The following is a 55,838-nucleotide window of genomic DNA, read 5'->3' on the forward strand; positions in this document are numbered from 1 at the left end:
TGGGGGGGTGGTCTTCCCCCGCGATGCTTTCAGGGGTTGCCTGCGGTGAAATCCGGCATCCCGCCAATCGGCCGGTCGAACTGATAGGGGATCGACTCCAGCGCCAGCCCCACGTTGCGCTGCACCACGAAATGCAGATGCGGCCCACTGCTGTTGCCGGTATTGCCCGACTTGGCCAGTGCCTGCCCCACCACCACCTGCTGCCCCTCCGCCACCACCACCGAACCGCGCATCAGGTGCAGATAGACGCCCATGGTGCCGTCCGGGTGCAGGATGCGCACGAAGTTGCCCGCCGGGTTGCTACCACGCCCGGTCTGGCTGTTCTCGATCCTGACCACCACCCCGCCCCTGGCCGCGATGATCGGCGTGCCCTCGGGCATGGCGATATCGATGGCGTAGCGCCCCTTCGGGCCGAAATGGCTGAAGCGGCCGTTGGGCCCCTGGCTGATGCGAAACGGCCCGCCCTTCCACGGGAAGGGGTAGCGATAGCCCTGGGTACGCTGGATGGGATCGCCCATGGCGTATTCGAACTTGCTGACGTATTTCAACGGCCCGCTGGGTGCGGCCAATATGACGCTGAGCACCTGGGTCGAACGCGCCGGCACCACACGCCTGACCAAACGCGGGGCATTGCCGCCGAAGGCATTGGCCAGGCCATTCAGGCGCAGTTCGACCTCCATGGGTACATGCAGCTCGTTACGCGCCACGAAACGCACGCCGCCACGGAATGCCTCGGTCTGCAGGCGCACCTGGCCATCAAGGCGCTCGACCATGGGCTCGTGAACGATCAAGGGTTTTGCCCCTGGGCTGGGGCTTTCGGAATAAGAGGCCACACCGAAATCGTCGGTGGTCTTGTAGACGGTCATGCCCAGGCTCGACGCCGAGGCCGTGAGCAAGGCACAGAACAGCAGCAGGCGGGCGGGCGGCATGATAGTGGCTTTTTGACAGTTGAGTTCTGTCGAAGCCTAGCAGCCGATTTCAAGACGAGTTGCTACAGCTGGTCGGATGCCATGCGTTCACACCGACCTGTAGGAGCGGCCTTGTGCCGCGAAAGGGCCGCAAAGCGGCCCCAGCGATTTATCCATCACGGCTGAAACCCTGGGGCTGCTCTGCAGCCCTTTCGCGACACAAGGCCGCTCCTACAACCGCAAGCCCTGCGCCTCAGGCGCCGGGCGTGAAGTGCTTCTGCGCAGTGCCACGGGCAATCAGTCGCGACAGGTAATCGAGCTTCTGCGCGTCCTGATCGACGAACTTGAAGTTCAATTGCAGCCAGTCGCTGTCCGGCTTCGGCTCCAGCGCCGCAACGGCGTGCAGGTAGCCGTTCAGCCGCGCCACTTCGGCGTTCTCGCCTTGCTCAAGGTCGAGCACCGCGCCTTCGAGCACCTGCGGCAGGTTGGCGCTGCGACGCACCACCAGCAATGCCTCCTTCAAGCTCAGGGCCTTGATCACGCAAGGTTGCGGACCGCTGGCCAGGCGCAGCTGACCTTGCCCGCGGCCGGTCGGTGCTGCAGCTGCGGCCGGTTTCGGCGCAGGCGCGTTGATCAACGGCTTGGCGGCCGTTGCTGCTGGCGCGGCAGGGGCCGCTACCTTGGCGGCTTCCGGGCGGCCCCCGGTCAGGGCGCTGAGCGAATCGTTGGCAAACGCCGAGTTGACCCGCGCCGGCCCACTCGACATCAGGCTGTCGAGCTTGCCGATCTTGGTCAGCGACTTTTTCACCTTGGTCAGCAGTTGTTCGTTGGTGAACGGCTTGCCGACGAAATCGGAGACACCGGCCTGGATGGCCTGGATCACGTTCTCCTTGTCACCACGGCTGGTCACCATGATGAACTGCATGGTCTTCATTTCTTCCTGCTGGCGGCACCAGCTCAGCAGCTCGAGGCCAGACATCTCCGGCATCTCCCAGTCGCACAGGACCAGGTCGAAACGCTCCTTGCTGAGCATGGCCATGGCTTTGCGGCCGTTGACCGCATCCTCGATTACCATGCCCGGGAAGGCATTACGCAGGCACTTCTTTACCAGATCGCGGATGAACGGGGCATCGTCCACGACCAGCACATTGACTTTACTCATCGATACTCCTCTTGAATCCCGACTAGCATACCGCCGACTGATGGCCATTTGCCAAAACACGGGTCACGCCGGGACTTCTCTTCACGTTCGCGGCTGCCTGCAGGGTGCTCGACCGCAAACGAAAACGCCCGGCGGATGCCGGGCGTTGTTGCTCGGGAGCAATTCTATTTATCGTCCGGTTCAGCCGGAACATTAGCGATTTCGCCCTCATCGAAGGCCTCGCCCTGGACTTCCGCTTTCATGCGCTTGAGGCCCATGTGGCGCACGTCGGTCCCGCGTACCAGGTAGATCACCAGCTCCGAAATGTTGCGCGCGTGGTCGCCGATCCGCTCCAGCGAGCGCAGGGCCCAGATCACACTGAGCACGCGAGTGATCGAGCGCGGATCTTCCATCATGTAGGTGACCAGTTCGCGCAACGCGGTCTTGTACTCGCGGTCGATGGTCTTGTCGTACTGGGCCACCGACAGCGCCAGGTCAGCGTCGAAACGGGCGAAGGCATCCAGTGCGTCACGCACCATGTTGCGCACCTGGTCGCCGATATGGCGCACCTCGACATAACCCCGTGGCGACACGCCTTCCTCGCACAGCTGGATAGCGCGACGGGCGATCTTGGTGGATTCGTCACCGATGCGCTCCAGGTCGATCACCGACTTGGAAATGCTGATGATCAGTCGCAGGTCGGAGGCCGCCGGCTGGCGGCGGGCGAGGATGCGCACGCATTCCTCGTCGATGTTGCGCTCCATCTGGTTGATCTGTTCATCGACTTCACGCACTTGCTGGGCCAGGCCCGAGTCGGCCTCGATCAGCGCGGTGACGGCGTCGTTGACCTGCTTCTCGACCAGCCCGCCCATGGCCAGGAGGTGGCTGCGCACCTCTTCGAGCTCGGCGTTGAACTGCTGGGAGATGTGATGGGTAAGGCTTTCTTTGTTGATCATGCTGTCGCTCCGCGAAGTTGCTAGCTATAAGCTGCAAGCTTCAAGTGGTTCGTGTCGTTCCCTGGCTCCGCGCTAACCGCTTTATCTTGCAGCTTGCAGCTCAAAGCTTGCAGCTGCGCCAACGGCGCCGTTAGCCGTAGCGACCGGTGATGTAGTCTTCGGTCTGCTTCTTCGCCGGGTTGGTGAACAGGGTGTCGGTATCACCGAATTCGACCAGTTTGCCCATGTACATGAACGCGGTGTAGTCCGAAACACGGGCCGCTTGCTGCATGTTGTGGGTAACGATGACGATGGTGTACTTGGATTTCAGTTCGTAGATCAGCTCTTCGACTTTCAGCGTCGAGATCGGGTCCAGTGCCGAGCACGGCTCGTCGAGCAGCAGCACTTCCGGCTCGACGGCGATGGTACGGGCAATCACCAGACGCTGCTGCTGGCCACCGGACAGGCCCAATGCCGATTCGTGCAGGCGGTCCTTGACCTCATCCCACAGGGCCGCGCCCTTCAGCGCCCATTCCACGGCTTCGTCGAGAGTACGCTTCTTGTTGATGCCCTGGATGCGCAGGCCGTAGACCACGTTCTCGTAGATGGTCTTGGGGAACGGGTTAGGCTTCTGGAACACCATGCCAACGCGGCGGCGCAGCTCGGCCACGTCCTCGCCCTTGCGGTAGATGTTGTTGCCGTACAGGTTGATGGCGCCCTCAACGCGGCAGCCGTCAACCAGGTCGTTCATGCGGTTGAAGGTGCGCAGCAGGGTCGACTTGCCGCAGCCGGACGGGCCGATGAAGGCGGTCACGCGCTGCTTGGGGATATTCATGCTGACGTCGAACAGCGCCTGCTTGTCGCCGTAGAACAGGGACAGGCCGGGCACTTCGATGGCCACGGTCTCTTCAGCCAGGCGCAGGCTCTGCTTGTCGCGGCCCAGGGCCGACATGTCGATACCGTGGGTATGAGCTTCGTGTTGCATGTTCTTACTCCATTTGAAGCTGCAAGCTTCAAGCTGCTAGCTGCAAGTTTGGACAGAGCGGCAATCTGCTTGGAGCTTGCCGCTTGTGGCTTAAAGCTGAACTCAGCTGTCGAGGGCCTTGTACTTCTCGCGCAGGTGGTTACGCATCCACACTGCCGAGAGGTTGAGGGTGGCGATCACCAGCACCAGCAGCAACGCGGTGGCATACACCAGCGGCCGCGCGGCCTCGACGTTGGGGCTCTGGAAGCCGACGTCGTAGATGTGGAAGCCCAGGTGCATGATCTTCTGGTCCAGGTGCAGGTACGGGTAGTTGCCGTCCAGCGGCAGCGATGGCGCCAGCTTCACCACACCCACCAGCATCAGCGGGGCCACTTCACCGGCGGCGCGGGCCACGGCGAGGATCATGCCGGTCATCATGGCCGGGCTGGCCATCGGCAGGACGATCTTCCACAGGGTCTCGGCCTTGGTCGCACCCAGGGCCAGCGAGCCCTCACGCACGGTGCGTGGGATGCGCGCCAGGCCTTCCTCGGTGGCCACGATCACCACCGGCACCGCCAGCAGCGCCAGGGTCAGCGAAGCCCACAGCAGGCCGGGCGTACCCAGGGTAGGCGCCGGCAGCGACTCGGGGAAGAACAGGCGGTCGATCGAGCCGCCCAGCACATAGACGAAGAAGCCCAGGCCGAACACGCCGTAGACGATCGCCGGTACACCGGCGAGGTTGTTCACGGCGATGCGGATCAAGCGGGTCACCGGGCCCTGCTTGGCGTACTCGCGCAGGTAGACTGCAGCCAGCACGCCGAACGGGGTGACGATCACGGCCATGATCAGGGTCATCATCACGGTGCCGAAGATGGCCGGGAAGATACCGCCTTCAGTGTTGGCCTCACGCGGGTCATCGCTGAGGAACTCCCACACCTTGGCGAAGTAGGCGCCCATCTTGGTCAGGCCGGACATGGCGTTCGGCTGGATCGCGTGGACCACCTTGCTCAGGTTGATCTCCACTTCGCGGCCGTTGCCGTCGCGGGCCACCAGGCTGTCGCGGGCGAAGGCCTGGTGCAGGCCGCTCAGGCGCTCTTCAATGGCCTTGTAGCGGTTGTTCAGCTCGGCACGCTCGGCGTCCATGTCGGCCTGGGCGGCGGCATCGAGCTTGCCGTCCAGTTCCAGCTTGCGGCCATGCAGGCGCAGGCGCTCCAGGCCGTGGTTGATGGCGCCGATGTCTTTCTTCTCGAGCTTCACCAACTGGTCGTTGAGTTCGCTGGCGCGCTTGAGGCGGGCCTGCAGCTCGTTCCAGGCCTCAGGGCCCTGGGCGACTACCCGCCCGTCTTCCTTGACGCTGACCAGGTAGCCGTAGAAGTTGCCCCACTCGCGGCGCTCCAGGGCGATCAGCTCGGCGGGCTTCTGCTGGTCCACCAGCCAGTCGCCGACCACCCAGGTGAAGTCGCTGCCGTTGAGGTCACGGTTACCGATCTTGATCAGCTCGCGGGTCATGAACTCCGGGCCCTGGTCGGGCACCGGCAGGCCGGCACCCTTGAGGCGTTCGCGCGGTACTTCTTCCTTCTGTACCACTTCACCGATGATCACGTGGTCGGCCTGGCCAGGCACCTTGTAGGTGGCCTGGACCAGGTCGGCCGGCCAGAAGTGGCCCAAACCACGCACGGCGATCACGGCCAGCAGGCCGACGGTCATGATGACCGCCATGGCTACCGCGCCACCGCTGATCCAGACGCCGGGGGCGCCGCTCTTGAACCAGCCTTTGAGGGAATCCTTTTTCACGGATCTCTACCTTTCTATCAAAGCGACGAGTATTTCTTGCGCAGGCGCTGGCGAATCAGCTCGGCCAAGGTGTTCATGATGAACGTGAACATCAGCAGCACGAGGGCGGCGAGGAACAGCACACGATAGTGGCTGCCACCGACTTCCGATTCCGGCATTTCCACGGCCACGTTGGCGGCCAGGGTGCGCATGCCCTCGAACAGGTTCATTTCCATCACCGGGGTGTTGCCGGTGGCCATGAGCACGATCATGGTCTCGCCCACCGCACGGCCCATGCCGATCATCAGCGCCGAGAAGATACCCGGGCTGGCAGTGAGGATGACCACGCGGGTCAGGGTCTGCCACGGCGTGGCACCCAGGGCCAGCGAGCCCAGGGTGAGGCTGCGCGGCACGCTGAACACGGCGTCTTCGGCGATGGAATAGATGTTCGGGATGACCGCAAAGCCCATGGCGATACCGACCACCAGGGCGTTGCGCTGGTCGTAGGTGATCCCCAGGTCGTTGCTGATCCACAGGCGCATGTCGCCACCGAAGAACCAGCTTTCCATGAACGGGCTCATGTACAGCGCGAACCAGCCGATCGCCAGGATCACCGGGATCAGGATCGCCGCTTCCCAGCCATCCGGGATACGCAGGCGGATCGACTCCGGCAGGCGGCTCCAGGCAAAACCTGCGACCAGGATGCCCACCGGCAGGATCAGCAGCAGGCTGAACACGCCCGGCAGGTGGCCTTCAAGGTACGGCGCGAGGAACAGGCCGGCGAAGAAGCCGAGGATCACCGTCGGCATCGCTTCCATCAGTTCGATCACCGGCTTGACCTTGCGGCGCATGCCCGGGGCCATGAAGTAGGCAGTGTAGATGGCGGCGGCGATGGCCAGCGGGGCAGCCAGGATCATCGCGTAGAACGCGGCCTTGAGCGTACCGAAGGTCAGCGGCGACAGGCTCAGCTTGGGTTCGAAGTCGGTGTTCGAGGCGGTCGACTGCCAGACGTATTTAGGCTCGTCGTAGTTCTCGTACCAGACCTTGCCCCACAGCGCGCTGAAGGAAATCTCCGGGTGCGGGTTGCGCAGGCTCAGTGGCAGCAGCTTGCCGCCTTCTTCGATGATGATGCGGTTGGCGCGCGGCGACAGGGCCAGGATGCCCGCGCCTTCGGCGACCGGCTCGACCAGCAGGGTACGGTGCGCGGTGCTGTGGAACACGCCCAGCTTGCCGGCGCTGTCGAGGGCGATGAAGCCCTTGCGGCGCTCTTCGGCGTCGATCTGCACCACCGGGGCGTTGCCCAGCTGGAAGCTGCGGATCAGTTTCAGGCGCGACTCGCCATCCGGGTCGCGGGCCATGAACCACTGGCTCAGGCCGCCCTTGGAGTCACCGAAGATCAGCGAGATGCCGCCGACCAGTTGGCCGCTGGCGGTGATTTCGGCGTTGCCGTCCTCGAGCAGCTTGTAGCGGCCGTTGAGGCTCTTCTCGCGCAGGCTGAAGACGTCGGCGGTGGCACGGCCGTTGACCACGTACAGCCACTGCTGGCGCGGGTCGATGAAGATGTTCTTCACCGTCTCGGTCATCTGCGGCAGCTCGATACGGTTCTGCTCGACGGTGACCTCGTCGGTCATCATGTTCTCGGTGCGCGACAGTTCGATCACCTGCAGGTGGGCACCGGTGGAGCCGGCCAGCAACAGGGTGTCGCCATTGACGTTGACGCTCACGTGTTCCAGCGCGCGGCCCTGGTCATCCAGGGTGAACAGGTCCTGACCATAGGGGTAGTCGATGCCCGCCTCGATGGTCTTCTTGTTGTCCGGATAGGTGATCTTGTAGGTGTGGTGGAACACCAGCGCCTGGCCGTTGGACAGGCCCAGCACCACCAGCGGGCTGCCCGGCTGATCGGTGCTGATCGAGCTGACCTGGGTGCCGGCGGGCACTGGCAGGTCGACGCGTTTGAGTTCGTTACCGGTCTTGGTATCGAAGAACAGGGCCTGGCCCTTGTCGGAAACGCGCATGCCCACGAGGTTCTGTTCCTCGAGGGCGATCATCAGCGGCTTGCCGGCATCCTGCTGCAGCCAGGTCGGCTCCAGCGCTTTCTTGCTGGTCAGCGTGGCGCCCTGGAACAGCGGCAGCACCACGTAGGCCAGATAGAAGAAGATCAGGGTAATGGCAGCCAGCACGGCCAGCCCGCCCACCAGGACGTACCAGCGGGTCAGGCGGTCCTTGAGGGCGCGCATGCGGCGCTTGCGTTGCAGCTCGGGCGTATTGAAATCAATGCGCACCGGCGGGGAATTTTGGGTCATGGTGGAGTTGGCCAGATCATTCATGCGCACACCCTAGCGGTCCCGTATGACAAAAACATGACAATGCAGTGACGCAAGAAAGCCCGCCGCGCAGGAACCCTGGCTTCGGACTGAGAAATTCGTGGACAAGGCCGGGCATCAGCACCGGCCTCATCCTCAGTTACTTACTTCTTTGCGACGTTACCGGCGTGGGACAGGCCCAGGTCAGCCAGGGTCTTGTCGACCACTTTGGCCGGCAGCGGGATGTAGCCATCCTTCACCACGACCTGCTGGCCAGCCTGCGACAGCACCAGCTTGACGAACTCGGCTTCCAGCGGGGCCAGAGGCTTGTTCGGGGCCTTGTTGACGTAGACGTAGAGGAAGCGCGACAGCGGGTACGAACCGTTCAGGGCGTTGGCTTCGTTGTCTTCGATGAACTCGCCGCCTTCTTTCTTGGCCAGGGCCACGGTCTTCACGCTGGCGGTCTTGTAGCCGATGCCCGAGTAGCCGATGCCGTTCAGCGAGGAGCTGATCGACTGCACGACCGAAGCCGAGCCAGGCTGTTCGTTGACGTTAGGCTTGAAGTCGCCTTTGCACAGGGCTTCTTCCTTGAAGTAGCCGTAGGTGCCCGATACCGAGTTACGGCCGAACAGCTGGATTGGCTTGTTGGCCAGGTCGCCGGTCACACCGATGTCACCCCAGGTCTTCACGTCAGCCTTGCCGCCGCACAGGCGGGTGGACGAGAAGATGGCGTCGACCTGGGCCATGGTCAGGCCCTTGATCGGGTTGTCCTTGTGCACGAACACGGCCAGGGCGTCGACGGCAACCGGGATGGCGGTTGGCTTGTAGCCGTACTTCTGCTCGAAGGCCTGCAGCTCGACGTCCTTCATCTTGCGGCTCATCGGGCCCAGGTTGGCGGTGCCTTCGGTCAGCGCGGGTGGAGCGGTGGAGGAGCCGGCGGCCTGGATCTGGATGTTTACGTTTGGATATTCCTTCTTGTAGGCCTCGGCCCACAGAGTCATCAGGTTGGCGAGGGTGTCCGAACCGACGCTGGAGAGGTTACCCGATACACCGGTGGTCTTGGTGTAGGTCGGGATGGCTGGGTCGACAGCGGCGACCGCATTGGCGGTGGCAACGCCAGCGGCGGCAAAGGTCAGGGCCGCCATCAAACGCTTCAGTTTCATGCCTTGCTCCTAGCAGGAATATCGTAGGGGTTGTGATGGAACGGGCCCAAGTATCTGCAGGCCGCATGAACACGATATGACTCCAATGTGACAATTGGATGAAAGGCCATCACCGGTTGCCCGGGATGGCCTTTCAAGATGTTTCTGGAGAGGTGTGCAGCATGCCTCTGTAGGAGCGGCCTTGCGCCGCGAAAGGGCTGCGAAGCAGCCCCGGAGGTCATGCATGATGCCTAGATCCTGGGGCCGCTGCGCGCCCCTTTCGCGGCACGAGGCCGCTCCTGCAGGTCCGCGTGATTCGCTCGGCTCAGCGCTTGTTGGCGAGCAGATAGATACCGACCAGCAGACCAACGGCACACAGACATGCCACGTAGTAAGCCGGCGCCATCGGGCTGAACTTGAGCAGCGCGGTCACCACCATCGGCGTCAAACCGCCGAAGATGGCGTAGGCCAGGTTGTAGGAGAACGACAGCCCACTGAAGCGCACCACCGGCGGGAACGCCTTGACCATCACGTACGGCACGGCGCCGACGATACCCACACACAGCCCGGTCAGGGCATACAGCGGGAACAGCAGGTCCGGGCGGGTCGGCAGGCTGTGGTAGAAGGCCCAGGACGAGGCCAGCAGCGCCAGGCTGCCGATCACGAACACGCGCCCGGCGCCGAAACGGTCGGCCAGGCTGCCGGCGGCGACACAGCCCAGGCTGAGCAGCACGATGGCCAGGCTGTTGGCCTTGAGCGAATCGGTGGGGCTGACGTGGTAGAGGCTCTGCAGCAGGGCCGGGGTCATCAGGATGATCACCACGATGCCGGCTGACAGCAGCCAGGTGAGCAGCATCGACAGGATGATCGCGCCGCGGTGGTCGCGCAGCACCGCGCGCAGCGGCAGCTCTTCGGCCAGGGCCTTGCGCGCCTGCATTTCGGCAAACACCGGGGTCTCATGCAGCCAGCGGCGCAGGTAGACCGCGAAGAAGCCGAACACCCCACCGAGCAGGAACGGAATACGCCAAGCAAAGTCCGCCACTTCGTACGGGGTATAGATCGTGTTGATCAGTGTCGCCACCAGCGAACCAAGCAGGATGCCCGAAGTCAGGCCAGCAGTCAGGGTGCCGCAGGCATAGCCGGTGTTGCGCGCCGGCACGTGCTCGGAGACGAATACCCAGGCGCCCGGCACTTCACCACCGATGGCCGCCCCCTGGATGACACGCATCAACAGCAGCAGGATCGGCGCCCACAGGCCGATCTGTGCATAAGTAGGCAGCAGGCCCATGATCAGGGTCGGCAGCGCCATCATGAAGATGCTCAGGGTGAACATCTTCTTGCGCCCGAGCAGGTCACCGAAGTGGGCCATGACGATGCCGCCCAGCGGTCGTGCCAGGTAGCCGGCGGCGAAGATGCCGAAGGTTTGCATCAGGCGCAGCCATTCGGGCATGTCGGCGGGGAAGAACAGCTTGCCCACCACCGTGGCGAAGAACACGAAGATGATGAAGTCGTAGAACTCCAGGGCACCACCGAGGGCGGACAGAGAGAGGGTCTTGTAGTCGCTGCGGGTCAGCGGCCTGGAAGGCTGCTCGATACTGCTCGGCACGGAGGTCATCGCTGCTTGTTCTCTTGTAGTGTGCAGGCCGCTTGGCATGCGGCTTCTGGATTGGCTAGCGGGTGAAGATAACAAATTGCCGAGCAGCGCTCATAGCGGTACAAAATCCGTACAGATATTCATGAATGTGACGTCGTCGCTGGCTGTAAGGGTCTATATACTGCCCGCTCGTAGGAAAAGGTTGATTCTGGTGCGGGATGTTGTGCGAAAACGTCGGTCTCTATTGTCAGACTGTTTCGCAGAGTCTCCCCTTTGGCCGCCCCGAAGCGAAATCAGCGTAGTATGCGAGCAGCTGAATCGTTTTTACGGCGTCCGTCACTGCGCCACCCACGAAGCGTCACGGGTCAGAGGCCCCACGGCATGATTGAGCTCGAACAAGAAGATCCTATCCCGCAGGGCGATCTGGCCTTGCAGATCACCGCACTGCCGCGCGAAACCAACGGTTTTGGCGACATCTTCGGCGGCTGGCTGGTCGCGCAGATGGACCTGGCCGGTACCGCCATGGCCAGCCGCGTTGCCGGTGGCCGCGTGGCCACGGTGGCCATCGACCGCATGGCCTTCCTGGTGCCGGTGGCCGTGGGCGCACAGCTCTCCTTTTATACCCAGACCCTGGAAATCGGCCGCAGCTCAATCCAGATGATGGTCGAAGTGTGGAGCGACGATCCGTTGTCCAGCGAATGGCGCAAGGTCACCGAAGCGGTGTTCGTGTTCGTCGCCATCGACGGCAGCGGCCGCACCCGCTCGGTGCCTCGTCGCTGAGCCAGGCGAGCGGTAAACTCATTGCAGGCTAAAGGGTCCAACGGCCCGACAGGCATTCAATGAGACGAGCGCAATGGCTACCTATCAGGTCGACACCGAGCAACACGGCGAACTCAACTGCTGGCGCATCACCAGCGACCGTGCCGAACTTCTGATCGCCCAGCAGGGCGCGCAGGTCCTCAGCTACCAGCGCATCGGCGAGCCGCCTCTGCTGTGGCTGAGCGACCAGGCCATCTTCCGTCAGGGCAAGTCAGTGCGTGCCGGGGTACCGGTGTGCTGGCCCTGGTTCGGCAATCTGCAGCGCAACCCGCAATCGGTCCAGAACATGTTCCAGGGCGAACAGGCAGCGGCCCACGGCTTGGCCCGTGGCCGCGACTGGCAGTTGCTCGGCATGGAAGAGTCCGGCAACAACCTGCTTATCGAATTCACCCTGCCCGAAGCCCAAGGCGAGCTGCCAGGCTGGCCCCATGAGGTCGAGCTCAAGCTGCGGGTAGAGCTTGGCGATCAGTTGCAAATGACCCTCACCAGCTACAACCTCGGCAATACCAATGTCACCCTCAGCCAGGCCCTGCACAGTTACTTCGCCGTGAGCGATGTGCGCCAGGTGCAGGTGGAAGGCGTCGATGGCCTGGGCTATATCGAAACCCTGGCCGACTGGGAGCAGCGCCAGCAGCAGGGCAACCTGGCGTTCACCGGCGAGACCGACCGCATCTACCTGAACGCGCCCCAACAGCTGGCCATCGTCGACCCGCACTGGAAGCGGCGCATCACCCTGCAGGCCAGCGGTTCACGCAGTGCGGTGATCTGGAACCCCTGGACTGACCGCGCCCAGGAGCTGCCGGACATGGCCGACGATGGCTGGCAGCGCATGCTGTGCATCGAGACGGCGAACGTGTGGGACGACGTGGTGGAGCTGAAGCCTGGGGCGAGTCATTCGCTGAGCGTAGTGATCGGTAGCGAAGCGCTCTGATCTGAAATTTTCAAAGTCAGTGCTGGCCTCTTCGCGGGTAAATCGCAGCGGCGAACCGCCGCTCCCACAGGTTATGCGGCGGCCTGTGGGAGCGGGTTTACCCGCGAAGAGGCCGGCCCAGGCAAGTCAAAGATCAGCATCCTCCACCACCCTCACCTTCCCCGCCTCCAGCGCATAGGCCGCATCGGCCAGGTCATTGCTGACCTTCTCCACCTTCAACTGCCCGGTCACCCACAGCGGTGTGTAGATATCGTCGATCTTCAACCCTTTCGGATACCGCACCAGCACCAGCTGGTTCGGCGGCGGCGGCGGTACATGGATGCAGGCGCCGGGGTACGGCACCAGGAAGAACAAGGTGCTGTTGCCCTTGGCATCGTTCTCCAGAGGCACCGGATAGCCGCCCAGGCGGATCTGCTTGCCGTTCATGGCGGCCACGGTCTTGGTCGAGTACATCACCGCCGGCAGGCCCTTGCTCTGCTTCAGGCCACCCTTGGCAGTGAACACGCCCTGGGCTTCGGGGGAATTGTGGTCAATCTCGGGCATCTGCTCGAGGGCCTTCTGGTCCGACTTGGGCATCAGCTCCAGCCAATCGGTCTCGGGCAATTCGGCATGGGCCAGGGTGCTGGCAAGCAGCAGGGGGATGAGGAAAAACGCACGCATGGAAATGCTCGGCAACTCAGGTTTGAATTGCCGAGCATTCTAGCCTGTGTTCAGTTCTTCTTGATGAAGCCGTAGATCACCAGAAGGATGATGGCGCCGACCAGGGCCCCGAAGAAGCCCGCGGCCTGCCCGGCCTGGTAGATGCCCAGGGCTTGCCCGCCATAGGTGGCGGCCAGGGAGCCGGCGATGCCGAGGAGGATGGTCATGATCCAGCCCATGCTGTCGTCCCCGGGTTTCAGGAAGCGCGCCAGCAGGCCGACGATCAGGCCGATGAAGATGGTTCCAATGATGCCCATGGCAATCCCTCTGTGGTGAAGTGGAACACGCCAAAGCCTAGACAGCGCTTTGGCTTGTTGCCATCTCAGAGGGTCGGTTGCCTCAGGAAGTTCGCTCAGCCAGCGATCAACGCCTCTACTTCGGCGATCTTGGCCTTGAGCGTGGCCATATCGGCGCAACGCAGGGTGGCGTGGCCGACCTTGCGCCCGACCTTGAAAGCCTTGCCGTAGTGGTGCAGGTGGCAATCGTCGATGGCGACGACTTTGTCCACTGCTGGCACTTCGCCGATGAAGTTGAGCATGGCGCTCTCACCGACCTTGGCGGTCGAGCCCAGCGGCAGGCCGGCAACGGCGCGCAGGTGGTTCTCGAACTGGCTGCACTCGGCGCCTTCGATGGTCCAGTGCCCGGAGTTGTGCACGCGCGGGGCGATTTCGTTGGCCTTCAGGCCACCGTCGACCTCGAAGAACTCGAAGGCCATCACGCCGACGTAGTCCAGCTGCTTGAGCACGCGGCCGACGTAGTCTTCGGCCAAGGCCTGCAGCGGGTGCGCAACGCTGGCCACCGACAGTTTCAGGATGCCGCTGTCGTGGGTGTTATGCACCAGCGGGTAGAAACAGGTTTCGCCATCGCGGGCGCGCACGGCCACCAGCGATACTTCGCCGGTGAACGGCACGAAGCCTTCCAGCAGGCACGGCACGCTGCCCAGCTCGGCGAAGGTGTCGATTACGTCTTCGGGTTTACGCAGGACCTTCTGGCCCTTGCCGTCATAACCCAGGGTGCGGGTCTTGAGCACGGCCGGCAGGCCGATGCTGGCCACGGCGGCGTCGAGGTCGGCTTGCGAGAGGATGTCGGCGAAGGCTGGGGTGGGGATCCCCAGGTCACGGAACATGCTCTTCTCGAACAGGCGGTCGCGGGCGATGCGCAGGGCTTCGGCGCTCGGGTACACCGGCACGAACTGCGACAGGAAGGCGACGGTTTCCGCCGGCACGCTTTCGAACTCGAAGGTCACCAGGTCGACTTCGTCAGCCAGCTGGCGCAGGTGGTCCTGGTCGCCGTAGTCGGCGCGCAGGTGCTCGCCCAGGGGGGCGGCGCAGGCGTCCGGGGCCGGGTCGAGGAAAGCGAAGTTCATGCCCAGCGGGGTGCCCGCCAGGGCCAGCATGCGGCCCAGCTGGCCGCCACCGATTACACCGATCTTCATATCGTCAGCCTCAAGCCTGGCGCGGGTCTGGATTGTCCAGCACGGTATCGGTCTGCTCCGTGCGGAACTGCTTGAGCGCCGCGTGGAACTGCGGGTGCTTGGCACCGAGGATGCTCGCCGACAGCAGGGCGGCGTTGATCGCGCCGGCCTTGCCGATGGCCAGGGTGGCCACCGGGATACCGGCCGGCATCTGCACGATCGACAGCAGCGAATCGACGCCCGAGAGCATCGACGACTGCACCGGCACGCCCAGCACCGGCAGATGAGTCTTGGCGGCGCACATGCCCGGCAGGTGGGCGGCGCCACCGGCACCGGCGATGATCACCTCGATGCCACGGCCTTCGGCCTCATCGGCATACTGGAACAGCAGATCCGGGGTGCGGTGGGCGGAAACCACCTTCACTTCGTAGGGAATGCCGAGTTTTTCCAGCATATCGGCGGTGTGGCTAAGGGTGGACCAATCGGACTTGGAGCCCATGATCACGCCAACCAGTGCACTCATCGTCGAGCCTCTTCGCTTGTGCGCCCGCAGGCGCGTCAAAAAACAACAAGCCACGCGGGACGACCGGCGTGGCTTGTTTGCTGATCTGGACCGGAGCTATCCGGTCGAAAGGCCGCGCAGTATACCGTAACGCAGGCCCATCACGGCACCCCCGGCGACCAACTGTCGCCCTTATTTTTCGGGGCTTTGGCTGACTTTCGGGTCAACTGAACCGCCTTCCAGCTTGCGCCATAGCAAACGCACGTTGGCCTTGCGCACCAGGGCACAGCGATAGAGGCGGATTTCCAGCGGTACATGCCACTGGCTGGCGCCACAGACCACCAATTCGCCACGCTCCAGCTCGCCGCGCATGGACAATTTGGGCACCCAGGCGATGCCCATGCCTTCCAGCGCCATGCTCTTGAGGCTGTCGGCCATGGCCGTTTCATACACCGTGGTATAGCGCAGGTTGCGCTGGCGCAGCAGCAGGTTGACCGAACGGCCGAGGAAGGCACCGGCGCTGTAGGCCAGCAACGGCACGCTGCCCTCGCCTTCCAGGTCGAACAACGGCTTGCCATCGGGCCCCACCGCACACACCGGGAGCATCTCGGTGTTGCCCATGTGCAATGAAGGGAAGATTTCGGCGTCCATCTGCAGCGCGGCGTCCGGGTCGTAGAACGCCAGCATCAAATCGCAGCCGCCCTCGCGCAATGCATGCACCGCATCACCCACGTTGGTGGCCACCAGGCGGGTGGCGATGTTCAAGCCGTCGTTGCGCAACTGGGCTACCCAACGCGGGAAAAACCCCGAGGCCAGCGAGTGCGCCGCCGCCACCTGGATCACCTCGCCCTGCCCGCCTTCAAGATGATGCAAATGGCGAAGAACTTCGCTCAACTGGTCGACAACAGTGCGCGCAGTGACGAGAAACAGCTGCCCGGCCTCGGTCAGTTCGATTGGCGTGCGGGAACGATTCACCAAGGTCAGCCCCAGGGCCGCTTCCAGGCTGCGGATGCGCCGGCTGAAGGCTGGCTGGGTGACGAAGCGGCGCTCGGCCGCTTGCGAGAAACTGCGGGTTGAGGCCAGGGCACTGAAGTCCTCCAGCCATTTGCTTTCGAGGTTCATCGACTACTCCGCAACGCGTGCACCAAAATGGAACACGCTCGATTGTCAATCGGCGTCACATCAAACCGTATGCCGTTTGTGCATAGGTTAGCGTGCAACAGCATTGGCCGCCAAATCTGGCCAGCCCTAGCATTGGCGGCATTCCGGCAGGTGCCGGGTCAAAATCGAGATGATATCCATCATGTCCTCCGCTGCATCGTTCCGCGTCGAAAAAGATCTGCTTGGTACCCTTGAAGTCCCTGCCGATGCCTACTACGGCATCCAGACTCTGCGCGCTGCCAACAACTTCCACCTCTCCGGTGTTCCGCTGTCGCACTACCCGAAACTGGTAGTCGGCCTGGCGATGGTCAAGCAGGCAGCTGCTGACGCCAACCGTGAGCTGGGGCACCTGAGCGATGCCAAGCACGCCGCGATCAGCGCAGCCTGCGCACGACTGATCAAGGGCGACTACCACGAGCAGTTCGTGGTGGACATGATTCAAGGCGGTGCTGGTACTTCCACCAACATGAACGCCAACGAAGTCATCGCCAACATCGCGCTGGAGGCCATGGGCCACCAGAAGGGTGAGTACCAGTACCTGCACCCGAACAACGATGTGAACATGGCGCAGTCGACCAACGACGCCTACCCGACCGCGATCCGTCTGGGTCTGCTGCTGGGCCACGACGCCCTGCTGGCCAGCCTCGACAGCCTGATCCAGGCCTTCGCTGCCAAAGGTAAAGAATTCGACCACGTACTGAAGATGGGCCGCACCCAGCTGCAGGACGCCGTACCGATGACCCTGGGCCAGGAATTCCGCGCCTTCGCCACCACCATGACCGAAGACCTGCAGCGCCTGCGCTCGCTGGCTCCGGAACTGCTGACCGAAATCAACCTGGGCGGCACCGCCATCGGTACCGGCATCAACGCCGACCCGGGCTACCAGATGCTGGCCGTTCAGCGCCTGGCGATCATCAGCGGCCAGCCGCTGGTGCCAGCTGCCGACCTGATCGAAGCCACCTCCGACATGGGCGCCTTCGTGCTGTTCTCCGGCATGCTCAAGCGCACCGCGGTCAAGCTGTCGAAGATCTGCAACGACCTGCGCCTGCTGTCCAGCGGCCCACGCACCGGCATCAACGAGATCAACCTGCCGGCGCGCCAGCCAGGCAGCTCGATCATGCCAGGCAAGGTCAACCCGGTTATCCCGGAAGCCGTCAACCAAGTCGCCTTCGCCATCATGGGCAACGACCTGGCGCTGACCGTCGCCGCCGAAGGTGGCCAGCTGCAGCTGAACGTGATGGAGCCGCTGATCGCCTACAAGATCTTCGACTCGATCCGCCTGCTGCAACGCGCCATGGACATGCTGCGCGAGCACTGCATCGTCGGCATCACCGCCAACGAACAGCGCTGCCGTGAACTGGTCGAGCACTCGATCGGCCTGGTCACCGCCCTGAACCCTTACATCGGCTACGAAAACGCCACCCGTATCGCCCGCGTTGCCCTGGAAACCGGCCGCGGCGTACTGGAACTGGTGCGCGAAGAGAAGCTGCTGGACGAAGCGATGCTCAACGACATCCTGCGTCCGGAAAACATGATCGCTCCACGTCTGGTTCCGCTGAAGGCGTAACCCGACCGTAGCAAACAGTCTCACCAGGTCGAGGGACTAGACACCTCTCAACCTTTCAAGGGCCCGAGCGCACGCATCGGGCCCTTTTTTTATGCGAGTTTCACCCCCTGTGGGAGCGGCTTCAGCCGCGAAGCAGGCGGCGCGGTACATGGCACCGGCTGCGCCGGTGTTCGCGGCTAAAGCCGCTCCCACAGTGGCAACACTCTCCGGCACACAACTTGCTCCATAATGCCCCTCAGCCCCACGGGACACCGAGCATGCTGCATAGCCACCTCACCACCCTCAATGCCGTTTCGCTGATCCTCCAGGTGTTCCAGGAACAGGACGTGGACGCGCAGCAGCTGCTGGCCGGCAGCGGCATTGGCCTGGCAGACCTTGAGCACCCGGACGCCCGCATCACCACCCAGCAAGAGCTGCAGGTGTGCGCCAACGCCCTGGCCCGGCGCGAGGACATCGGCCTGGAACTGGGCCGGCGCATGCATGTGTCGTGCTACGGCATGCTCGGTTACGCGCTGCTCTCCAGTGCCACTTTGGGTGACGCCCTGCGCCTGGCGCTGAGCTTTCCGGCACTGCTGGGAACAGTCTTCCAGTTGCGCCTGGTGGATGATGGCCAACGCGTCTGGCTCAGCGCCAGCGACCACTACGACGCGCCAGGGCTGGCCGCTTTCAATGCCGAGTTCTGCCTGGTGTCGCTGAAAGTGATCTGCGACGACCTGCTCGGCCGCCCGCTGCCCTTGCTGGCGGCACGCTTCGAACACCCCCGCCCCGGTTACCACGCGCTCTACGCCGGTGCATTCGCCTGCCCGCAGGGTTTCGATGCGGGCGACAACGCCTTCGCCTTCGAACGCCGCTGGCTGGACATGCCGCTGCCGCTGGCCGACCCGATCACCCACAAGGCGATGAGTGAACGCTGCCGGCGTTTGAACCTGGAGTTCACCGGGCGCCAGGCCTGGCTGGGGCGGATTCGCCAGTTGCTGCTCCAGCAGCTGGATGCGGCGCCCGGGCTGGAGGGCCTGGCGCGGCAGATGAACTGTTCGTCGCGTACCTTGCGCCGGCACTTGCAGGCGCTGGGCAGCAGTTATCAACAGCTGCTCGACGAGCTGCGCTTCGAGCGGGCCAAGCAATTGCTGGCCGAGGACCAGATGCCGATCTATCGGATTGCCGAAACATTGGGGTTCAGTGAGACCGCGAGTTTCAGGCATGCCTTCCAGCGTTGGAGCGGCGTGGCGCCGAGCCATTTTCGCGGTTGACCTGTACTGGCCTCTTCGCGGGTAAACCCGCTCCCACAGGACGATGCAGGCCTCGAGACCTGCGGTGACCCTGTGGGAGCGGGTTTACCCGCGAAAGGGCCGGGTCAGGATGACTTGGCCACATTGATCCCCTTTTGGCCGTTTGCAACGTCCCCCGGTCTGCCGGCCGCCCACCAGAATGGGCCCACGCCAGTGATTACCCGGAGAACAACAAATGCTGACGATCTATTCCGATGACCACCGCCTGCACCACGGCCGCTGCGAGCTGATCGACGGCAAGCTGATGCCCTGCTTCGAGATGCCCTCGCGCGCCGACCATGTGCTGGAGCAGGTGAAAAAGCGCAACCTTGGCGACGTCCAGGGCCCGACCGACTTCGGCCGCGCCCCGCTGCAGCGCATCCACAGCGCCGACTACCTGAACTTCTTCGAAGGCGCCTGGGCACGCTGGGCCGCGCTCGGCCACGACGGCGACCTGCTGCCCTTCACCTGGCCGGCACGCACCCTGCGCCAGGTCAAACCCACCGGCCTGCATGGCGAGCTCGGTTACTACAGTTTCGACGCCGGCGCGCCGATCACCGCCGGCACCTGGCAGGCCGCCTACAGCGCCGCGCAAGTCGCGCTCACCGCCCAGGCGGCGATCCAGCAAGGCGCCCACTCGGCCTTCGCCCTGTGCCGGCCACCAGGGCACCACGCCGCCGCCGAAGTGATGGGAGGCTATTGCTACCTGAACAACGCCGCCATCGCCGCCCAGGCCTTCCTCGACCAGGGCCGGCGCAAAGTGGCCATCCTCGATGTCGACTACCACCACGGCAACGGCACCCAGGACATCTTCTACCAGCGCAATGACGTGTTCTTCGCCTCGATCCACGGCGACCCGCAGGACGAGTTCCCGTTCTTCCTCGGCTATGCCGACGAGATTGGCGAAGGTGCAGGCGTTGGCTGCAACATCAATTACCCACTGCCCGCCGGTAGCGACTGGGCGGCCTGGAGCGCCGCGCTGGAAGCGGCCTGCCAGCGCATCGCCGAGTACGACGCCGACGTGCTGGTGATCTCCCTTGGCGTGGACACCTTCAAGGACGACCCGATCTCGCAGTTCAAGCTGGACAGCCCGGACTACCTGGAAATGGGCAAACGCATCGGCCAACTCGGCAAGCCGACCCTGTTCGTGATGGAAGGTGGCTACGCTGTGGAGGAAATCGGCATCAACGCGGTCAATGTGCTGGAAGGCTTCCAGCGCGCCCAGCCAGGAGCCTGAACATGGTCCGACTCAAGCGTCTGCTCGCCCCACTCATCGCCGCCAGCCTGTTCACCGGCGCCCTGCAGGCCACCGCCGCGCCGGGCACCCTGCGGGTGTACAACTGGTTCGACTACATCACCCCGCAAACCCTCGTCGACTTCCAGAAGGACAGTGGGGTCAAGCTGATCTACGACATCTTCGACACCAACGAGGCGCTGGAAGCCAAGCTGCTGACCGGCAACTCCGGCTATGACGTGGTGGTGCCGTCCAACGTGTTCCTTGCCAAGCAGATCGAGGCCGGGGTGTTCCAACCCCTGGACCGCAGCAAGTTGCCCAACTGGCAGCACCTGGACCCGGCGCTGATGAAGCTGATCGAAGCCAACGACCCGGGCAACAAATTCGCCGTGCCATACATGTACGGCACCGTGCTCATCGGCTTCAACCCGGCCAAGGTCAAGGCGGTACTCGGTGACAACGCGCCGGTGGACAGCTGGGACCTGATCTTCAAGGAGGAGAACATCGCCAAGCTCAAGCAGTGCGGCGTGGCGCTGCTCGACTCGCCGTCGGAGATCTTGCCGTTGGCGCTGTCGTACCTGGGCCTGGACCCCAACAGCGGCAAGCCAGCGGACTATCAGAAGGCCCAGGACCTGCTGCTGAAGATCCGCCCGCACGTGACCTATTTCCACTCCTCCAAGTACATGGCCGACATCGCCAATGGCGACATCTGCGTGGCGGTGGGCTATTCCGGCAGCTTCTCCCAGGCTGCCAACCGTGCGCGCGAAGCCAACAACGGCGTGGTGGTGGACATGCGCCTGCCGAAGGAGGGCGCACCGATCTGGTTCGACATGCTGGCGATCCCGAAGAACGCGGCCAACCCGGAAGATGCCCACACTTTCATCAACTACCTGCTGCGGCCTGAGGTGATTGCACCGATCAGTGATTTCGTCGGCTACCCGAACCCGAACAAGGATGCGACCGACAAGGTCAGCCCGGCGATCCGCAACAACCCCAACCTGTATCCGACAGCCGAGGCGATGGCCAAGCTGTATACCCTCAAGCCGCTGCCGCGGGATGCCGAGCGGGCACGGACCAGGGCCTGGACCAAGATCAAGTCCGGCACTTGATCATGTAGACATCGGGGCTGTGTTGCAGCCCATCGCCGGCAAGCCGGCTCCCACACCGATCGCATAAGTCCAAGTTATGCGCTAACCCTGTGGGAGCCGGCTTGCCGGCGATGGGCCGCAGAGCGGCCCCAGCTATCTCCAGGCCTTGCGCAGCCGCATCAATGCATCCGCAATCTGCGCCTCCGGTACTGCCGCAAACCCCAGCACCAGCCCCGCACGCTTATCCACAGGCACCTCACTGTCTTCCAGCCAATACCCACTCAACGCATTGACCTCCACCCCCACCGCCTCGGCCCGGGCAACCAACGCTTGTTCCCGCGCAAAGTTATCCACAGCCACTTTCACATGCAGCCCCGCCGCCACCTCCGGCATTGCCCCCAGCCCCGGCACCTCCACCGGCCAGCCAGCCTTCAACACATTCCTGCGCGCCAACGCCGCCCGGCGCATGCGGCGGATATGCCGCTGGAAATGCCCCTGGGCCATGAACTGCGCCATGACGCACTGGCTACCCACTTCCGAATGGCGCACCGCCAGCGCCTTGGCCTGGCTGAACACCTGCACCAGAGGTTTGGGCAGCACCAGGTAGCCCATCCGTAGCGCCGGGAAAGCGATCTTGCCGAAGGTGCCGACGTACAACACCCGACCCTGCCGATCCAACGCAGCCAGCGGTGCCAGGGGCGCGCCGCTGTAGCGGTACTCGCCGTCGTAGTCGTCCTCGACGATCCACCCGCCCTGGCGCTCAGCCCAGGCCAGCAACGACAGGCGCCGGGCCAGGCTCATGGTGACGCCGGTCGGGTACTGGTGGGCTGGGGTTACATAGGCCAGCCGGCAGTCCGGCAGCTCGGCCAGGCGCGCACAGTCCATGCCCTCTTCATCCACCGGTACGCCGCTGACCCTTGCCCCCGCCAGGGCGAAGGCGTGCCCGGCGGCGCGATAGCCTGGGTTTTCCACAGCCACCCCGTCACCGGGCTGTAACAGCAGCTGTGCACAAAGGCTGATCGCCTGCTGTGCGCCACTGGTGATCACAATTTGTTCAGCCGTGCAGGAAAGCCCCCGCGAGCGACGCAGATAGGTGGCGATCAGCTCACGCAACTGCACTTCTCCCGCGGGGTCGCCATAACCGAGCAGCGCCGGGTCGGGATTTCGCCAGAAACCCGCTTGCAGCTTGGCCCACACCTCGAAAGGAAACAGATCGAAGGCGGGCAGGCCGACCCTGAAAGCCTTCGGCGAGCCGCTTCTGGGTGGCGGCAGGTGGTGATTTTTCAGACGCTGCAATGGCTCGCTACACGCGGTGAAACTGGATAAATCCTCAGTGTCAGATGCCTGAAATGTGGATAAACCTGTTGATAACCCCCGGGATAACCCTGTGGACAGTTGTGTGGATAGTTTTCCCAGCCGGCTCACGTAGGTGCCATCGCCTACCCGGCTTTCGATGAAGCCTTCGGCATACAACTGGTCATAGGCGCGCACCACACTGTTACGCGACAACGCCAGCATCGCCGCCAGGTCGCGGGTAGCCGGCAGCCGTGTGCCGCCTTCCAGGCGCCCATCCAGCACGCGGGCGCGCAGTGCCTGATAGAGCTGCTGGCTGAGCCCGCGGCGGCCACGGTCGAGGGCGAGGCCGGCCGGGTCGAAAGGCAACGCGTGGGTACGTTCGCTCATGGCATTGGACCTATAAAAACAGTCATGAATGGCTCTTACACAGAGCCAATAGCCTGCCTAGGATGGAGCCACAGCACAAGGATCCCCCGGCATGTACAACAGCAAACCGCACCAGGAACACGACCTCGGCCGCCTGCACCAGCACATGCTGCAAACCCGTCTGGCCACGCTGGTCAGCCACGGCGAACAGGGGCTGCTGGCCAGCCACTTGCCGGTGCTGGTCGCCACCGACGAGGGCGAGTTCGGTACGGTCTATGGCCACCTCGCCCGGGCCAACCCGCAATGGCAGGACCTGGCGCAAGGCGCCGAAGCGTTGCTGGTATTCCCCGGCGCCGACGCCTATGTGAGCCCCGGGTTCTACCCGAGCAAGGCCGACAATCCCAAGGTGGTGCCCACCTGGAACTACACGGCGGTGCATGCCTGGGGCCCGGCGGCGGTGATCCACGAGCCCGCCTCCTTGCTCGACATCGTCAGCCGCCTCACCGACCGCCACGAGCAAGGCCGCGCAGCGCCGTGGCGCGTGGCCGATGCCCCTGCGGACTACCTCGACAGCATGCTGCGCGCCATCGTTGGCATCCGCCTGCCCATCGGCCGTTTGCAGGGCGCACGCAAACTCAGCCAGAACCGCTCGGCACAAGACATCGCCGGGGTACGCGAAGGCCTGGCCGCCAGCGCCGACCCTGTGGATAACCAACTCGCCGCGCACATGCGCGACCTCTGAAGGAAAAGGCCCATGACCAGCATCACCCTGCGCCCGGTGGGCGCCAACGACCACGCCGCCTGGCTGCCCCTGTGGCAGGCCTACCTGCGCTTCTATGCAACCGAACTGCCCGAGGCGGTCAGCGCCAGCACCTGGCAACGCCTGCTGGACGGGCACGAGCCGACCCATTCGGCGCTGGCCTGGGTCGATGGCAAGGCGGTGGGGATGGTCAACTTCATCTACCATCGTTCCAACTGGAGCATCGAACCTTCCTGCTACCTGCAGGACCTCTACGTGGACAGCGCAGTGCGCGGCCTGGGCATCGGCCGGCAGCTGATCGAGCATGTCTATGCCACGGCCAAGGCCGACGGCTGCGCCAAGGTGCACTGGCTGACCCACGAAACCAACGCCACCGCCATCAGCCTGTACGAGCAGGTTGCCGAGCGCCCCGGCTTCATCCAATTTCGCAAAGTACTGTAGGCCGCCCATGACCGACGCATTGAACTGGAAACCCGCCGGTACACCCAAGGCCGACCCCCTCGAGGGCCGTTTCATCCGCCTGGAGAAGCTCGACCCGGCGCGCCATGGCGCCGACCTCTGGGACGTGCTGCAAGGGCCAGGCTCGGACCCGGTGCTGTGGGACTACCTGCCCTATGGCCCGTTCGTCGAACGCGCCAGCTTCGACCGTTGGCTCGACGGCAACGCCGCCAGCCGCGACCCGTTGTTCTACAGCGTGATCGACCGCGCCAGCGGCCAGGTGCAGGGCATCCTCAGCTACATGTCGATCGTGCCGGAACAGGGCCGCTTCGAGATCGGCCATATCGCCTTCGGCGCCGCCATGCAGCGCACGCCCAAGGGCACCGAGGCGGTCTACCTGCTGAGCAAGCTGGGCTTCGAGCTGGGCAACCGCCGGCTGGAGTGGAAGTGCAACAACGCCAATGCTCGCTCCAAGCGTGCGGCGGAGCGGTTCGGTTTCGTGTTTGAAGGGGTGTTCCGTAACCACATGGTGGTCAAGGACCGCAATCGGGATACCGCCTGGTACTCGATCACCGATGCCGAGTGGCCGGCCGTGGCGGCGGGGTTCGAGCGTTGGTTGAGTGAGGAAAACCAGCAGCCTCAGGGACAGGTGCTGACGCTGGAGGCATGTCGCCTGGGCTGAAGCCGTCGCGGGGCAAGTCGCATCGGCGCACCGCCGCTCCAACACTTGCGACTTGCTCCGCGATGCAGTCAACCGATCTGCCGGTGACGACTGACCACACCCATTTTCAAGCCGAACGGCTTGAACACTGCATTCAACGACTTGAGCGTGGGGTTGCCTTCCCCCTGCTCGATCTGAATCAGCGTGCGAACCGAAATCTTGCACATCTTCGCAAACTGCGCCTGCTGCATCTTGGCCACCTCGACACGCAAGCGGCGCACTGCCGCGCCGAGTTCCAGGCTGCCGTCGGCGATACCTTCGCGCACAGCGTCGATCAACAAGCCGCGCACATCGATGGAAACTGTCATGCCAGCCCCCAGGCGGTCAGCCGCCGTTGCAGCGAACCGAGGGCAATGGCCGGATGGTTCATTACCGCATCAGAGAGCCCCATATCGGCCAGGATGTCCGGCAATGCCAGCAGGTTGTCGGCATCCTGGCGCAGGCGCTGGAAGGCCTGCTCCGGATCCATGAGGGGCGCCAAGGCATCGCAGGCCGCCCGCCAGTCGATTTCGCCAGCACGCTCGATGGGTGTCGGCCATTTGGTCGTCCGAGTTATTCCTTCCTGGTCCATCACCATTGGTGCCAAGTCATAGATAGGCGCCAGGCGTACCACATCACGCGTGCGGATGATGGCCGTATTGCGTCCATGGTTATCAGCGTTGCCCAGAATCTTGTTGATCAGGTCTCGACGCAAATAGTCCGCAATCATTTCAGGCACTTCACCTTTCTGCCCTGCTTCTTTCCACAGCCCGACCAGGGCCGCTATCACTTCCAGATGCCCCATTCGGCTACCGGCTTCGGTCACGCCGCACAATGAATACACCGACTCCACCGCGTACCGTTCTACCCCTTGGGCAGTGACCTGACGGTCGAAGCGTTCCATCCACAGGCTTGGCTTGCTGCCTTCTTCCAGCGCCATGTACGAGCTGGCCACCGTTTCCAGGCCAAGCTGTCGCAAGGCTTTGTAGTACAAGTGCTCAGCACGCAGGATTTCCTGGTCGTTGGCCAAGGCCTGATTTCTGGCGAACTTGATGAACCAGTGACGCTGGGCGCGCTCATCGGCAAGCACCGCGTCCGGATAAAGCCGGCCATCAGCGTCTTCGGTCATCAACAGCTTTGGCGCTTCGCCGCCGGCACCTGTTGCGCCGCCGATCGCCGCACCCTGCTCATAGGCGTACTCCAGAAAGCGTTGATCCCGCGTGACAACGTCCTCACGGGTAAAGCCCAAGGGATCTGCCAGATCCAGCTGTTCGGTCGACTCCTTGATACGCAAGTTGCCAACTGGTGCGGGAGTACAGCGCCCTAACAGAAAAAGGTCATCGCCGATGTCTGCCGGTTTCTCACGGCCTATGTGCTTGAGCAGAAAGCGCTTGGCCGCGCCTGCAGGGACGATGTCATGTAGGAATGCAGGGGCGTGTGCCAGCCGATGAGCACCAAAATCGACGGGTAGCCTGGCGCTTACCGCTTGGCAGAACAGGCTGTCGTAGGCGTCTGTATGGCTTTTTACGTAATCGGAGGTGTAGGCGAACTCGCAGGGGCTGAGCAAACTTTGCTCAGGCGCGGCAAAATTCAAAGCCATGGCGTCATGCCATTGGCCGTTGGTGTATAGCTGGAGCGTCAGTCTGCTCATTGATCACCTGCAATTTACTGCACTTTTTGCATCGAGACTTGGACAAGTCTGCAGTATAGTGCAGATTCAGACGACAACATCGTTTGAATCTGCATTTAAATGCACTTATGGATCCTGCGACGACAAAAAGCTGCAGCAAAGTGCAGTTTAAAAACCATGGGGATACTAGTCCCATTGGCCCACCCTCAGCGGCAGGCCACGATCTACCTCGTCAAACCAAATTCGCCTTGAGCTCGGCAATGTGCTCCGGGCCGATCCCGCAGCAACCGCCGACCAAACTGGCACCGCGCTGGCGCCAGTTCTGTGCCCAACTCAGGTAGCCCGGTGGGTCGAGGTCTTCGCGCAGCTCGTCCAGGCCATCATTGGCCGTTGCATCCTTGGGCTGGGGCGGGAAGGCGTTGGCGTAGGCACCGATGGCGATATCAGCCCCCAGGCGCTCGAATGCTGCCTTGGCGGCATCGATGGCATCACCGATCACTTCGGGCTGGCTGCAGTTGAACAGCAACACCTGCGCACCAAGCGCGGCAACGGCTTCGGCGGCTTGCGCGACCGGTTCGCCCGAGCGCAGCCGTGGCACGTCATCGACATCTTCATCGCGCAGGGTGAACGACACCCAGAACGGCTTGCCATCGCGCGGCAGCTGCGCGTGGATGGCACGCACTTCCGCGATCGAACTCTGGGTTTCCGCCAGCCACAGGTCGACATGCTCGGCCAGGCCTTCAAGCAACGGCGTCAGCACTGCGGCGACCTGTTGCGGCTGGAACAGGTCCGGGCGATAGGAACCGAACAGCGGCGGCAAGGAACCGGCGACCCGCACCCTGCCCCCTGCAGCATCGGCAGCCGCCCGTGCCAATTGCCCTGCGGTTTGTGCCAGGGCGTAGCCCTCTTTGGCAAAGCGCGCTTCGCCGATATGAAAGGGCACTACCGCATAGCTGTTGCTGGTGATCACTTCGGCACCCGCCGCGATGTAGGCGGCATGGACGGCCACTACGGCCTCCGGCGCCTCGCTCAGCGCCAGCGCCGACCACTCCGGCTGACGAAACGGCGCACCCCGGCGCTGCAATTCCCGCCCCATGCCGCCATCCAGAATAACCAACGACCGTTCGCCCATATGCCATTCACTTATATTGATATGAATAAAATTCACTAGTTAGTACATGCTTATAACTATTAAATATCAAACATCCTTAATTCAAGCACTTTTTCAGGTATCTCCATGCGTTTACCAACCTTGCTGGGCGCCGGTCTCCTTGCCCTGAGCGCTGCTACTCAAGCCTTCGCAGGCGCCACGCTGGAACGCGTGGAAACTCGCAAGGAACTGGTCAATGTGCTGATGGAGAGCTACCCGCCGTTCTCTTTCCTCAACGAGCAGAATCAGCTCGACGGCTTCGATGTGGACGTGGCCAAGGCAGTCGCCGAAAAACTGGGCGTGAAGCTGCGCCTGGAAACACCCTCCTGGGACGTGATCGCTGCGGGCCGCTGGAGCGGCCGCTACGACATCTGCATCTGCTCGATGACGCCGAGCAAGGCGCGCGCCGAAGTGTTCGACTTCCCGGTGGAGTACTACGCCTCGCCGGCGGTGATCGTGGTCAACGCCAAGGACGAGCGCATCCACTCGGCCAAGGACCTGGACGGCCGCAAGGTCGGCCTGACCAGTGCCTCCAGCTACGAGAGCTACCTGAACAAGAACCTGGTGATCGAAGGCGCCGAAGACCGCAAGATCGACTACCCCTTCGACTTCGTCCAGGCCGCCCCGTACGACACCGACAACGTTGCCTTCCAGGACCTCGGCCTGGGCGCCGGCGTGCGCCTGGATGCAATCCTGACCAACCTGGTGACCGCGCAACCCCGCCTGGACCAGGACAAGCGTTTCAAGCTGGCCGGGGCGCCGTTGTATGAAGAGCCCAACTCGGTGGCCATCGAGAAAGGCGACCCGGAATGGGATGCCAAGGTGCGCCAGGTGTTCGCCGAGCTGAAAGCCGAGGGTACGCTGGCGAAGCTTTCGCAGAAGTGGATCGGCGCCGACATCAGTAAATGAGTGCACATCAACCTGCTCCCAAACCCGTCGTCACATCGACGGGCACGCGCCTGCTCGGCTTTCGCAGCCGGCTGTACCTGACGTGGCTGGTATTGTTGCTGCTGTTCGTGGGCTTTTTCTTAAACTTTGATCTGAAATTTTCGATCATCGTGGAGAAATTCCCCAACCTTGCAGGCTTCCGGCTTGGCCCCAACGGCTTTTTGCAAGGCGCCGCGCTGACCCTGTTCCTGTGCATCTGCTCGATGTTCACCTCGGTGCTGCTGGGCTTTGCCGCCGCCTTGGCAAGGCTGTCCAGCAGTGCGGTGCTGTTTGGCGTGGCGAGTTTCTACACCTCGTTCTTTCGCGGCACACCGCTGTTGATCCAGATTCTGCTGATCTACCTGGGCCTGCCACAGCTGGGCCTGGTGCCGGGCGCCATCGCCGCCGGGATCATCGCCCTGTCGCTGAACTACGGCGCCTACCTGAGCGAGATCTTCCGCGCCGGCATCATCGGCGTCGCCGTCGGCCAGCGCCAGGCGGCCCTGGCCCTGGGCATGCGCCCGGCGGCGATCTTCTGGCACATCACCCTGCCCCAGGCCATGCGCACCATCATCCCGCCGAGCGCCAACCAGTTCATCTCGATGCTCAAGGACTCGTCGCTGATTTCGGTGATGGGTGTCTGGGAAGTGATGTTCCTGGCCCAGTCCTACGGCCGCTCCAGCTATCGCTACCTGGAGATGCTGACCACCGCGGCGGTGATCTACTGGGTGCTGTCGATCCTGCTGGAGCTGGTGCAGGCCCGGCTGGAGCGGCATTTCGGCAAGGGTTACCAACGCTGAACGGCAGGCGAAAAAAAGGGGAGCATTCGCTCCCCAGAGGTTAACCGCTTGTAGATGAAGGCTTATCTCAGCCTTCGATCTCGATCAGGATCTCGCCCGGGGTGACCCGGTCGCCCTTGGCCACATGGATGGCCACGACCTTGCCGGCGATCGCCGCCTGCACTTCGGTCTCCATCTTCATGGCTTCGGTGATCAGCACCGCTTGACCGGCCTTGACCACATCACCTTCCTTGACCAGCACATCGACGATGTTGCCCGGCATGGTGGTGCTGACGTGGCCCGGTGCGCTGGCCTGCTTGCGCTTGCTGCTGCCACCGCCGACGAACTCGTTGAGTGGCTCGAACACCACTTCTTCCGGCATGCCGTCGATGGACAGGTAGAAGTGACGCTTGCCTTCGGCCTTGACGCCCACGCCGGTGATGTCGACGCGGTAGGTTTCACCGTGCACGTCGATGACGAACTCGGTCGGCACGCCTTCACCGCCCACCGAACCCACCGCGCCGGCTTCCGGAATCGGCAGCAGGGCTTCGGGGGTGAGGGTGCCGGCTTCGCGCTCTTCGAGGAACTTGCGCCCGATGTCCGGGAACATGGCGAAGGTCAGCACGTCTTCTTCACTGCGCGCCAGCGCGCCGATGTCACTGCGCAGCTTGGCCATTTCCGGCTTGAGCAGGTCGGCCGGGCGCACGTCGATCACTTCTTCGCTGCCGATGGCCTGGCGGCGCAGTTGCTCGTTGACCACGCCCGGGGCTTTGCCGTAGCCGCCCTGCAGGTACAGCTTCACTTCGTTGGTGATGGTCTTGTAGCGCTCGCCGGCCAGCACGTTGAAGAACGCCTGGGTGCCAACGATCTGCGAGGTCGGGGTGACCAGCGGCGGGAAGCCGAGGTCTTCGCGCACCCGTGGGATCTCGGCCAGCACTTCACCCATGCGGTTGAGCGCACCTTGCTCCTTGAGCTGGTTGGCCAGGTTGGAAATCATCCCGCCCGGGACCTGGTTGACCTGCACGCGGGTATCCACGGCGGTGAACTCGCTCTCGAACTGGTGGTACTTCTTGCGCACGGCATAGAAATACAGGCCGATCTCCTGCAGCAGCTCCAGGTCCAGGCCGGTGTCGAACTCGCTGCCCTTGAGCGCGGCGACCATCGATTCGGTGCCCGGGTGGCTGGTGCCCCAGGCGAAGCTGGAAATGGCGGTGTCGATGTGGTCGACACCGTTTTCAACGGCCTTGAGCTGGCACATCGCGGCCAGGCCGGCGGTGTCGTGGGAGTGGATGAACACCGGCAGCGACTGCTCGGCCTTGAGTGCCTTGACCAGCTCGCCGGTGGCGAACGGGGTCAGCAGGCCGGCCATGTCCTTGATCGCCACCGAGTCGCAACCCATGGCTTCCATCTGCTGGGCCTGCTTCACGAAGGCATCGATGGTGTGCACGGGGCTGGTGGTGTAGGCGATGGTGCCCTGGGCGTGCTTGCCGGCGGCCTTGACCGCCTCGATGGCCACGCGCAGGTTACGCACGTCGTTCATGGCGTCGAAGATGCGGAACACGTCGATACCGTTGACCGCAGCCTTGGCGACGAAGGCTTTGACCACGTCGTCGCTGTAATGGCGGTAGCCCAGCAGGTTCTGGCCGCGCAGGAGCATCTGCAGGCGGGTGTTGGGCAGCGCGCTGCGCAGCTTGCGCAGGCGCTCCCACGGGTCTTCTTTCAAGAAGCGCACGCAGGCGTCGAAGGTGGCGCCGCCCCAGACTTCCAGCGACCAGTAGCCGACTTTGTCGAGCTTGTCGCAGATCGGCAGCATGTCTTCGGTACGCATGCGGGTGGCCAGCAGGGACTGGTGGGCGTCGCGCAGGATCGTGTCGGTAACAAAGATTTTCTTGGACATTATTCGGTTCCTCACAGGCCTGCGTGGGCGGCGATGGCGGCGGCGATGGCCAGGGCCAGCTCTTCGGGTTTGCGCTTGATCGAGTAGTTGGTCAGTTCGGGGTGGCTTTCGACGAAGCTGGTGTTGAACTGGCCGCTACGGAATTCGGGGTTGCGCAGGATTTCCTGGTAATACGCGGCGGTGGTCTTCACCCCCTGCACGCGCATGTCGTCCAGGGCCCGCAGGCCGCGGTCCATGGCTTCCTCCCAGGTCAGTGCCCACACCACCAGCTTCAGGCACATGGAGTCGTAGAACGGTGGAATGGTGTAGCCGGTGTAGATCGCCGTGTCGGTGCGCACGCCCGGGCCGCCGGGGGCGTAGTAACGGGTGATCTTGCCGAAGCTGGGCAGGAAGTTGTTCTTCGGGTCTTCGGCGTTGATGCGGAACTGCAGGGCGAAGCCGCGGTGCTGGATGTCTTCCTGCTTGATCGACAGCGGCAGGCCCGAAGCGATACGGATCTGCTCGCGGACGATGTCGATGCCGGTGATTTCCTCGGTGATGGTGTGTTCCACCTGCACCCGGGTGTTCATTTCCATGAAGTACACCTCGCCCTCGGCGAGCAGGAACTCCACGGTACCGGCGTTCTCGTAGTTCACCGCCTTGGCCGCACGCACGGCCAGGTCGCCGATGTAGGCGCGCTGCTCAGGGGTGAGCTGCGGGCTTGGGGCGATCTCGATGAGCTTCTGGTTGCGGCGCTGGATCGAGCAGTCGCGCTCGAACAGGTGCACCACGTTGCCGAAGCTGTCACCGAGGATCTGCGCCTCGATGTGCTTGGGGTTGACGATGCATTTTTCCAGGAACACTTCTGCCGAGCCGAAGGCCTTGGTGGCTTCGGAAATGACCCGGGGGAAGTTCTGTTCCAGCTCTTCACGGCTGTTGCAGCGGCGAATGCCGCGCCCGCCACCGCCGGAAGTGGCCTTGAGCATCACCGGATAACCGATGCGGTCGCCTTCCTGCAGGGCTTCGTGGATGTCGGCAACGTTGCCTTCAGTGCCCGGGGTCACCGGCACGCCGGCCTGGATCATGGTGCGGCGCGCTTCGGTCTTGTCGCCCATGCGGCGAATCACGTCAGCGGCCGGGCCGATGAACTTGATTCCGCGTTCGGCGCAGATCTCCGCCAGTTCGGCGTTTTCCGACAGGAAACTGTAGCCCGGGTGCAGGGCATCACAGCCGGTTTCCACAGCCAGGTTGACCAGCTTGCGCGGGTTCAGATAACCGGCCAGGGGCTCGGCACCAATGCTGTAGGCCTCATCGGCGCGCTTGACGTGCAAGGCGTGACGGTCGGCGTCGGCGTAGATCGCCACAGAGCGAATGCCCATCTCGGCGCAAGCGCGCACGATTCGAACTGCGATTTCACCCCGGTTGGCGATCAGGATTTTTTTTATCACTGGAGTCTTCCCAAAGCCGTAGGAACAGACGATCCGGTTTCACCGGTCGGCGCGTGACCAGACGTCGCTGGCCAGTCGCACAATCACCCTAGCGCTGTAGGTCGATAAACAAAAATCAATATTTGTTAGGGCCAGTATTAGCAAAAGCTTATAGTTCGGTAACAAGGTTTTGCCAAAACAGGTGAAAAGATGCGTAAGTCATTGATGCGTATGACGTTGCGTCAATTGCAGATCTTCAATGAAGTGTGTGATTTGCGCTCCTACAGCCGGGCGGCCGAGGAAATGGCGCTGACGCAACCCGCCGTAAGTCTACAGATACGTCAGCTCGAAGAACTGGTGGGCCAGCCACTGTTCGAGTACGTCGGCAAGAAGCTCTACCTGACCGAGGCCGCCGAAGCGTTGCAACGCGCCAGCCGGGACATCTTCGGGCGCCTGGAGAACCTCGACATGCAGCTGTCGGACATGCAGGGCTCACTGCAGGGTCAGCTGAAACTGGCGATCGAATCCAGCGCCAAGTACTTCGTGCCACACCTGTTCGCCGCCTTCAAGCAGCGCCACCCGGAGGTCAACCTGACCTTGACGGTGGTCAACCGGGCCCAGGCGATCAGGCGCCTGTCGGACAACCGCGACGACCTGATCATCATGTCCATGGTGCCCCAGGACATGGGGCTGGAGTTCCTGCCCTTCCTCAACAACCCGATCGTCGCCGTGGCGCCGCCGGACCACCCGCTGTGCAAGCTCGAGAGCCTGCGCCTGCAGGACCTTGAACCTCATACCCTGCTGGTCCGCGAGCAAGGCTCGGGCACGCGCAAGGCCTGCGAGGAGTTCTTCAAGGACAAGCGCGTGCACTTCACCCAGACCCTGGAGGTCGCCTCCACCGATTCGCAGCGTGAATGCGTGGTGGCGGGCCTCGGGATAGCCCTGCTGACCCGCCATGCGGTCAACCTGGAACTGGCCACAGGCCTGCTCAAGGAGCTGCCGGTCGAGGAGTTGCCGCTGTACCGCAGTTGGTGCATCGTGCAGGCCAAAGCCAAGCGCCAGTCACCGGTGGCCTTGGCGTTCCAGGCATTCATCCGCAGCGAACGTGCGCAGATCAGCGCGCTTGTTGAGCGTTTTTCGGGGAAGTTGCCGCCGATACCTGCCACACCGTGATGTCCTGCAGCTCGGGGTAGTCGGCCAGCGAGCGCAGCAGTTCGCGGCGGTCGCAGTAGCTTTCGATCGCGCGGCGGAACTCCATGCGGCGCTGGTCCTTTTCCTGCTGCTTGCGAGCCTTGGCGTTGGGTTGGTACGAACCGTCGTGTTCACGTGCCATTGCCTGTCTCCCAGATAGGATGGGGGGAGTTTCAGACTGGCGCTGCAGGTTTACCGTTTGGCGGTGGAAGGGTGACAGATTCGTGAATCTTCGCTGCCTTTACCAGCCATGTCGCAGGCTTTGACCCCTCCCACAGGCCTGGCGCATATCCTGTGGGAGCGGCTTTAGCCGCGAAGCAGGCGACAGGGTGCATGGCACCGGCTTCGCCGGTGTTCGCGGCTGAAGCCGCTCCCACAGAGCCGGTGTCGCTTCAGAAGTTTGCGATTAAGCCCGTGCAGATCAGTCGTCTGTAGCCTTGATCGACTTGGGCGACAAACGCAGGCTGCGCAAGCTGCGCTTCACGCTCTTGAGGTGGTTGACCAGGCTCGGGCCACGGGCCATGGCCACGCCCATGGCCAGCACGTCGATCACTACCAGGTGAGCAATGCGCGACGTCAGCGGGGTGTAGATTTCGGTGTCTTCGTGCACGTCGATCGCCAGGTTGACCGTCGACAGTTCGGCCAACGGTGTCTGGCTGGGGCACAGGGTGATCAGGTTTGCACCGCTCTCGCGCACCAGGTTGGCGGTGATCAGCAGGTCCTTGGAGCGCCCCGACTGCGAGATGCACACTGCCACGTCACCCGGCTTCAAGGTAACCGCCGACATCGCCTGCATGTGCGGGTCGGAATAGGCCGCAGCTGTGAGCAGCAGACGGAAGAACTTGTGCTGGGCGTCGGCGGCCACCGCGCCGGACGCGCCAAAACCATAGAACTCCACGCGCTGCGCCTGGGCCATGGCACTCACCGCTTGCTGCAGGGCCTGCGGGTCGAGGTGCTCACGCACTTCCATCAGGGTGTGCAAGGTGGTGTCGAAGATCTTCAGGCTGTAGTCGGCAACCGAGTCGTCTTCATGGATGGCGAACTGGCCGAAACTGGCCCCGGCGGCCAGGCTCTGCGCCAGCTTGAGCTTGAGATCCTGGAAGCCCGAACAACCGATCGCCCGGCAGAATCGCACGATGGTCGGCTCGCTGATCCCCACGTTGTGCGCCAGGTCGGCCATCGAACTGTGCATGACGGCAGCCGGATCGAGCAGCACGTGGTCGGCCACTTTGAGTTCCGATTTGCGCAACAGGTGGCGCGATTGGGCGATATGTTGCAACAGATTCACGGTCTGGACTCGGTTATGATCGGCTGGCCGGGATGTAGCTTTCTTGTAGTTATACTACATGCTCGCCAACCCGCCCAGTTAAACGAACGTGGAGAGTGGTGGTTTGACTATACCTTGCGACATCCTGGTCTTCGGCGGCACCGGCGATCTGGCCCTGCACAAGCTGCTTCCGGCGCTCTACCACCTGTATCGCGAGGCCCGCCTGCACAATGCCGTGCGGATCATCTCCCTGGCCCGTCGCCCGTTGCCGCGCAACGACTACGTCAAGCTCGCCGAACGCCACTGCCGCGCACAGATCGCCCGCCAGGACTTCGACGAAGAGGTCTGGCAGCGCTTCTCGGCGCGCCTGGACTACTTCCCCATGGACGCCGCGCAAAGCGCCGACTTCGGCCGCCTGGCGCGCTACCTGGGCGAGCCCGGCGGGCTGACACGCATCTACTACCTGGCCACCGCGCCCCAGCTGTTCGTGCCCATCGCCAACCACCTGCGCATCGCCGGCCTGGCCGACAACGAGGCGCGCATCGTGCTGGAAAAGCCCATCGGCCACTCGCTGGAGTCGGCCACCGCGATCAACGAAGCGATCGGCGAAGTGTTCGACGAGTCCCAGGTGTTCCGCATCGACCACTACCTGGGCAAGGAAACGGTGCAGAACCTCATGGCCCTGCGCTTCGCCAACGCCCTGCTGGAGCCGGTGTGGCGCAACAGCCAGGTGGACCATGTGCAGATCAGCGTCTGCGAAACCCTCGGCGTGGAGAGCCGCGGCGCCTACTACGACCGCGCTGGCGCCACCCGCGACATGCTGCAGAACCACCTGCTGCAGCTGCTGTGCCTGGTGGCCATGGAGCCGCCGGCGCAGTTCGACGCCGAAGCCGTGCGGGACGAGAAGGTGAAGATCCTGCGCGCCCTCAAACCGATCACTGGCCAGGACGTGCAGGACAAGACGGTGCGCGGCCAGTATGGCGCCGGCAAGATCGGCGGCCAGGAAGTACCCGCCTATTACTTCGAGAAAGATGTCGACAACGACAGCGACACCGAGACCTTCGTCGCCGTCCAGGCGCACGTCGACAACTGGCGCTGGGCTGGGGTGCCGTTCTACCTGCGCACCGGCAAACGCATGGCACGGCGTTCGTCGCAGATCGTCATCCAGTTCAAGCCAGTGCCCCATGAGCTGTTCAGCGGCGGCCAGGTCAACCAGTTGCTGATCCAGCTACAGCCGGACGAGCACATCAGCCTGCGCATGATGACCAAGAGCCCCGGCAAAGGCATGCGCCTGGCGCCCGTCGAGCTCGACCTCAACCTCGCCCAGGCATTCGCCCAGACCCGCCGTTGGGACGCCTACGAGCGCTTGCTGCTGGATGTAATGGAAGGTGACTCCACGCTGTTCATGCGCCGTGACGAGGTGGAGGCCGCCTGGGCCTGGATCGACCCGATCCTGCAGGGCTGGGAAGAACACTTCCAGGCGCCACGCCCTTACCCCGCGGGCAGCAACGGGCCGGAGCAGGCCAACAGCCTGCTCGCGCGCCAGGGCCAGGCCTGGCACCTGTAAACGGCGCTGCAATCGCCTGGCCAACGGCAGCGCCGCTCCCAGGCTAGCGCAACAGGTCGGTCGGACGCTCAAGCAATGCCTGGAACGAGGCCGCGTCCACCGGCCGGCTGATCAGGTAGCCCTGCACCTCGTCGCAACCCTGCTCGCGCAGGAACTGCAGCTGCTCGCGGGTTTCAACACCCTCGGCCACCACCTGCAGTTGCAGGCTCTTGGCCATGGCGATGATCGCCCGGGTGATCGCCGCATCCTGGTTGCCGTCGTGCAGGCCACGGATGAATGCCTGGTCGATCTTCACGTAGTCCACCGGGAAGCGTTTCAGGTAGCTGAGCGATGAATAGCCGGTGCCGAAGTCGTCGATCGCCAGTTTGACCCCCAGTTCATGGAGCTGCTCGAAAGTGGCGATGATGTGCTCGACGCTGTCCAGCAACTGGCTTTCGGTGAGTTCCAACTCCAGCAGGTGTGGCGCCAGCCCCGACTCCTGCAGCACCTGGCGCACCAGGCTGACCAGCTTGCCCTGGCGCAGCTGGTACACCGACAGGTTGACCGAGACCCGCACTTCCAGCCCCTGGCGCAACCACTCACAGGCCTGCCAGCAGGCCTGGCGCAACACGAACTCGCCCATCGGCGCGATCAGCCCGGTCTCTTCCGCCAAACCGATGAATTCGCCCGGCGGCACCATGCCCCACTCCGGGTGCTGCCAGCGCACCAGCGCCTCGGCAGCATGCAACTGGCCGGTGCGCAGGCACAACTTGGGCTGGTAGTAGACCAGCAGTTGGCCTTCGTCGATGGCCTTGCGCAGCTGGTTCTCCAGTTGCAGGCGCTCCAGGGTGCTGGCGCGCAGGCTCTCGGTGTAGAACTGGAAATTGTCGCCGCCCAAGTGCTTGGCGTGCTGCTTGGCCATGTCGGCCTGGCTGACCAGCGCATTGAGGTCGAAGGTGGCATCCGACAGCACGCTGATACCCACCGAAGCGCTGATCACTACTTCATGCCCACCCAAGCGCTGCGGCACCCGCAGCTTGTCGAGCAGGCGCGTGGTGACCCGCACCAGGCTGGAAAGGTTGGTGTAACCGTCGAACAGGATGGCGAACTCGTCACCCGACAGCCGCGCCACGGTATCGGCCTCCGGTACCGCGTTGGCGATTCGCTGGGCCGTCTTCTTGAGCAACTGGTCGGCCAGCTCATGGCCGAGGCTCTCGTTGAGCAGCTTGAAGCGATCCAGGTCGACGTGCAGCAAGGCCAGGCTGCGCCCGTTCAGACGTATGCGCTGGGTGGCCTCGTGCAGGCGCAGGCGGAACAACGCACGGTTGGCAAGCCCGGTCAGATCGTCGTAGTGCGCCAGGTAGCGCAGGCGCTCCTCTGACTCGCGCCGGGCCGATAGATCGGTGTAGAAGCCGACGATGTTGGCGATGCGGCCGCGCGCATCACGCACGCTGTTGAGCTGCAACCACTGCGGGTAGAGCTCGCCGTTCTTGCGCGCCTCGACCAGTTCGCCCTGCCAGCGCCCCTGTTGCTCCAACGCCTGATCAATGGCCTGGCTGTGCCGCCGCGCATCGCGGCTGCAGGGCAGCTCCAGGGCGTTGCGAGCGATCAGCTCGGCACGGCCGTAGCCGGTAACGTCGCAGAACGCCTGGTTGACCGCCAACAACTGGAAGCTTGCGTCGAGGATCGCGATGCCTTCGCTGGCGGCCTCGAATACCGTGGCGGCCAGGCGTTGCTGTTCTTCCTGCTCCTTGTGCGCGGAGATGTCACGACGGGTGCCAAGCATGCGCACCACCTTGCCGTCGACATCGCGCTCTACCGCCCGGCCGCGGTCCTCGATCCAGCACCAGTGGCCCTGCACATGGCGTACCCGGTACTCGACCCGGTAGTCCTCGGTGCGCCCTTTGAGATGCTCGACCAAGGTGCGCCGCAGCAGCGGCAGGTCATCGGGGTGCAGCCGGGGCTTGAGGTCGGCGCGAACCGAGCGGACCTGGTCGCCATCGAGGCCGAACAGGGCGTGCAACTGGGTGTGATGAACCTCGTCGCTTTCCAGGTTCCAGTCCCAAAGGCCCAGCTCGCTGGCCTGCAGCGCCAGGGCCAGGCGTTGCTCGCTCTTGCTCAGCGCCTGGTTGGCCAGGTCCAGCTCATGGCTGCGCTGGGCCACGCGCTGTTCGAGGCCGTCGTGGGCCAGGCGCAACTCGTCCTCGGCCTGGCGGCGTTGGCGAACTTCGGTGCTGAGCTGGTGGTTGAGGTCCTCGGCGTGGCGCTGGGTGCTTTGCAGGTGCTCGATCAATGCCTGGTTCTGAAAGCGCCGCAGCAGGCCGCGCTCGATCAGCCGATTGACCTGCCAGGCCACCACCATCAGGGCGCCCAGCAGAATCAGCCCCAGCCAACCCCAGCCACGTTGGTGGCCGGCGTCATAAGCGAACAGGAAAAGAGTCGGCGGCAACAAGCAGGGCAAGGCGAAACTCAGAAATGCCGGCAGGCTGACGGCATAAGCAACGCTGGCCGACAACACCGCAGTGCCCAGCAGGCCGAACACCCAGGCCTGTTGCTCGAAGTTGTCCACAGGCACCAGGGCAATCGCCGCGCTGGCCAGTGTCAGCCCGCTGAAGGCGGAGCCGGCGAGGAACATGCGTCGCCAGTTTGGCCTGGCCTGGCGCGAGGGGGTCGCCGCCTCGAACGCCGCCACCTGGATCACCCGCAGGGCGACCAGCGCCAGCAGCCAGGCCAGCCATACGCTCACCAGCAGATAGCGCGCAGGGCTCCACAACAGCCAGGCGCAGAGCGTACCGGTCAGCAGCATGAACAGCGTGGGCAACAGGGAGCCCTGGTACAGCAGGCGGGTGCGCTCGATAGACAGCTGAGTGGCGAATTGCCTGCGAACGCTCCGTGTCGTCTCTGGCGATGCTCCGATCGCCATGCAATCCTGGGTCATAGGGCTGGTTTCTTGTTGTGTTTTTGTTATGGCAGACCACAAATGTGCAGGGAGAATACACAAGCGCCGCGCCGGACCAAACTGCTCCAGGTCATGATTTTGAAATTGTCCCGCCCGTCCAAATGCGACCGCTCAACCACGCAGGCTGGCGAGCCATGCCGATGAACGGTAAATCGCCCGCCTGGTGATTTGCGTCGGCGGCGTTTGCCCCTGCCCCCTGCCCGGCCCTAGAATGGCCGGATGCGCAATGATGACCTCTCCCTCCTGCTGAACTCCCTCAACGACGCTCAACGCCAGGCCGTAGCGGCCCAGGTCGGGCGGCAATTGGTCCTGGCCGGTGCCGGCTCGGGCAAGACCCGAGTGCTGGTGCACCGTATCGCCTGGCTGATCCAGGTCGTAGGGGCCTCCCCACATTCGATCCTGTCGGTGACCTTCACCAACAAGGCCGCGGCGGAAATGCGCCAGCGGATCGAGCAACTGCTGGGCATCAACCCGGCCGGCATGTGGGTCGGCACGTTCCACGGCCTGGCCCACCGCCTGTTGCGGGCGCACTGGCAGGAAGCGGGGCTGGTGCAGAACTTCCAGATTCTCGACAGCGACGACCAGCAACGCCTGATCAAGCGGGTGATCCGCGAGCTTGGCTTCGACGAGCAGAAGTGGCCGGCGCGCCAGGTCCAGTGGTTCATCAACGGCCAGAAGGACGAGGGCTTGCGCCCACGCCACATTCAGGCGGGCGGCGACCTCTACCTGACCACCATGCGCGACATCTATAGCGCCTACGAACAAGCCTGCGAGCGCGCCGGGGTCATCGACTTCGCCGAGCTGCTGCTGCGCGCCCTCGACCTGTGGCGTGACCAGCCGGGCCTGCTCGAGCACTACCAGCGCCGCTTCCGGCACATCCTGGTGGACGAGTTCCAGGATACCAACGCCGTGCAGTACGCCTGGTTGCGCCTGCTCGGCGCCGGTGGCGACAGCCTGATGGCGGTGGGCGACGACGACCAGTCGATCTACGGCTGGCGCGGCGCGAAAATCGAGAACATCCACCAGTACACCAGCGACTTCCCTGACGCCGAGATGATCCGCCTGGAGCAGAACTACCGCTCCACCGGTGGCATCCTCAAGGCCGCCAACGCCCTGATCGCCAACAACAGCGGGCGCCTGGGCAAGGAGCTGTGGACCGACATGGGCGAGGGCGAGCCGATCACCCTCTACGCCGCGTACAACGAGCACGACGAAGCGCGCTACGTGGTCGAGACCATCGAAGGCCTGATCAAGCAGGGCAATGCGCGCAACGAAATCGCCATCCTGTACCGCTCCAACGCCCAGTCGCGGGTGCTGGAAGAGGCCCTGCTGCGCGAACGTATTCCTTATCGCATCTACGGCGGCCAGCGCTTCTTCGAACGCGCCGAGATCAAGAACGCCATGGCCTACCTGCGCCTGCTCGAGGGCCGCGGCAACGACGCCGCCCTGGAACGGGTGATCAACGTGCCGCCGCGCGGCATCGGTGAGAAAACCGTCGAGGCCATCCGCGACCATGCCCGCCACAGCCAGGTGTCGATGTGGGAGGCGATGTGCCAGCTGCTCGCCGGCAAAGCGCTGAAGGGCCGCGCCGCCAGTGCCCTGGGCGCGTTCATCGAGTTGATCGAGCAGCTTGCCGCCAAGGTGCTGGACATGCCACTGCACCTGATGACCCAGACGGTCATCGAGCAGTCCGGGTTGATCATCTATCACCAGGAAGAAAAAGGCGAAAAGGGCCAGGCACGGGTAGAAAACCTTGAGGAACTGGTCAGCGCCGCACGCAACTTCGAGACCAGCGACGAAGATGCCGACCTGACGCCGTTGTCGGCGTTCCTCGGCCACGCTTCGCTGGAGGCCGGCGACACCCAGGCCGACGAGCACGAGGACAGCGTCCAGCTGATGACCCTGCACAGTGCCAAGGGCCTGGAATTCCCCTACGTGTTCCTGGTGGGCATGGAAGAAGGGTTGTTCCCGCACAAGATGAGCCTGGAAGAACCTGGCCGTCTGGAAGAAGAGCGCCGCCTGGCTTACGTGGGCATCACCCGGGCCATGCGCCAGCTGATCATGACCTACGCCGAGACCCGTCGCCTGTACGGCAGCGAAACCTACAACAAGGTGTCGCGTTTCGTACGCGAAATACCGGCCGGTCTGGTTCAGGAAGTACGCCTGTCGAACTCGGTCAGCCGCCCGTTCGGCGGCGCCAAGGCCCCGGCCAGCAACCTGTTCGCCAACGCCAGCATCCCGGAGACCGCCTTCAACCTCGGCCAACGCGTGCAGCACGCGGTGTTCGGTGAGGGCGTGATCCTCAACTTCGAGGGTTCCGGCGCCCAGGCACGGGTGCAGGTGAACTTCGCCGAAGGCAGCAAGTGGTTGATGCTGGGGTATGCGAAGCTCGAGGCTATCTGAGCCAGATCGCGGGGCAAGCACGCAAGCTCGTGGGAGCGGGCGTGCCCCGCGATGATCTACCAGGCCTGGAACAGCGAAACTCGATATCTGTCAGGCAAAAGCTCGAAACATCTTGTCGCTAGCCATGTCCACAGGTTCATGTGCACCATGACGCGCGTGCAATCCACAAAATGGGAACCCCCAACTTATGCAACGTTTTCTTAGCATCGCTCTGGCGCTCTGCGTCGGCTTGACGCTGAGCCTCGACGCCAACGCCAAGCGCTTCGGTGGCGGCAAGAGCTCGGGCGCAGCGCCCATGCACCAGACTCGCCAGGCCGCACCGACCACACCTGCCGCCGCACCGACCGCTCCAGGCCGTGCACCGGCCGCCGCCAGCGGCGCTTCGCGCTGGCTGGGCCCTCTTGCCGGCCTCGCCGCCGGTGGCCTGCTGGCTTCCATGTTCATGGGTGACGGTTTCCAGGGCATGCAGATCATGGACTTCCTGATCATGGGCCTGATCGCCTTCCTGGTGTTCCGCTTCATCGCCGCGCGCCGTCGCCAGCAACAGCCGCAACACGCTGCTGCCGGCCACGCCCCGTACCAGCGCGAAGCCCAGCCGCAGGCCGCCCCGCAGTCGATCTTCGGTGGTTCCGCCGCGCCAGTCGCCGCCGCACCGGCCATCAACGCCCCGGCCTGGTTCAACGAAGCCAGCTTCCTGGCCGCCGCCCGTTCGCACTTCCAGTCGCTGCAGCAGCACTGGGACGCCAACGAGATGGACAAGATCGCCGAGTTCGTCACCCCGCAAATGCTCGACTTCCTCAAGCGTGAGCGCGCAGAACAGGGTGAAGGCTTCCAGTCCACCTACATCGACGACCTCGATGTACAGCTGGAAGGCGTCGACGACCGCGCCGACAAGACCATCGCCACTCTGACCTTCCGTGGCGTGTCGAAGACCTCGCGCTTCGACCAGGGCGAGGCTTTCAACGAGAGCTGGCACATGGAACGCGCCCAGGGCGAAAACCAGCCTTGGATGCTCGCCGGTATCCGCCAAAACGGTTAACCCGCGCACGTTGCACAAAAAACCCCGGGCCTGTCCCGGGGTTTTTGCTTTTGCCGGAGTCGGCTACTAGGGTATAACGCGCAGCGTTGTCATAAAGGTCAGAGGATGTGAACCGTGGAAGAAGTGATCGAACAACTGCGTGAAGCCAACGAGCCGGTACCGGTGCCGCTGGAGCTGCCAGACGAAGACCAACTGGTCGAAATCGAGGAACAGCTGTTCATCAACATTCCGTTCGTGTTCAAGGAGTTCCTGCTGACCGTCAGCGATGTCGTGTACGGCTCGCTGGAACCTGTGACCGTCACCGACCCGCAGTCCCATACTTACCTGCCAGACGTTGCCTCCAATGCCTGGGACGCTGGTGTACCGCGTGACCTGATCCCACTGTGCCAGGACGGTGAAAACTACTACTGCGTCGAAGAAGACGGCACCGTTGTGCTCTGGGAAGCGGAAGAAGAAGCCATTGGTGAAGACAGCTGGGAATCGGTGTGGCACTGGGCACGGGATGTCTGGCTGGAAAGCTGAATGAGAAATACCCGCATAAAGTAATGGCTCATAGCCATTGAATACCCGTAAAATCGCCAGGCTTTCTGCGCCTGGCGACATCGCTACCGCTCCATCCCCTCGGACGACGATGAAATCTCGCGCAGAGAGCGTTCCCTCGCTCAGTGCGAATGATCGCGGTTGTTCTCCAGCGTCTCCAGCAAGGCGATCTGCATCCGCGTATGAACGCGGATGAACCAGCGCCACAGCAGCGCCACCACCCCCGCCGCCACCACCGCAATGATCAACAGCAGCTCGCTGGTTGGCAGAATGCTTGCCGACAATGCCGACAGCAGCAGGAAAATCACCAGCAACGACAGCAGCGGGATCACTTCGGCGACCACCCTGCGCACACGTTGCGTGTGCCGCCCGGCCATCTCCGGCTTGACCCCCATCTCCGCCAGCAACATCGACAGCGCCTTGAGCTTGCGGTACGCCGCAATCAGGAACGGCAGCGACAGCAGCAGCGCCGCACCCCAGATCAGTGCCTTCTGCTGGCTGACATCCGCCACCCACTCGCTGAGCCATTCGCCGATGCGCCCGGCGAAATAACCGCCACTGAAGAAGATCGCGATCACCAGCGCCAGGTTGACCCCAACCTGCAACAGGATCCGCCGGATCATCGCCGCCAGCATCGCCCCCTCGCCCTGGGGCTGGATGCTGCGCAACCACTCGCCATACAGCGACAGCACCCGTGACAGGCGGCTCGGCATCACCTTGCCCAACTTGATCGACAGCGGGTCGGCCGCGCGGATCAGGTAGGGCGTGAGCAGCGTAGTGATGGCCGACACCGCCACCGCGACCGGATACAGGAAGTCGCTGGTGACCTGCAGGGTCATGCCCAGCGCCGCGATGATGAACGAGAACTCACCGATCTGCGAAAGGCCCATGCCCACCCGCAGCGAGGTGCGCCCGTCATTGCCGGCGATGAATGCGCCCATGCCGCAGGAGAGCATCTTGCCCAGCACCACTGCCAGGGTGATCACCACGATAGGCCAGGCGTACTCGAGCAGAATCGAGGGGTCGATCATCAGGCCGATGGCAACGAAGAAAATGGCACTGAACAGGTCGCGAACCGGCTCGATCAGCCGCTCGATCTTCAGCAGCTGGCGCGATTCGGCCATGATCGCGCCGATCAGGAAGGCCCCCAGCACCATGCTGTACTCGAGCTTCACCACCAGCAGGCAGAAACCGAAGCACAGCCCCAGCACGGTGATCAGCAGCATTTCGTTGCTTTCGAATTTCGCCACATAGGCCAGCAGCCGCGGCACCAGCAGGATGCCGATGACCAGCGCGACGATCATGAACAGCGACAGCTTGCCCACCGTCGAGAACACTTCCCCGGAACTGACCGAGCCACTGACGGCGATGCCCGACAGCAACGCGATGATGCCGATACCCAGGATGTCCTCGACGATCAGCACGCCGAAGATCAGCTGGGCGAAGCGCTCGTTCTTCATCTTCAGGTCGTTGAGCGCCTTGACGATGATGGTGGTCGAGGAAATGGCCAGGATGGCCCCGAGGAACAGCGAATCCATGGTGTTCCAGCCGAACCAGCGGCCGATCTCGAAGCCGATCCAGATCATCAGCACGATCTCGAGGAACGCGGCGATGAACGCCGTGGCCCCGACCTTGAACAGCTTGCGCAGGCTGAACTCAAGGCCCAGGCAGAACATCAGGAAGATCACCCCCAGTTCGGCGAGGGTCTTGATGGTGTCTTCGTCGTGGATCAGGCCGAAGGGAGGCGTGTGCGGGCCGATGATGAAGCCGGCAACGATGTAGCCCAGCACCACGGGCTGCTTGAGACGATGGAAGAGGATGGTCACCACCCCGGCGACCAGCATGATCACCGCCAGATCCTGGATGAAGCTGATGGCATGCATGGCGCGAGTACTCCTTGTGTCAATGCACGTGGCGGACCACTCCTCCGTCGGAAACGACTGACGCAGAAAGCAGGCACATACTGATTTAATAGATGGAAAAGCCCACGTTGCATGGGCCCCGTCAGGTTAACATCGCGCCTTGCCGCAAAATGCCGATGCAATATGCAGAAACAGATCGGCCGAACCGGCGCCGCTGATGGCAAGATCGGCGTGACGATGGAGCGTCAGCCGACGTCCCGTACCAGGATGGGAAACCTCTATGAGGGGAACAGAAGTGTCAGCAGATACCAGCCCCGCTTCAGCGCAACTTCACCGTGAGCTCACTATGGAACCTGGAAACGCCCAGTTGACTATGACCGTCCTGATGACACCGGACATGGCCAACTTCTCTGGCAACGTACACGGCGGCACCCTGCTCAAGTACCTCGACGAAGTCGCCTACGCCTGCGCCAGCCGTTATGCCGGCACCTATGTGGTCACCTTGTCGGTGGACCAAGTGATTTTCCGCGAGCCGGTGCACGTCGGTGAGCTGGTGACCTTCCTGGCGTCGGTCAACTACACCGGCAATACCTCGATGGAGGTGGGCATCAAGGTGGTCACCGAGAACATTCGCGAGCGTTCGGTACGCCATTCCAACAGCTGCTTCTTCACCATGGTCGCCGTGGACGATGATCGCCGCCCGGTGAAGGTGCCGCCGCGCCAGCCGCTCAACAGCGAAGAGAAGCGCCGCTTCCTGCAGGGCCAGCAGCGCCGCCAGATCCGCCAGGAGCTGGAGCAGCGCTATCAGGACCTTAAGACTGACGCCATTTAATAAACCAGGCGCTGCGCCTCGAAACGCACGCGCGGGTGGGCAATGCGGTCCTGGGCCCGCACCAGTTGCAGTTCGTAGCTGGCGCAGGCCTGGGTTTCCAGCAGCACCTCATGCACCGCGGCCGCAGCGAACTCGAACGCCTGCACCCAGCTGTCGCCGAGCAGTACCCGAGCCAGGAACAGCCCTGAGGTGAGGTCGCCCACCCCCACCGGCTGACGCGGGAAGGCCAGCAGCGGGCGACGCAGGTGCCAGCTTTCCTTGGCCGTCACCAACAGCATCTCGAACGCATCCTCCGCGCGCCCCGGGTAACTCAGGTGCTTGACCAGCACCACCTGCGGCCCACGCTCCAGCAGCCCACGGGCCATGCCGACGCAATCTTCAAGGGACTGCGCCTTGCGCCCGCAGAAGCTGTCCAGCTCCAGCTGGTTGGGGCAGAGGATGTCGGCCTGGGCGGCGGCCTGCTCGAGCAGGAATTCGCTCACCTCGGCGGGCACGATGCAGCCTTTCTCGGCGTGGCCCATGACCGGGTCGCACAGGTACAGCGCCTTGGGGTTGACCGCCTTGATCCGCGCGACACCGGCCAGGATTGCTTGCCCTTGCTCGGCACTGCCCAGGTAACCCGACAGCACCGCATCGCAATGGCCCAGTTCGCCGATATTGGAAATGCCTTCCACCAACGCAGGAATTTGCGCTGGAGCAAGCACTTCCCCCGACCACTGTCCATACTGAGTGTGATTGGAGAATTGCACGGTGTTGAGTGGCCAGACGTTGACCCCGACCCGTTGCATCGGAAACACCGCGGCGCTGTTGCCGGCATGTCCAAAGACCACGTGGGACTGAATGGCGAGCAGATGCGGTGTACGTTTCATGCAGGACGATTCCGAAACTGTGTGAACAAATGTGCGGCGCGCAGTATGAACCCGAATGCCATCTGTACGACAGGCCAGCGGCACAGTTAAGCTGGCTCGACCTGTCTGGAGCTTACGCAAATGCTGACCCTAGAAAACGTCTTCGTCCTGATGCTGGTGGCGACCGCCGGCGCCTGGCTGTGGCACAACCACGGGCTGCGCGAAAAAGCCCTGGCCCGGGTCAAGCAGCATTGCGCAAAGCTAGACCTGGAGCTGCTGGACGACGCCGTGGCACTCAAACGCATCGCATTCGTGCGTGACGCCAATGGCCGCAAGCGCCTGGCACGCATCTACAACTTCGAGTTCACCGTCACCGGCGAGCAACGCCACCCGGGTACCGTCACACAATTCGGCGCGCACAGCGTGCAGATCGAGCTGGCGCCCTACCCCTTCGAGATCAAGACCCCGCCACGCACCGATAACGTCATCGAGATGCAGCAGTGGCGCCAGGAGCACAACCGGTGGCACAACTGATCAGCTATCCAGGCGGCACGCCGCCAGCGCGGCCTGCAGCTCGGCCAATGGCTGGGCCTCGGCGAAGATCAGCTCCAGGCGTGAATCCCTGCACCACTCGCTTGGCTGCCACTCGGGCTGTTGGCCTTCAAGGCCGTTGAATGACTGCCAGCCCTGCGGGCTGTGGATAACCCCTTTGGCCCTGCGCCATGGCCAGGCATGCAAAAAGGCCTTCAATTGGGCGGGATCGAAACGCTGACTGGGGTGCCAGCGCCAACCCACGCTCCAACCCCCTTCGCCCTCATTGGCCTGGCAGATCGGCTCGGATGGATCTGTCCACAGCGCTGATGGTGCGGCGATCGAGTTGCCCACAGCCAGCCGCTGCAAAGCCGCCTCGGCGTCAGCGACTGTGGACAAACCTGGCAAGCGGTCCAACGGCAATGCCCCATGATCCGTCCAGACCGAAGGCACCCCGGGGAATAGCGCAGTTATCAACAGGCGCTTGGCTTCATCCACAGATGCCGACTTATTGAAAACCAACAGTGCGGTTGCCGATAAAGCCGCCCGCTGCGCCTCAGGCAGCGGTTCTTCCCTGGCCAGTGCCTGGGCATCCAACACCATCAACAGCGGCTGCACGGCCAGCACAGCCTGCCACGGTGCCTGCCCCAGCTGCTGCAGCAATTGCCGGGGATGGCCCAGCCCAGAGGGCTCGATGAACAGCCGGTCCGGGCGCGCCTTGCGCAGCAAGCGGCCAAGACCAACCTGGAACGGCATGCCGTTGACACAACACAGGCAGCCCCCCGCCACTTCACCGATGGCAATGCCATCGTCATCACGCGCCAGCAGTGCCGCGTCCAGGCCGATCTGCCCGAACTCGTTGACCAGCACCGCCCAGCGCTCGTTGGCCGGGCGCTGCGCCAGCAGCTGGCGGATCAGGCTGGTCTTGCCGGCGCCCAGCGGGCCTGCGATTACATGGGTGGGAATGTTCTGCAACATAGGTAGGTATCAGGCAAGTGCGTGGCCCACTATGCCCCGTCAGGCCAGCCAGTCAAGGCTGAGCAGCAGGCGCCGCTCGCCCGGCGCCGTCAGCGGCGAACGGTGGATAAGGCCTGCACCTTCATTGCCAATCCATTTCTCGCCCTTGAGCAGCGCCACGTCACCCGCCGCCAGCTGGCGGATGTTATCCACAGCAGGTTGATCGAATTGCAGCCTTGAACGGTCAATCGCGCCCTCCTCCAGCCATTGGCTGCCGCTACCGGCATAGGTGGTAAGCAGGCGCACCGGCACGTTATCCACATGAAAACGCGGGCACATCGCGCCATCCAGTACCCGCAGGCGCAAGCCGATGCGCCGTGCACCGAGCAGGCAGGTGTAGGCCGCCACCAGCCACGCCACATCGGCGACGAAACCTTCGTAGCCATGCAGATCGGCCGCTTCCCTGAGCAGCCCCGGCAGCTGTGGCGGCTGCTGCTCGTCGACATCGATCACCCGCTCGTCCGCCAGTGTCTGGCCGAGGCTCAGCACCAGCGCACAGAAATCCTCGACCTGGGCGGGCAACTGGCGCTGCCAGACGGCCAGGTTGACGCCATCCTTGAGCATGTCCGTCATCACCTTGGGTGACGGCCCGAAGACCTGGCAGATATCCACAACCTGGGCCGCCAGCTTCATGCCGCCTGCTCCTCGATCCAAGGGCCGAACGGATCTGCCAGCCGTAGCCAAGCCATAGGCCCCAGGGCCATTTCTTCCTCGCTCAGCAGGCAGGCGTCCAACGCTGTGGATAACTGCGCAAAGTCGATGTTCTGCCCGATGAATACCAGCTCCTGACGGCAGTCACCGGTGTCCACCGACCATTGCTTGAGGATCGCCGCCATATCCGCTTCGTCTTGCGGCCATTGCTCGCGCGGGACGAAACGCCACCAGCGCCCGGCCAGGCCATGGCGCATCATGCCGCCCGCCTGTGACCAGCTACCGGCCTCCTGGTACTTGCTGGCCAGCCAGAAAAACCCTTTTGAGCGCAGCAGCCGGCCATTGCTCCAGGGCGTGTGGATAAAGTCGAAGAAGCGCTGCGGGTGAAACGGCCGGCGGGCCTGCCAGGTGGTCGCGGCGATGCCGTATTCCTCGGTTTCCGGCACGTGTTCACCGCGCAGCTCCTGCAGCCAGCCCGGCGCTTGCGCCGCCTGGTCGAAGTCGAACAGGTCGGTATCGAGTATTCGCGACAACTCAACCTGGCCCATGACCATCGGCACGATCTGCGCCCGGGCATTGAGGCTGCGCAGGATGGCGATCAACTCTTCACGTTCATGTTGGCCGATCAGGTCGATCTTGCTCAGCAGCAACACGTCGGCGAACTCGACCTGCTCGATCAGCAGGTCGCTGATCGAACGTTCATCCTCTTCACCGAGGGTCTCGCCGCGGCTGGCCAGGCTGTCGGCAGCCTGGTAATCACGCAGGAAGTTGAGCCCGTCGACCACGGTGACCATGGTGTCCAGCCGCGCCATATCCGACAGGCTGCGCCCTTGTTCGTCACGGAAGGTGAAGGTCTCGGCCACCGGCAGCGGTTCGGAGATCCCGGTCGACTCGATCAACAGGTAATCGAAACGGCCCTCACGCGCCAGGCGCGCAACCTCTTCCAGCAGGTCTTCGCGCAGGGTGCAGCAGATGCAGCCGTTGCTCATCTCCACCAGTTTTTCTTCGGCGCGGTTGAGGCTGACGTTGCGCTGTACTTCGCTGGCATCGATGTTGATTTCGCTCATGTCGTTGACGATCACGGCAACCCGCAGGTTATCGCGGTTGCGCAAAACGTGATTGAGCAGCGTGCTCTTGCCGGCGCCGAGGAAGCCGGACAGCACGGTGACAGGAAGACGGTTGGGCATGACGGACCTCATCGGGCAGGCGCATTCGAAACGATGCATTGCGTCATGTTATATTATAACAATACAATTTCGCCAAGCCGTCTCGACCGAAGGGTTGCCTGGAGTGCCTCATCGATGAAATTGCCCCGTGCCAGCGCATTGCTGCTGATTGCCCTGCCGGCCTCTTTATTGGCCATGCCCCGCACCGACCTGGCGCTGTGTACGCGCAGCGCCACGCTGTTGGCCTGCCAGGACAGCAAGGGCAACTACTACAGCGTGCGCAGCGCCGGCAGCACCTTCTACCTGCGCGGTTATGAAGTGCAGGGCAAACGGCTGTGGGCACAAACCAACAGCCGCTACGGCGCGCTCACCTTCTTCACGGGCCTTGCCAGCGATGGCGAAGCCTGGGTCGGTTACAGCCGGCGTATCGGCTGGACCACCCTCAATCGCGTCTCGAGCTCCAGCGGCCAGCGCTTCGATCTGCACTGCAGCCTGCTCGGTGGTTGCCGTTGAGCCTTACTTTTTCAGGACACCATTCATGACCAGCCTTAGCCTTTCCCTGCCCGACATCGCCACGCAAAGCAGCCAACACAGCCTGTCGCTGGACTGGGTAGGCATGTGCGGTATCGCCCTGCCGCTGCAGGTGGAAGGTCGCAGCCTGAGCGCCCATGCCAGCGCAGGCGTCAGCCTGGACGACGGGGCTACGCGTGGTATTCACATGTCACGCTTGTACCTGGCGTTGGAAGCGCTCGAACACCAGCCCTTGAGCCTGCCGCTGATTCGCCAGACCCTCGAGCAGTTTCTCTCCAGCCACCAGGGCCTTTCCAGGAGCGCATACCTTCAGCTGGAATTCGATCATCTGCTCAAACGCCCAGCCTTGATCAGCCCTCTGGCCGGCTGGAAACGCTATCCGGTGCGGCTCGATGCACAGCTGAAAGATGAAATGTTCCACGTGGAACTATCCGTGGATATTCCCTACTCCTCTACTTGCCCCTGCTCGGCCGCACTGGCCAGGCAACTCATCCAGGCGCAGTTCGATCAGGATTTCGCCAGCCAAACGCTGGACCGGGACAGCGTGCGCCAATGGCTGGGCAGCAGCAGTGGCATCGTCGCCACACCTCACAGCCAACGGAGCATGGCCAAGCTACAGGTGCGGCCAGGCGCTGATGCGTGGCCACTGACTGAGCTGATCGACCAGGCTGAGCAAGCTTTAGGGACAGCCGTGCAAACCGCCGTGAAGCGTGCCGACGAACAGGCCTTCGCCCTGGCGAACGGGCAGAACCTGATGTTCTGTGAGGACGCCGCGCGGCGCCTGCACCTGGCGTTGCGCCAGTTGCCGTGGGTGAGCGCGTTCAGCGTGCGCGTGGAACATGCAGAGAGCCTGCATGCCCACGACGCAGTCGCTGTCAGCCGCTGGCGGTGGTGATCAGCTGCGGGGTTTCACGGTGCCGCAGTCGTTGCCCAACCATACCGCCCGCGTGTCCATGCTGCCCTGCTGCTGCACACCCGATGCGTTGAAGGTGCCGTTGACCTTGGTCAGGAACTCCTTGTCGCTGAGGAAGGTGGCCTGGCCTTGCCCCTGGGCTTTCGGGCAGCTGAACTGGAACTTCCAGACATTGCCGGTGCGGTCGGTGATCTTCTGGGTGCAGCCCGATTGAGGGTCTTGCAGCGGGATGTCGTTGGTCTTGACCTGCTCCGGGGTCAGGCACGAACGCACGCCCTTGCCACCCACACTGATACCTTGCTTGGCCAAGGCGCCTTCCATCATCGCCCGCTGCTCCGGCGGCAGATTCTTCAACTGGCCGAGCATGAACTGCATGTCGGGTAACGGCTTGCCATCGACCTGCATGTTGCTGGTGGTCAGCTCCCACAGGCCGGGTTGCAGCATCTGCGCGTGAACCAACGGGCTACCCAGGCCCACGACCAGGGCGAGCAGTGGCAGACGAATCTTCATGGATGAAAGCTCCTCGAATTACCGGCTCCGGCCGGACTGTGCCGTTAGACGTCATTTTCCCTTGCAGGTTGCAGCCACCCCCACGAACGTGGTCTGTTAGCGACAGTGCTAACGGCAAGCAGGATGCGTATGGATTACCACAGCCCCTACTTCTTCGGTTACGTGCTTGGCCTGATTCATCTGCTCGGCATAATCGCGGCGCTGCATGCCGTGTTCACGGTGCGTACAGCCCAAGGTGCGATCGCCTGGGCCATGCCCCTGTTCTTCATCCCCTACTTTGCGCTCATCCCCTACCTGATCTTCGGTGCCCGTTCGTTCTATGCGTACATCAACGCGCGCCGGCATGCCAACCAGGAGATGCACGTGGCCATGGCCAATCTCAACTGGCGGCCGTGGGTGGAGGAAGCCCTGACCGCTCGCGAGTCCGACAGCTATGCGGCCCTGCGCGCCATGCCCAAGCTGGGGCGCATGCCATGCCTGGCCAACAACGAGGTGAAGCTGCTGATCGATGGCGAAGCCACCTTCAAGGCGATCTTCGCCGCCATCGACAAGGCCCGTGACACCGTACTGGTGCAGTTCTTCATCATCCACGACGACACGCTCGGCCGAGAGCTCCAGCAGTTGCTGTTGCGCAAGGCGGCAGAAGGGGTAAGGGTCTTCGTGCTGTACGACCGGGTCGGCAGCCACGCGCTGCCGGCCAGCTACAGCCAGGTGCTGCGCGATGGCGGTGTGCAGATACAGGCATTCGCCACCCGCCGCGGCTTGTTCAACCGCTTCCAGGTCAACTTTCGCAACCACCGCAAGATCGTCGTGGTGGATGGGCTGCTGGGCTTTCTCGGTGGGCACAACGTGGGCGACGAGTACCTCGGCGCGCACCCGCGCCTGTCGCCGTGGCGCGACACCCATGTGCAGATCAGCGGCCCGGTACTGGCTTGCCTGCAGGAATCGTTCGCCGAGGACTGGTACTGGGCCACGCGCCAGCTGCCTCCGCTGATCCTGCCCGACACCTACCCTGAAGATGGCGTGCTGTGCCAGGCCCTGGCCAGTGGCCCGGCCGACCCCCAGGAAACCTGCGCGCTGTTCTTCCTCGAAGCCATCCACTCGGCCACTCGCCGGGTCTGGATCACCAGCCCGTATTTCATCCCCGACGAAGCGATCTTCGCCGCCCTGCGCCTGGCGGTGCTGCGCGGCGTCGATGTGCGCATCCTCATCCCCGCACGCCCCGACCACCGTATCGTCTACGCCGCCTCCAGCCTGTTTGCCTTCGAGGCGGTGCGCGCGGGCGTGCGGATGTTCCGCTATCAACCGGGGTTCCTGCATCAGAAAGTGGTGTTGGTAGATGATGAGGTCACGGCCATTGGCAGCGCCAACCTGGATAACCGTTCCTTCCGCCTGAACTTCGAGATCACCCTGCTCACCGTGGACCGCGCCTTCGCCGACCAGGTCGAACAGATGCTGGTGAACGACTTCGAACAGGCCAGGGAGATCACCGCCGAGGACAGCCGCGACACCCATCGCCTGCAGCAACTGGGGATGCGTATCGCGCGTTTGATTTCGCCGATCCTGTAGCGCCTCGGCGTGCCTCAGAGGGGCACGCCGGGCAGCCCGTCAGCGATAGATGTCCTCACGCGTCCACGGCAGGTCGTGATGGCCATCGGCGAAAGGTTTCACGGCGAGGATCTGGTGCAGGTTCATCCAGCCCTTGCTGAAGGCGTAGGCGCAGCCGGCCAGGTACAGGCGCCAGATCCGCAGGGTCTTCTCCGGCACCAGCGCGGCGGCGCGGTGCAGCTGGTTCTCAAGGTTCTCGCTCCAGTGGTTGAGGGTCTTGGCGTAGTGCAGGCGCAGGCTCTCCACGTCCACCACCTCCAACCCCGCTTCGCAGATGCGCGCGCTGATCATCGAGATGTGCGGCAACTCGCCGTGGGGGAATACGTAGCGGTCGATGAACGCACCCGCGCCACGGCCCACCGGGCGACCGTCCACATGCTTGGCGGTGATGCCGTGATTCATCACCAACCCGCCCTCGCGCACCGCACTGAACAGCTTGCGGCAATAGAGTTCGAGGTTGGCGTGGCCGACGTGCTCGAACATGCCGACGCTGACCACCTTGTCGAAGCGGCCATCCTCGGGCAGGTCACGGTAATCGAGAATGTGCAGGTCGACCTTGTCGCCCAGCCCCTCCTCCTTGACCCGCTGTCGGCCCAGTTTCAGCTGCTCTTTGCTCAGGGTGATGCCGTACACCTTGGCGCCATACTCACGGGCGGCAAAACGCGCCAGCCCACCCCAACCGCAACCGACGTCCAGCAGGTAGTCACCGCCCTGCAGGCGCAACTTGCGGCACAGGTGATCGAACTTGTCCTGCTGGGCCTGGGCCAGGGTGTTGTCCGGCTCTTTGAAATAGGCACAGGAATAGACCATGTCCGGGTCCAGCCACAGCTGGTAGAACGCATTGGACAGGTCGTAGTGGTAGGAGATGGCTTCGGCGTCGGTGCTCTTGTCGTGAGAGGTGCGCTGCGGCAGCACGTCGTCCTCGTCCTTGAGCAGCGTTTGGCTAAGCTCGTCACACACCCGGATCACTTCGCCGATATCGCCTTCGAGCTCCAGTTGGCCTTCGACGAATGCCGAACCCAGTGCTTCCAGGTTGGGGTGGGTCAACTGGGCGATAAGCTGGGGGTCCTTGACCACGATGGTGACCTGCGGACTGGGCCCCAGATCGAACTGGTTGCCGTCCCACAGCTTGACCCGCAACGGTATGTCCAGGCTCTGCAAAACGGGTGGAAGTTGCGCAAGCATTCATGACCCTCCCTTTCACGGATTCGGAACGCCACGTCTTATCAAGTCGGACGCTACCGCATGAGGGTAGTTCATTCGTACGAAGTTTCCGTTAAGCGCGACCATGGTCTAGAACTATCTGGCACGGCCAACGCAGCAGATTGTATACAATCTGCTGCGCTCAGACTAACCTTATGCCCCTCTTCGCTTCCTCACCCTTGGAGTAACTAACCCATGAAATCCTATGACGTGGTGATCATCGGCGGCGGCCCCGGCGGCTACAACGCAGCGATCCGGGCCGGCCAGCTGGGCATGAGCGTGGCCTGCGTGGAAGGCCGATCGACCCTCGGCGGCACCTGCCTGAACGTCGGTTGCATGCCCTCCAAGGCATTGCTGCACGCCTCCGAGCTGTTCGAGGCGGCCAGCGGTGACGAGTTCGCGCACCTGGGCATCGAGGTCAAGCCGAGC

General features: G+C 63.4%; 51 protein-coding genes (1 of these 51 running past the window's edge). 22 read left to right on the plus strand and 29 right to left on the minus strand.

The window, feature by feature from the left end:
• Nucleotides 1-29: 29 nt before the first annotated feature.
• From ACQ4N9_RS01205 to ACQ4N9_RS01240, 8 genes are all read right to left on the minus strand, one after another.
• Nucleotides 30-929 carry a peptidoglycan DD-metalloendopeptidase family protein gene (locus ACQ4N9_RS01205; RefSeq protein ID WP_390969589.1) on the minus strand — a complete coding sequence of 300 codons (900 nt, stop codon included), beginning with the start codon at nt 927-929 and terminating at the stop codon, nt 30-32.
• Between the two features lie 232 nt (nt 930-1,161).
• Nucleotides 1,162-2,070: a response regulator gene (locus ACQ4N9_RS01210; protein ID WP_390969591.1), complete on the minus strand. Its 909-nt coding sequence runs from the start codon at nt 2,068-2,070 to the stop codon at nt 1,162-1,164.
• A 164-nt stretch (nt 2,071-2,234) separates the two neighbouring features.
• On the minus strand, nt 2,235-3,005 hold the full coding sequence (gene phoU / locus ACQ4N9_RS01215; RefSeq protein WP_125466082.1) for a phosphate signaling complex protein PhoU: 771 nt from the start codon (nt 3,003-3,005) through the stop codon (nt 2,235-2,237).
• A 130-nt stretch (nt 3,006-3,135) separates the two neighbouring features.
• Nucleotides 3,136-3,969: a phosphate ABC transporter ATP-binding protein PstB gene (gene pstB, locus ACQ4N9_RS01220; protein ID WP_125466083.1), complete on the minus strand. Its 834-nt coding sequence runs from the start codon at nt 3,967-3,969 to the stop codon at nt 3,136-3,138.
• A 102-nt stretch (nt 3,970-4,071) separates the two neighbouring features.
• Complete coding sequence (gene pstA / locus ACQ4N9_RS01225; protein ID WP_390969593.1) at nt 4,072-5,742, minus strand: phosphate ABC transporter permease PstA; 1,671 nt, start codon at nt 5,740-5,742, stop codon at nt 4,072-4,074.
• 17 nt (nt 5,743-5,759) lie between these two features.
• Nucleotides 5,760-8,048, minus strand: a complete 2,289-nt coding sequence (locus ACQ4N9_RS01230; protein ID WP_125466085.1) for an ABC transporter permease subunit — start codon at nt 8,046-8,048, stop codon at nt 5,760-5,762.
• Between the two features lie 140 nt (nt 8,049-8,188).
• A complete protein-coding gene (locus ACQ4N9_RS01235; RefSeq protein ID WP_110991966.1) occupies nt 8,189-9,187 on the minus strand; it encodes a phosphate ABC transporter substrate-binding protein PstS in 999 nt (332 codons plus the stop codon).
• Nucleotides 9,188-9,491: 304 nt separating this feature from the next.
• Nucleotides 9,492-10,781: an MFS transporter gene (locus ACQ4N9_RS01240; RefSeq protein WP_390969595.1), complete on the minus strand. Its 1,290-nt coding sequence runs from the start codon at nt 10,779-10,781 to the stop codon at nt 9,492-9,494.
• A gap of 360 nt (nt 10,782-11,141) precedes the next feature.
• Between ACQ4N9_RS01240 and ACQ4N9_RS01245 the strand changes: the two genes are divergently transcribed.
• Both ACQ4N9_RS01245 and ACQ4N9_RS01250 read left to right on the plus strand, forming a co-directional pair.
• On the plus strand, nt 11,142-11,540 hold the full coding sequence (locus tag ACQ4N9_RS01245) for an acyl-CoA thioesterase (RefSeq protein WP_003253317.1): 399 nt from the start codon (nt 11,142-11,144) through the stop codon (nt 11,538-11,540).
• A gap of 73 nt (nt 11,541-11,613) precedes the next feature.
• Complete coding sequence (locus ACQ4N9_RS01250; protein ID WP_390969598.1) at nt 11,614-12,510, plus strand: D-hexose-6-phosphate mutarotase; 897 nt, start codon at nt 11,614-11,616, stop codon at nt 12,508-12,510.
• A gap of 126 nt (nt 12,511-12,636) precedes the next feature.
• Here the strand turns inward: ACQ4N9_RS01250 and ACQ4N9_RS01255 are convergent, their stop codons facing one another.
• The 5 genes from ACQ4N9_RS01255 to ACQ4N9_RS01275 all read right to left on the minus strand — a co-directional run bounded on the left by ACQ4N9_RS01255 (nt 12,637) and on the right by ACQ4N9_RS01275 (nt 16,247).
• Nucleotides 12,637-13,170, minus strand: a complete 534-nt coding sequence (locus ACQ4N9_RS01255; RefSeq protein ID WP_390969599.1) for a DUF3299 domain-containing protein — start codon at nt 13,168-13,170, stop codon at nt 12,637-12,639.
• 50 nt (nt 13,171-13,220) lie between these two features.
• Nucleotides 13,221-13,466: a GlsB/YeaQ/YmgE family stress response membrane protein gene (locus ACQ4N9_RS01260; RefSeq protein WP_050707557.1), complete on the minus strand. Its 246-nt coding sequence runs from the start codon at nt 13,464-13,466 to the stop codon at nt 13,221-13,223.
• Between the two features lie 95 nt (nt 13,467-13,561).
• Entirely contained in the window at nt 13,562-14,644 is a 1,083-nt protein-coding gene (locus tag ACQ4N9_RS01265) for a 5-(carboxyamino)imidazole ribonucleotide synthase (RefSeq protein WP_390969601.1), read from the minus strand.
• A gap of 10 nt (nt 14,645-14,654) precedes the next feature.
• Nucleotides 14,655-15,146, minus strand: a complete 492-nt coding sequence (purE, locus tag ACQ4N9_RS01270) for a 5-(carboxyamino)imidazole ribonucleotide mutase (RefSeq protein ID WP_110995095.1) — start codon at nt 15,144-15,146, stop codon at nt 14,655-14,657.
• A gap of 171 nt (nt 15,147-15,317) precedes the next feature.
• Nucleotides 15,318-16,247, minus strand: coding sequence for a LysR substrate-binding domain-containing protein (locus ACQ4N9_RS01275; protein WP_110995094.1), 930 nt, complete (start codon nt 16,245-16,247; stop codon nt 15,318-15,320).
• Nucleotides 16,248-16,428: 181 nt separating this feature from the next.
• Here ACQ4N9_RS01275 and aspA point away from each other — a divergent pair, with 181 nt between their 5' ends.
• The 4 genes from aspA (at nt 16,429) to ACQ4N9_RS01295 (ending at nt 21,464) form a co-directional block, all read left to right on the plus strand.
• Nucleotides 16,429-17,853 (plus strand): aspartate ammonia-lyase, encoded by a 1,425-nt coding sequence (gene aspA, locus ACQ4N9_RS01280; RefSeq protein ID WP_390969604.1) that lies wholly within the window; start codon nt 16,429-16,431, stop codon nt 17,851-17,853.
• 257 nt (nt 17,854-18,110) lie between these two features.
• On the plus strand, nt 18,111-19,103 hold the full coding sequence (locus ACQ4N9_RS01285) for an AraC family transcriptional regulator (RefSeq protein ID WP_125466091.1): 993 nt from the start codon (nt 18,111-18,113) through the stop codon (nt 19,101-19,103).
• Nucleotides 19,104-19,317: 214 nt separating this feature from the next.
• Nucleotides 19,318-20,358 (plus strand): histone deacetylase family protein, encoded by a 1,041-nt coding sequence (locus ACQ4N9_RS01290; RefSeq protein WP_390969606.1) that lies wholly within the window; start codon nt 19,318-19,320, stop codon nt 20,356-20,358.
• Nucleotides 20,359-20,360: 2 nt separating this feature from the next.
• On the plus strand, nt 20,361-21,464 hold the full coding sequence (locus ACQ4N9_RS01295) for a polyamine ABC transporter substrate-binding protein (protein ID WP_390969608.1): 1,104 nt from the start codon (nt 20,361-20,363) through the stop codon (nt 21,462-21,464).
• 132 nt (nt 21,465-21,596) lie between these two features.
• Here the strand turns inward: ACQ4N9_RS01295 and ACQ4N9_RS01300 are convergent, their stop codons facing one another.
• Nucleotides 21,597-23,126 (minus strand): PLP-dependent aminotransferase family protein, encoded by a 1,530-nt coding sequence (locus ACQ4N9_RS01300; protein WP_390969609.1) that lies wholly within the window; start codon nt 23,124-23,126, stop codon nt 21,597-21,599.
• 91 nt (nt 23,127-23,217) lie between these two features.
• Here ACQ4N9_RS01300 and ACQ4N9_RS01305 point away from each other — a divergent pair, with 91 nt between their 5' ends.
• From ACQ4N9_RS01305 to ACQ4N9_RS01315, 3 genes are read left to right on the plus strand one after another with little or no spacing between them, the layout of a single operon-like run.
• Nucleotides 23,218-23,847, plus strand: a complete 630-nt coding sequence (locus tag ACQ4N9_RS01305; protein ID WP_390969611.1) for an FMN-binding negative transcriptional regulator — start codon at nt 23,218-23,220, stop codon at nt 23,845-23,847.
• Nucleotides 23,848-23,859: 12 nt separating this feature from the next.
• The gene (locus ACQ4N9_RS01310) at nt 23,860-24,306 is read left to right on the plus strand and encodes a GNAT family N-acetyltransferase (RefSeq protein ID WP_390969613.1); all 447 of its coding nucleotides are present in this window, start codon (nt 23,860-23,862) and stop codon (nt 24,304-24,306) included.
• A gap of 7 nt (nt 24,307-24,313) precedes the next feature.
• A complete protein-coding gene (locus ACQ4N9_RS01315) occupies nt 24,314-24,985 on the plus strand; it encodes a GNAT family N-acetyltransferase (RefSeq protein WP_347151313.1) in 672 nt (223 codons plus the stop codon).
• Nucleotides 24,986-25,053: 68 nt separating this feature from the next.
• Here the strand turns inward: ACQ4N9_RS01315 and ACQ4N9_RS01320 are convergent, their stop codons facing one another.
• From ACQ4N9_RS01320 to ACQ4N9_RS01330, 3 genes are all read right to left on the minus strand, one after another.
• Complete coding sequence (locus ACQ4N9_RS01320; RefSeq protein ID WP_062360088.1) at nt 25,054-25,332, minus strand: helix-turn-helix transcriptional regulator; 279 nt, start codon at nt 25,330-25,332, stop codon at nt 25,054-25,056.
• Nucleotides 25,329-26,654 carry a type II toxin-antitoxin system HipA family toxin gene (locus ACQ4N9_RS01325; protein ID WP_390969615.1) on the minus strand — a complete coding sequence of 442 codons (1,326 nt, stop codon included), beginning with the start codon at nt 26,652-26,654 and terminating at the stop codon, nt 25,329-25,331. The genes ACQ4N9_RS01320 and ACQ4N9_RS01325 overlap by 4 nt, the downstream gene beginning before the upstream one ends.
• Before the next feature lie 211 nt (nt 26,655-26,865).
• Nucleotides 26,866-27,765: a homocysteine S-methyltransferase family protein gene (locus ACQ4N9_RS01330; protein ID WP_390969617.1), complete on the minus strand. Its 900-nt coding sequence runs from the start codon at nt 27,763-27,765 to the stop codon at nt 26,866-26,868.
• A gap of 105 nt (nt 27,766-27,870) precedes the next feature.
• Here ACQ4N9_RS01330 and ACQ4N9_RS01335 point away from each other — a divergent pair, with 105 nt between their 5' ends.
• Nucleotides 27,871-28,692, plus strand: a complete 822-nt coding sequence (locus tag ACQ4N9_RS01335; protein WP_258705389.1) for an ABC transporter substrate-binding protein — start codon at nt 27,871-27,873, stop codon at nt 28,690-28,692.
• Nucleotides 28,689-29,510 (plus strand): amino acid ABC transporter permease, encoded by an 822-nt coding sequence (locus ACQ4N9_RS01340; protein ID WP_390969619.1) that lies wholly within the window; start codon nt 28,689-28,691, stop codon nt 29,508-29,510. Before ACQ4N9_RS01335 ends, ACQ4N9_RS01340 begins: the two co-directional genes overlap by 4 nt.
• 67 nt (nt 29,511-29,577) lie before the next feature.
• Here the strand turns inward: ACQ4N9_RS01340 and oadA are convergent, their stop codons facing one another.
• The gene (gene oadA, locus ACQ4N9_RS01345) at nt 29,578-31,386 is read right to left on the minus strand and encodes a sodium-extruding oxaloacetate decarboxylase subunit alpha (protein WP_110995085.1); all 1,809 of its coding nucleotides are present in this window, start codon (nt 31,384-31,386) and stop codon (nt 29,578-29,580) included.
• A gap of 11 nt (nt 31,387-31,397) precedes the next feature.
• On the minus strand, nt 31,398-32,813 hold the full coding sequence (locus tag ACQ4N9_RS01350) for an acetyl-CoA carboxylase biotin carboxylase subunit (protein ID WP_430932019.1): 1,416 nt from the start codon (nt 32,811-32,813) through the stop codon (nt 31,398-31,400).
• A gap of 204 nt (nt 32,814-33,017) precedes the next feature.
• On the opposite strand from ACQ4N9_RS01350, the gene ACQ4N9_RS01355 reads away from it, so the two are divergent.
• The gene (locus tag ACQ4N9_RS01355) at nt 33,018-33,965 is read left to right on the plus strand and encodes a LysR family transcriptional regulator (protein ID WP_189654583.1); all 948 of its coding nucleotides are present in this window, start codon (nt 33,018-33,020) and stop codon (nt 33,963-33,965) included.
• On the opposite strand, the gene ACQ4N9_RS01360 is transcribed toward ACQ4N9_RS01355, so the two are convergent.
• Entirely contained in the window at nt 33,907-34,125 is a 219-nt protein-coding gene (locus ACQ4N9_RS01360; RefSeq protein WP_125861177.1) for a PA3496 family putative envelope integrity protein, read from the minus strand. The genes ACQ4N9_RS01355 and ACQ4N9_RS01360 overlap by 59 nt on opposite strands.
• Before the next feature lie 279 nt (nt 34,126-34,404).
• Nucleotides 34,405-35,271, minus strand: coding sequence for a transcriptional regulator HexR (hexR, locus tag ACQ4N9_RS01365; protein ID WP_110995081.1), 867 nt, complete (start codon nt 35,269-35,271; stop codon nt 34,405-34,407).
• Between the two features lie 103 nt (nt 35,272-35,374).
• Between hexR and zwf the strand changes: the two genes are divergently transcribed.
• On the plus strand, nt 35,375-36,817 hold the full coding sequence (gene zwf, locus ACQ4N9_RS01370; RefSeq protein ID WP_322359686.1) for a glucose-6-phosphate dehydrogenase: 1,443 nt from the start codon (nt 35,375-35,377) through the stop codon (nt 36,815-36,817).
• 43 nt (nt 36,818-36,860) lie between these two features.
• Here the strand turns inward: zwf and ACQ4N9_RS01375 are convergent, their stop codons facing one another.
• Entirely contained in the window at nt 36,861-39,734 is a 2,874-nt protein-coding gene (locus tag ACQ4N9_RS01375; RefSeq protein ID WP_390969622.1) for a putative bifunctional diguanylate cyclase/phosphodiesterase, read from the minus strand.
• Nucleotides 39,735-39,974: 240 nt separating this feature from the next.
• On the opposite strand from ACQ4N9_RS01375, the gene uvrD reads away from it, so the two are divergent.
• The 3 genes from uvrD (at nt 39,975) to ACQ4N9_RS01390 (ending at nt 43,719) form a co-directional block, all read left to right on the plus strand.
• Entirely contained in the window at nt 39,975-42,158 is a 2,184-nt protein-coding gene (gene uvrD / locus ACQ4N9_RS01380) for a DNA helicase II (RefSeq protein WP_390969624.1), read from the plus strand.
• A 187-nt stretch (nt 42,159-42,345) separates the two neighbouring features.
• A complete protein-coding gene (locus ACQ4N9_RS01385) occupies nt 42,346-43,197 on the plus strand; it encodes a Tim44 domain-containing protein (protein ID WP_390969626.1) in 852 nt (283 codons plus the stop codon).
• A gap of 114 nt (nt 43,198-43,311) precedes the next feature.
• Nucleotides 43,312-43,719, plus strand: a complete 408-nt coding sequence (locus ACQ4N9_RS01390) for an SMI1/KNR4 family protein (RefSeq protein ID WP_390969628.1) — start codon at nt 43,312-43,314, stop codon at nt 43,717-43,719.
• 140 nt (nt 43,720-43,859) lie between these two features.
• Here ACQ4N9_RS01390 and ACQ4N9_RS01395 read toward each other — a convergent pair whose 3' ends face one another.
• Complete coding sequence (locus tag ACQ4N9_RS01395; protein WP_125861183.1) at nt 43,860-45,620, minus strand: cation:proton antiporter; 1,761 nt, start codon at nt 45,618-45,620, stop codon at nt 43,860-43,862.
• 325 nt (nt 45,621-45,945) lie between these two features.
• Between ACQ4N9_RS01395 and ACQ4N9_RS01400 the strand changes: the two genes are divergently transcribed.
• Nucleotides 45,946-46,431 (plus strand): acyl-CoA thioesterase, encoded by a 486-nt coding sequence (locus ACQ4N9_RS01400; protein WP_110995074.1) that lies wholly within the window; start codon nt 45,946-45,948, stop codon nt 46,429-46,431.
• Here ACQ4N9_RS01400 and pdxY read toward each other — a convergent pair.
• On the minus strand, nt 46,428-47,300 hold the full coding sequence (gene pdxY, locus ACQ4N9_RS01405; protein WP_390969630.1) for a pyridoxal kinase PdxY: 873 nt from the start codon (nt 47,298-47,300) through the stop codon (nt 46,428-46,430). The two genes, ACQ4N9_RS01400 and pdxY, sit on opposite strands and share 4 nt — an antisense overlap.
• A gap of 120 nt (nt 47,301-47,420) precedes the next feature.
• Between pdxY and ACQ4N9_RS01410 the strand changes: the two genes are divergently transcribed.
• The gene (locus ACQ4N9_RS01410; protein WP_125466109.1) at nt 47,421-47,813 is read left to right on the plus strand and encodes a DUF3301 domain-containing protein; all 393 of its coding nucleotides are present in this window, start codon (nt 47,421-47,423) and stop codon (nt 47,811-47,813) included.
• Here ACQ4N9_RS01410 and ACQ4N9_RS01415 read toward each other — a convergent pair whose 3' ends face one another.
• Genes ACQ4N9_RS01415 through zigA form a run of 3 tightly spaced genes read right to left on the minus strand, consistent with a single transcriptional unit; the run spans nt 47,814 to nt 50,665 of the window.
• The gene (locus ACQ4N9_RS01415) at nt 47,814-48,788 is read right to left on the minus strand and encodes a CobW family GTP-binding protein (protein WP_390969632.1); all 975 of its coding nucleotides are present in this window, start codon (nt 48,786-48,788) and stop codon (nt 47,814-47,816) included.
• 39 nt (nt 48,789-48,827) lie between these two features.
• The gene (locus ACQ4N9_RS01420; RefSeq protein ID WP_390969634.1) at nt 48,828-49,460 is read right to left on the minus strand and encodes a DUF1826 domain-containing protein; all 633 of its coding nucleotides are present in this window, start codon (nt 49,458-49,460) and stop codon (nt 48,828-48,830) included.
• On the minus strand, nt 49,457-50,665 hold the full coding sequence (gene zigA / locus ACQ4N9_RS01425; protein WP_390969636.1) for a zinc metallochaperone GTPase ZigA: 1,209 nt from the start codon (nt 50,663-50,665) through the stop codon (nt 49,457-49,459). The genes ACQ4N9_RS01420 and zigA overlap by 4 nt, the downstream gene beginning before the upstream one ends.
• A gap of 114 nt (nt 50,666-50,779) precedes the next feature.
• Here zigA and ACQ4N9_RS01430 point away from each other — a divergent pair, with 114 nt between their 5' ends.
• Together ACQ4N9_RS01430 and folE2 are read left to right on the plus strand one after the other, a co-directional pair.
• The gene (locus tag ACQ4N9_RS01430) at nt 50,780-51,157 is read left to right on the plus strand and encodes a glutamine synthetase (RefSeq protein WP_390969638.1); all 378 of its coding nucleotides are present in this window, start codon (nt 50,780-50,782) and stop codon (nt 51,155-51,157) included.
• Between the two features lie 25 nt (nt 51,158-51,182).
• A complete protein-coding gene (gene folE2 / locus ACQ4N9_RS01435; RefSeq protein WP_390969640.1) occupies nt 51,183-52,070 on the plus strand; it encodes a GTP cyclohydrolase FolE2 in 888 nt (295 codons plus the stop codon).
• On the opposite strand, the gene ACQ4N9_RS01440 is transcribed toward folE2, so the two are convergent.
• The gene (locus tag ACQ4N9_RS01440; protein ID WP_125466115.1) at nt 52,071-52,598 is read right to left on the minus strand and encodes a DUF3617 domain-containing protein; all 528 of its coding nucleotides are present in this window, start codon (nt 52,596-52,598) and stop codon (nt 52,071-52,073) included. It abuts the gene before it with no gap.
• A 129-nt stretch (nt 52,599-52,727) separates the two neighbouring features.
• On the opposite strand from ACQ4N9_RS01440, the gene cls reads away from it, so the two are divergent.
• On the plus strand, nt 52,728-54,167 hold the full coding sequence (gene cls, locus ACQ4N9_RS01445; RefSeq protein ID WP_390969642.1) for a cardiolipin synthase: 1,440 nt from the start codon (nt 52,728-52,730) through the stop codon (nt 54,165-54,167).
• A gap of 39 nt (nt 54,168-54,206) precedes the next feature.
• Here cls and cfaB read toward each other — a convergent pair whose 3' ends face one another.
• Nucleotides 54,207-55,391 (minus strand): C17 cyclopropane fatty acid synthase CfaB, encoded by a 1,185-nt coding sequence (gene cfaB, locus ACQ4N9_RS01450; protein ID WP_390969644.1) that lies wholly within the window; start codon nt 55,389-55,391, stop codon nt 54,207-54,209.
• Nucleotides 55,392-55,604: 213 nt separating this feature from the next.
• Here cfaB and lpdA point away from each other — a divergent pair, with 213 nt between their 5' ends.
• On the plus strand, nt 55,605-55,838 hold the beginning of the coding sequence (lpdA, locus tag ACQ4N9_RS01455) for a dihydrolipoyl dehydrogenase (RefSeq protein WP_390969646.1). 1,167 nt of this gene lie beyond the right edge of the window; 234 of the gene's 1,401 nt are visible here — the first part of the coding sequence; it begins with the start codon at nt 55,605-55,607; the stop codon falls past the right edge of the window.

The organism is Pseudomonas sp. ES1 (assembly GCF_050586605.1).
Classification (GTDB): Bacteria; Pseudomonadota; Gammaproteobacteria; order Pseudomonadales; family Pseudomonadaceae; genus Aquipseudomonas; species Aquipseudomonas sichuanensis.

Excerpts from the sequence above, each read along its gene's own strand:
- ACQ4N9_RS01205 (WP_390969589.1), bottom strand. The coding sequence starts at position 929 with ATGCCGCCCGCCCGCCTGCTGCTGTTCTGTGCCTTGCTCACGGCCTCG.
- ACQ4N9_RS01210 (WP_390969591.1), bottom strand. The coding sequence starts at position 2,070 with ATGAGTAAAGTCAATGTGCTGGTCGTGGACGATGCCCCGTTCATCCGC.
- phoU (WP_125466082.1), bottom strand. The coding sequence starts at position 3,005 with ATGATCAACAAAGAAAGCCTTACCCATCACATCTCCCAGCAGTTCAAC.
- pstB (WP_125466083.1), bottom strand. The coding sequence starts at position 3,969 with ATGCAACACGAAGCTCATACCCACGGTATCGACATGTCGGCCCTGGGC.
- ACQ4N9_RS01230 (WP_125466085.1), bottom strand. The coding sequence starts at position 8,048 with ATGAATGATCTGGCCAACTCCACCATGACCCAAAATTCCCCGCCGGTG.
- ACQ4N9_RS01235 (WP_110991966.1), bottom strand. The coding sequence starts at position 9,187 with ATGAAACTGAAGCGTTTGATGGCGGCCCTGACCTTTGCCGCCGCTGGC.
- ACQ4N9_RS01240 (WP_390969595.1), bottom strand. The coding sequence starts at position 10,781 with ATGACCTCCGTGCCGAGCAGTATCGAGCAGCCTTCCAGGCCGCTGACC.
- ACQ4N9_RS01245 (WP_003253317.1), top strand. The coding sequence starts at position 11,142 with ATGATTGAGCTCGAACAAGAAGATCCTATCCCGCAGGGCGATCTGGCC.
- ACQ4N9_RS01250 (WP_390969598.1), top strand. The coding sequence starts at position 11,614 with ATGGCTACCTATCAGGTCGACACCGAGCAACACGGCGAACTCAACTGC.
- ACQ4N9_RS01255 (WP_390969599.1), bottom strand. The coding sequence starts at position 13,170 with ATGCGTGCGTTTTTCCTCATCCCCCTGCTGCTTGCCAGCACCCTGGCC.
- ACQ4N9_RS01260 (WP_050707557.1), bottom strand. The coding sequence starts at position 13,466 with ATGGGCATCATTGGAACCATCTTCATCGGCCTGATCGTCGGCCTGCTG.
- ACQ4N9_RS01265 (WP_390969601.1), bottom strand. The coding sequence starts at position 14,644 with ATGAAGATCGGTGTAATCGGTGGCGGCCAGCTGGGCCGCATGCTGGCC.
- purE (WP_110995095.1), bottom strand. The coding sequence starts at position 15,146 with ATGAGTGCACTGGTTGGCGTGATCATGGGCTCCAAGTCCGATTGGTCC.
- ACQ4N9_RS01275 (WP_110995094.1), bottom strand. The coding sequence starts at position 16,247 with ATGAACCTCGAAAGCAAATGGCTGGAGGACTTCAGTGCCCTGGCCTCA.
- aspA (WP_390969604.1), top strand. The coding sequence starts at position 16,429 with ATGTCCTCCGCTGCATCGTTCCGCGTCGAAAAAGATCTGCTTGGTACC.
- ACQ4N9_RS01285 (WP_125466091.1), top strand. The coding sequence starts at position 18,111 with ATGCTGCATAGCCACCTCACCACCCTCAATGCCGTTTCGCTGATCCTC.
- ACQ4N9_RS01290 (WP_390969606.1), top strand. The coding sequence starts at position 19,318 with ATGCTGACGATCTATTCCGATGACCACCGCCTGCACCACGGCCGCTGC.
- ACQ4N9_RS01295 (WP_390969608.1), top strand. The coding sequence starts at position 20,361 with ATGGTCCGACTCAAGCGTCTGCTCGCCCCACTCATCGCCGCCAGCCTG.
- ACQ4N9_RS01300 (WP_390969609.1), bottom strand. The coding sequence starts at position 23,126 with ATGAGCGAACGTACCCACGCGTTGCCTTTCGACCCGGCCGGCCTCGCC.
- ACQ4N9_RS01305 (WP_390969611.1), top strand. The coding sequence starts at position 23,218 with ATGTACAACAGCAAACCGCACCAGGAACACGACCTCGGCCGCCTGCAC.
- ACQ4N9_RS01310 (WP_390969613.1), top strand. The coding sequence starts at position 23,860 with ATGACCAGCATCACCCTGCGCCCGGTGGGCGCCAACGACCACGCCGCC.
- ACQ4N9_RS01315 (WP_347151313.1), top strand. The coding sequence starts at position 24,314 with ATGACCGACGCATTGAACTGGAAACCCGCCGGTACACCCAAGGCCGAC.
- ACQ4N9_RS01320 (WP_062360088.1), bottom strand. The coding sequence starts at position 25,332 with ATGACAGTTTCCATCGATGTGCGCGGCTTGTTGATCGACGCTGTGCGC.
- ACQ4N9_RS01325 (WP_390969615.1), bottom strand. The coding sequence starts at position 26,654 with ATGAGCAGACTGACGCTCCAGCTATACACCAACGGCCAATGGCATGAC.
- ACQ4N9_RS01330 (WP_390969617.1), bottom strand. The coding sequence starts at position 27,765 with ATGGGCGAACGGTCGTTGGTTATTCTGGATGGCGGCATGGGGCGGGAA.
- ACQ4N9_RS01335 (WP_258705389.1), top strand. The coding sequence starts at position 27,871 with ATGCGTTTACCAACCTTGCTGGGCGCCGGTCTCCTTGCCCTGAGCGCT.
- ACQ4N9_RS01340 (WP_390969619.1), top strand. The coding sequence starts at position 28,689 with ATGAGTGCACATCAACCTGCTCCCAAACCCGTCGTCACATCGACGGGC.
- oadA (WP_110995085.1), bottom strand. The coding sequence starts at position 31,386 with ATGTCCAAGAAAATCTTTGTTACCGACACGATCCTGCGCGACGCCCAC.
- ACQ4N9_RS01355 (WP_189654583.1), top strand. The coding sequence starts at position 33,018 with ATGCGTATGACGTTGCGTCAATTGCAGATCTTCAATGAAGTGTGTGAT.
- ACQ4N9_RS01360 (WP_125861177.1), bottom strand. The coding sequence starts at position 34,125 with ATGGCACGTGAACACGACGGTTCGTACCAACCCAACGCCAAGGCTCGC.
- ACQ4N9_RS01375 (WP_390969622.1), bottom strand. The coding sequence starts at position 39,734 with ATGACCCAGGATTGCATGGCGATCGGAGCATCGCCAGAGACGACACGG.
- uvrD (WP_390969624.1), top strand. The coding sequence starts at position 39,975 with ATGCGCAATGATGACCTCTCCCTCCTGCTGAACTCCCTCAACGACGCT.
- ACQ4N9_RS01385 (WP_390969626.1), top strand. The coding sequence starts at position 42,346 with ATGCAACGTTTTCTTAGCATCGCTCTGGCGCTCTGCGTCGGCTTGACG.
- ACQ4N9_RS01395 (WP_125861183.1), bottom strand. The coding sequence starts at position 45,620 with ATGCATGCCATCAGCTTCATCCAGGATCTGGCGGTGATCATGCTGGTC.
- ACQ4N9_RS01400 (WP_110995074.1), top strand. The coding sequence starts at position 45,946 with ATGGAACCTGGAAACGCCCAGTTGACTATGACCGTCCTGATGACACCG.
- pdxY (WP_390969630.1), bottom strand. The coding sequence starts at position 47,300 with ATGAAACGTACACCGCATCTGCTCGCCATTCAGTCCCACGTGGTCTTT.
- ACQ4N9_RS01410 (WP_125466109.1), top strand. The coding sequence starts at position 47,421 with ATGCTGACCCTAGAAAACGTCTTCGTCCTGATGCTGGTGGCGACCGCC.
- ACQ4N9_RS01415 (WP_390969632.1), bottom strand. The coding sequence starts at position 48,788 with ATGTTGCAGAACATTCCCACCCATGTAATCGCAGGCCCGCTGGGCGCC.
- ACQ4N9_RS01420 (WP_390969634.1), bottom strand. The coding sequence starts at position 49,460 with ATGAAGCTGGCGGCCCAGGTTGTGGATATCTGCCAGGTCTTCGGGCCG.
- zigA (WP_390969636.1), bottom strand. The coding sequence starts at position 50,665 with ATGCCCAACCGTCTTCCTGTCACCGTGCTGTCCGGCTTCCTCGGCGCC.
- ACQ4N9_RS01430 (WP_390969638.1), top strand. The coding sequence starts at position 50,780 with ATGAAATTGCCCCGTGCCAGCGCATTGCTGCTGATTGCCCTGCCGGCC.
- folE2 (WP_390969640.1), top strand. The coding sequence starts at position 51,183 with ATGACCAGCCTTAGCCTTTCCCTGCCCGACATCGCCACGCAAAGCAGC.
- ACQ4N9_RS01440 (WP_125466115.1), bottom strand. The coding sequence starts at position 52,598 with ATGAAGATTCGTCTGCCACTGCTCGCCCTGGTCGTGGGCCTGGGTAGC.
- cls (WP_390969642.1), top strand. The coding sequence starts at position 52,728 with ATGGATTACCACAGCCCCTACTTCTTCGGTTACGTGCTTGGCCTGATT.
- cfaB (WP_390969644.1), bottom strand. The coding sequence starts at position 55,391 with ATGCTTGCGCAACTTCCACCCGTTTTGCAGAGCCTGGACATACCGTTG.